General features: G+C 70.8%; 49 protein-coding genes and 2 tRNA genes (2 of these 51 only partly in view). 35 read left to right on the top strand and 16 right to left on the bottom strand.

Features of this window, described 5'->3' with window-relative positions; translation table 11 throughout:
- The 6 genes from ACFYZE_RS10885 to ACFYZE_RS10860 form a co-directional block, all read left to right on the top strand.
- Positions 1–5, top strand: partial view of a hypothetical protein gene (locus tag ACFYZE_RS10885; RefSeq protein WP_388991000.1) — the 3' end only. It extends 1309 nt beyond the left edge of the window; only the last 5 of its 1314 coding nucleotides appear in the window; its start codon lies beyond the left edge, outside the window; its stop codon occupies positions 3–5.
- Positions 6–188: 183 nt separating this feature from the next.
- The gene (locus ACFYZE_RS10880; protein ID WP_388990998.1) at positions 189–1148 is read left to right on the top strand and encodes an NAD-dependent epimerase/dehydratase family protein; all 960 of its coding nucleotides are present in this window, start codon (positions 189–191) and stop codon (positions 1146–1148) included.
- On the top strand, positions 1136–1885 hold the full coding sequence (locus ACFYZE_RS10875) for a spherulation-specific family 4 protein (protein ID WP_388990996.1): 750 nt from the start codon (positions 1136–1138) through the stop codon (positions 1883–1885). Before ACFYZE_RS10880 ends, ACFYZE_RS10875 begins: the two co-directional genes overlap by 13 nt.
- A gap of 63 nt (positions 1886–1948) precedes the next feature.
- The gene (moeZ, locus tag ACFYZE_RS10870) at positions 1949–3127 is read left to right on the top strand and encodes an adenylyltransferase/sulfurtransferase MoeZ (protein WP_388990994.1); all 1179 of its coding nucleotides are present in this window, start codon (positions 1949–1951) and stop codon (positions 3125–3127) included.
- A gap of 308 nt (positions 3128–3435) precedes the next feature.
- A complete protein-coding gene (locus ACFYZE_RS10865; protein ID WP_388990992.1) occupies positions 3436–4965 on the top strand; it encodes a hypothetical protein in 1530 nt (509 codons plus the stop codon).
- A gap of 86 nt (positions 4966–5051) precedes the next feature.
- Positions 5052–5525: an NUDIX hydrolase gene (locus ACFYZE_RS10860; protein WP_388991455.1), complete on the top strand. Its 474-nt coding sequence runs from the start codon at positions 5052–5054 to the stop codon at positions 5523–5525.
- A 57-nt stretch (positions 5526–5582) separates the two neighbouring features.
- Here ACFYZE_RS10860 and ACFYZE_RS10855 read toward each other — a convergent pair whose 3' ends face one another.
- The 3 genes from ACFYZE_RS10855 to ACFYZE_RS10845 all read right to left on the bottom strand — a co-directional run bounded on the left by ACFYZE_RS10855 (position 5583) and on the right by ACFYZE_RS10845 (position 11840).
- The gene (locus ACFYZE_RS10855) at positions 5583–7067 is read right to left on the bottom strand and encodes an alpha/beta hydrolase (RefSeq protein WP_388990990.1); all 1485 of its coding nucleotides are present in this window, start codon (positions 7065–7067) and stop codon (positions 5583–5585) included.
- A gap of 189 nt (positions 7068–7256) precedes the next feature.
- Entirely contained in the window at positions 7257–8801 is a 1545-nt protein-coding gene (locus ACFYZE_RS10850; protein WP_388990988.1) for an alpha/beta hydrolase, read from the bottom strand.
- A gap of 159 nt (positions 8802–8960) precedes the next feature.
- On the bottom strand, positions 8961–11840 hold the full coding sequence (locus ACFYZE_RS10845) for a lysylphosphatidylglycerol synthase domain-containing protein (protein ID WP_388990986.1): 2880 nt from the start codon (positions 11838–11840) through the stop codon (positions 8961–8963).
- Positions 11841–12026: 186 nt separating this feature from the next.
- On the opposite strand from ACFYZE_RS10845, the gene ACFYZE_RS10840 reads away from it, so the two are divergent.
- The 6 genes from ACFYZE_RS10840 to ACFYZE_RS10815 all read left to right on the top strand — a co-directional run bounded on the left by ACFYZE_RS10840 (position 12027) and on the right by ACFYZE_RS10815 (position 22901).
- The gene (locus ACFYZE_RS10840; RefSeq protein ID WP_388990984.1) at positions 12027–12392 is read left to right on the top strand and encodes an MGMT family protein; all 366 of its coding nucleotides are present in this window, start codon (positions 12027–12029) and stop codon (positions 12390–12392) included.
- Between the two features lie 323 nt (positions 12393–12715).
- Positions 12716–16042, top strand: a complete 3327-nt coding sequence (locus ACFYZE_RS10835; RefSeq protein WP_388990982.1) for an ATP-dependent helicase — start codon at positions 12716–12718, stop codon at positions 16040–16042.
- A 105-nt stretch (positions 16043–16147) separates the two neighbouring features.
- A complete protein-coding gene (locus ACFYZE_RS10830; RefSeq protein ID WP_388990980.1) occupies positions 16148–19684 on the top strand; it encodes a UvrD-helicase domain-containing protein in 3537 nt (1178 codons plus the stop codon).
- A 10-nt stretch (positions 19685–19694) separates the two neighbouring features.
- Complete coding sequence (locus ACFYZE_RS10825; RefSeq protein WP_388990978.1) at positions 19695–21098, top strand: dipeptidase; 1404 nt, start codon at positions 19695–19697, stop codon at positions 21096–21098.
- A 164-nt stretch (positions 21099–21262) separates the two neighbouring features.
- Positions 21263–22204, top strand: coding sequence for an NAD(+) diphosphatase (nudC, locus tag ACFYZE_RS10820; RefSeq protein WP_388990976.1), 942 nt, complete (start codon positions 21263–21265; stop codon positions 22202–22204).
- A 4-nt stretch (positions 22205–22208) separates the two neighbouring features.
- Positions 22209–22901 (top strand): class I SAM-dependent methyltransferase, encoded by a 693-nt coding sequence (locus tag ACFYZE_RS10815; RefSeq protein ID WP_388990974.1) that lies wholly within the window; start codon positions 22209–22211, stop codon positions 22899–22901.
- On the opposite strand, the gene ACFYZE_RS10810 is transcribed toward ACFYZE_RS10815, so the two are convergent.
- The gene (locus tag ACFYZE_RS10810; protein ID WP_388990972.1) at positions 22879–23121 is read right to left on the bottom strand and encodes a mycoredoxin; all 243 of its coding nucleotides are present in this window, start codon (positions 23119–23121) and stop codon (positions 22879–22881) included. The two genes, ACFYZE_RS10815 and ACFYZE_RS10810, sit on opposite strands and share 23 nt — an antisense overlap.
- A 100-nt stretch (positions 23122–23221) precedes the next feature.
- On the opposite strand from ACFYZE_RS10810, the gene ACFYZE_RS10805 reads away from it, so the two are divergent.
- From ACFYZE_RS10805 to ACFYZE_RS10790, 4 genes are all read left to right on the top strand, one after another.
- Entirely contained in the window at positions 23222–25555 is a 2334-nt protein-coding gene (locus ACFYZE_RS10805; RefSeq protein ID WP_388990970.1) for an ATP-dependent DNA helicase UvrD2, read from the top strand.
- 165 nt (positions 25556–25720) lie between these two features.
- The gene (locus ACFYZE_RS10800) at positions 25721–26041 is read left to right on the top strand and encodes a hypothetical protein (RefSeq protein WP_388990968.1); all 321 of its coding nucleotides are present in this window, start codon (positions 25721–25723) and stop codon (positions 26039–26041) included.
- Between the two features lie 175 nt (positions 26042–26216).
- Complete coding sequence (locus ACFYZE_RS10795; protein WP_019072119.1) at positions 26217–26585, top strand: WhiB family transcriptional regulator; 369 nt, start codon at positions 26217–26219, stop codon at positions 26583–26585.
- Complete coding sequence (locus tag ACFYZE_RS10790) at positions 26582–26905, top strand: hypothetical protein (RefSeq protein ID WP_388990966.1); 324 nt, start codon at positions 26582–26584, stop codon at positions 26903–26905. The genes ACFYZE_RS10795 and ACFYZE_RS10790 overlap by 4 nt, the downstream gene beginning before the upstream one ends.
- Positions 26906–27054: 149 nt before the next feature.
- Here the strand turns inward: ACFYZE_RS10790 and ACFYZE_RS10785 are convergent, their stop codons facing one another.
- Entirely contained in the window at positions 27055–28428 is a 1374-nt protein-coding gene (locus tag ACFYZE_RS10785; protein ID WP_388990964.1) for an ABC1 kinase family protein, read from the bottom strand.
- Complete coding sequence (locus ACFYZE_RS10780; RefSeq protein WP_388990962.1) at positions 28421–29644, bottom strand: TOMM precursor leader peptide-binding protein; 1224 nt, start codon at positions 29642–29644, stop codon at positions 28421–28423. Before ACFYZE_RS10780 ends, ACFYZE_RS10785 begins: the two co-directional genes overlap by 8 nt.
- Positions 29645–29865: 221 nt before the next feature.
- On the opposite strand from ACFYZE_RS10780, the gene ACFYZE_RS10775 reads away from it, so the two are divergent.
- From ACFYZE_RS10775 to ACFYZE_RS10760, 4 genes are all read left to right on the top strand, one after another.
- Positions 29866–30462, top strand: a complete 597-nt coding sequence (locus ACFYZE_RS10775; protein WP_388990960.1) for a M48 family metallopeptidase — start codon at positions 29866–29868, stop codon at positions 30460–30462.
- 203 nt (positions 30463–30665) lie between these two features.
- Entirely contained in the window at positions 30666–32330 is a 1665-nt protein-coding gene (locus tag ACFYZE_RS10770; protein WP_388990958.1) for a TerD family protein, read from the top strand.
- An 11-nt stretch (positions 32331–32341) separates the two neighbouring features.
- Positions 32342–33022 (top strand): AIM24 family protein, encoded by a 681-nt coding sequence (locus tag ACFYZE_RS10765; RefSeq protein ID WP_263231962.1) that lies wholly within the window; start codon positions 32342–32344, stop codon positions 33020–33022.
- Positions 33023–33039: 17 nt separating this feature from the next.
- The gene (locus tag ACFYZE_RS10760; protein ID WP_388990956.1) at positions 33040–33795 is read left to right on the top strand and encodes an AIM24 family protein; all 756 of its coding nucleotides are present in this window, start codon (positions 33040–33042) and stop codon (positions 33793–33795) included.
- A gap of 52 nt (positions 33796–33847) precedes the next feature.
- Here ACFYZE_RS10760 and ACFYZE_RS10755 read toward each other — a convergent pair whose 3' ends face one another.
- Both ACFYZE_RS10755 and ACFYZE_RS10750 read right to left on the bottom strand, forming a co-directional pair.
- A complete protein-coding gene (locus tag ACFYZE_RS10755) occupies positions 33848–34363 on the bottom strand; it encodes an NUDIX hydrolase (protein ID WP_388990954.1) in 516 nt (171 codons plus the stop codon).
- Positions 34360–35793 carry a zinc-dependent metalloprotease gene (locus tag ACFYZE_RS10750; protein ID WP_388990952.1) on the bottom strand — a complete coding sequence of 478 codons (1434 nt, stop codon included), beginning with the start codon at positions 35791–35793 and terminating at the stop codon, positions 34360–34362. Before ACFYZE_RS10750 ends, ACFYZE_RS10755 begins: the two co-directional genes overlap by 4 nt.
- 191 nt (positions 35794–35984) lie before the next feature.
- Between ACFYZE_RS10750 and ACFYZE_RS10745 the strand changes: the two genes are divergently transcribed.
- The 4 genes from ACFYZE_RS10745 (at position 35985) to ACFYZE_RS10730 (ending at position 39334) form a co-directional block, all read left to right on the top strand.
- Positions 35985–37148, top strand: coding sequence for an SDR family oxidoreductase (locus ACFYZE_RS10745; protein ID WP_388990950.1), 1164 nt, complete (start codon positions 35985–35987; stop codon positions 37146–37148).
- A gap of 165 nt (positions 37149–37313) precedes the next feature.
- Positions 37314–37772 (top strand): molybdenum cofactor biosynthesis protein MoaE, encoded by a 459-nt coding sequence (locus ACFYZE_RS10740; protein WP_388990948.1) that lies wholly within the window; start codon positions 37314–37316, stop codon positions 37770–37772.
- A gap of 206 nt (positions 37773–37978) precedes the next feature.
- Positions 37979–38143 (top strand): hypothetical protein, encoded by a 165-nt coding sequence (locus tag ACFYZE_RS10735; RefSeq protein ID WP_388990946.1) that lies wholly within the window; start codon positions 37979–37981, stop codon positions 38141–38143.
- Positions 38144–38236: 93 nt separating this feature from the next.
- On the top strand, positions 38237–39334 hold the full coding sequence (locus ACFYZE_RS10730) for a PDZ domain-containing protein (RefSeq protein ID WP_388990944.1): 1098 nt from the start codon (positions 38237–38239) through the stop codon (positions 39332–39334).
- Between the two features lie 70 nt (positions 39335–39404).
- Here ACFYZE_RS10730 and ACFYZE_RS10725 read toward each other — a convergent pair whose 3' ends face one another.
- Positions 39405–39947: a PPA1309 family protein gene (locus tag ACFYZE_RS10725; RefSeq protein WP_388990942.1), complete on the bottom strand. Its 543-nt coding sequence runs from the start codon at positions 39945–39947 to the stop codon at positions 39405–39407.
- A gap of 174 nt (positions 39948–40121) precedes the next feature.
- Here ACFYZE_RS10725 and ACFYZE_RS10720 point away from each other — a divergent pair, with 174 nt between their 5' ends.
- The 4 genes from ACFYZE_RS10720 (at position 40122) to ACFYZE_RS10705 (ending at position 45514) form a co-directional block, all read left to right on the top strand.
- Positions 40122–43055 (top strand): UPF0182 family protein, encoded by a 2934-nt coding sequence (locus ACFYZE_RS10720; RefSeq protein ID WP_388991454.1) that lies wholly within the window; start codon positions 40122–40124, stop codon positions 43053–43055.
- 43 nt (positions 43056–43098) lie between these two features.
- Positions 43099–43172: transfer RNA gene (locus tag ACFYZE_RS10715), tRNA-Met, on the top strand.
- Positions 43173–43410: 238 nt separating this feature from the next.
- Complete coding sequence (locus ACFYZE_RS10710; protein WP_388990940.1) at positions 43411–45351, top strand: tetratricopeptide repeat protein; 1941 nt, start codon at positions 43411–43413, stop codon at positions 45349–45351.
- Positions 45352–45440: 89 nt separating this feature from the next.
- A tRNA-Met gene (locus ACFYZE_RS10705) sits at positions 45441–45514 on the top strand.
- Between the two features lie 177 nt (positions 45515–45691).
- Here the strand turns inward: ACFYZE_RS10705 and ACFYZE_RS10700 are convergent.
- On the bottom strand, positions 45692–46108 hold the full coding sequence (locus ACFYZE_RS10700) for a Fur family transcriptional regulator (protein WP_388990938.1): 417 nt from the start codon (positions 46106–46108) through the stop codon (positions 45692–45694).
- A 158-nt stretch (positions 46109–46266) separates the two neighbouring features.
- Here ACFYZE_RS10700 and ACFYZE_RS10695 point away from each other — a divergent pair, with 158 nt between their 5' ends.
- A complete protein-coding gene (locus ACFYZE_RS10695; protein WP_388990936.1) occupies positions 46267–47727 on the top strand; it encodes a catalase in 1461 nt (486 codons plus the stop codon).
- Between the two features lie 111 nt (positions 47728–47838).
- Here ACFYZE_RS10695 and ACFYZE_RS10690 read toward each other — a convergent pair whose 3' ends face one another.
- On the bottom strand, positions 47839–48234 hold the full coding sequence (locus ACFYZE_RS10690) for a cyclic nucleotide-binding/CBS domain-containing protein (RefSeq protein WP_388990934.1): 396 nt from the start codon (positions 48232–48234) through the stop codon (positions 47839–47841).
- Between the two features lie 358 nt (positions 48235–48592).
- The gene (hisN, locus tag ACFYZE_RS10685; RefSeq protein WP_388990932.1) at positions 48593–49393 is read right to left on the bottom strand and encodes a histidinol-phosphatase; all 801 of its coding nucleotides are present in this window, start codon (positions 49391–49393) and stop codon (positions 48593–48595) included.
- A gap of 207 nt (positions 49394–49600) precedes the next feature.
- On the opposite strand from hisN, the gene ACFYZE_RS10680 reads away from it, so the two are divergent.
- The gene (locus ACFYZE_RS10680) at positions 49601–50248 is read left to right on the top strand and encodes a TetR/AcrR family transcriptional regulator (RefSeq protein ID WP_388990930.1); all 648 of its coding nucleotides are present in this window, start codon (positions 49601–49603) and stop codon (positions 50246–50248) included.
- Here ACFYZE_RS10680 and ACFYZE_RS10675 read toward each other — a convergent pair.
- The 4 genes from ACFYZE_RS10675 to ACFYZE_RS10660 form a co-directional block, all read right to left on the bottom strand.
- Positions 50242–50565 (bottom strand): multidrug efflux SMR transporter, encoded by a 324-nt coding sequence (locus ACFYZE_RS10675; protein WP_103839322.1) that lies wholly within the window; start codon positions 50563–50565, stop codon positions 50242–50244. The two genes, ACFYZE_RS10680 and ACFYZE_RS10675, sit on opposite strands and share 7 nt — an antisense overlap.
- Positions 50566–50665: 100 nt before the next feature.
- Positions 50666–51676 carry a ribosome small subunit-dependent GTPase A gene (gene rsgA / locus ACFYZE_RS10670; RefSeq protein ID WP_388991452.1) on the bottom strand — a complete coding sequence of 337 codons (1011 nt, stop codon included), beginning with the start codon at positions 51674–51676 and terminating at the stop codon, positions 50666–50668.
- A 17-nt stretch (positions 51677–51693) separates the two neighbouring features.
- Positions 51694–53034 (bottom strand): 3-phosphoshikimate 1-carboxyvinyltransferase, encoded by a 1341-nt coding sequence (gene aroA / locus ACFYZE_RS10665; RefSeq protein ID WP_388990928.1) that lies wholly within the window; start codon positions 53032–53034, stop codon positions 51694–51696.
- Positions 53035–53186: 152 nt separating this feature from the next.
- Positions 53187–53918: a M50 family metallopeptidase gene (locus tag ACFYZE_RS10660; RefSeq protein WP_388991450.1), complete on the bottom strand. Its 732-nt coding sequence runs from the start codon at positions 53916–53918 to the stop codon at positions 53187–53189.
- Between the two features lie 49 nt (positions 53919–53967).
- Here ACFYZE_RS10660 and ACFYZE_RS10655 point away from each other — a divergent pair, with 49 nt between their 5' ends.
- The 5 genes from ACFYZE_RS10655 to ACFYZE_RS10635 all read left to right on the top strand — a co-directional run.
- The gene (locus tag ACFYZE_RS10655) at positions 53968–54792 is read left to right on the top strand and encodes an SOS response-associated peptidase (RefSeq protein ID WP_388990927.1); all 825 of its coding nucleotides are present in this window, start codon (positions 53968–53970) and stop codon (positions 54790–54792) included.
- A gap of 10 nt (positions 54793–54802) precedes the next feature.
- The gene (locus tag ACFYZE_RS10650) at positions 54803–55429 is read left to right on the top strand and encodes an alpha/beta family hydrolase (RefSeq protein WP_388991448.1); all 627 of its coding nucleotides are present in this window, start codon (positions 54803–54805) and stop codon (positions 55427–55429) included.
- 253 nt (positions 55430–55682) lie between these two features.
- Entirely contained in the window at positions 55683–56363 is a 681-nt protein-coding gene (sigR, locus tag ACFYZE_RS10645) for an RNA polymerase sigma factor SigR (protein WP_219822307.1), read from the top strand.
- Positions 56360–56662: a mycothiol system anti-sigma-R factor gene (gene rsrA / locus ACFYZE_RS10640; RefSeq protein ID WP_388990925.1), complete on the top strand. Its 303-nt coding sequence runs from the start codon at positions 56360–56362 to the stop codon at positions 56660–56662. Before sigR ends, rsrA begins: the two co-directional genes overlap by 4 nt.
- A gap of 195 nt (positions 56663–56857) precedes the next feature.
- On the top strand, positions 56858–57671 hold the 5' portion of the coding sequence (locus ACFYZE_RS10635; protein WP_388990923.1) for an HD-GYP domain-containing protein. Its footprint extends 605 nt past the window's final position; 814 of the gene's 1419 nt are visible here — the first part of the coding sequence; its start codon is at positions 56858–56860; its stop codon lies off the right edge, out of view.

The raw sequence follows: 57671 nt of genomic DNA, 5'->3' as shown, positions 1-57671 counted from the left end.
CCTGAGCCGTCGGCCCATGGCCACTGGGACGCCATGGAGCCGCGACCGCCGCCCGGGACCCGGTCCCCGGCACCCCTCCCGCGGGCCCGACACCGCGGGGCCTCTCTCATCCCACGGCACCACCCCCGTAAGGAGAAACGCCAGATGATCACCTCCCGAACCGGAGAGTCCGCCCCGGGAGCCGCCCGATGAGGGTCCTGCTGATCGGAGCCAACGGATACATCGGCCGCTTCGTCGCCGACCGCCTGCTCGCCGACCCGGCCGTGCAACTCACCGCGCTGGGACGCGGCGACGACGCCGACGTACGGTTCGACCTCGCCGCCGGCAGCCCCGGCGCGCTCACCCGCTTCCTGGACGCCGTGCACCCCGGAGTCGTCATCAACTGCGCCGGTGCCATCCGCGGCGGCGCCCGAGAACTCACCCGGCACAACACCGTCGCCGTCGCCACCGTCTGCGAGGCCCTGCGCCGCAGCGGCTGCGGAGCCCGCCTGGTGCAGATCGGCTGCAGCGCGGAGTACGGACCCAGCCAGCCCGGCTCCTCCACGGCCGAGGACGCGGTCCCGCGCCCCGGCGGCCCGTACGGCGTCAGCAAGCTCGCCGCCACCGAACTCGTCCTCGGCTCGGGGCTCGACGCCGTCGTGCTCCGCGTGTTCTCGCCCGCCGGGCCCGGCACCCCCGCGGGATCCCCGCTCGGCCGACTCGCCGAAGCCCTGCGTCGCGCCATGCAGTCCGGCGACGGCGAACTCAAGCTCGGCGGCCTCGGCGTCCAGCGCGACTTCGTCGACGTACGCGACGTCGCCCGCGCCGTCCACGCCGCCTCCCTCTCCGCCGCCCAGGGCGTGATCAACATCGGCTCGGGCCGTGCCGTGCGCCTGCGTGACGCCGCCGCCGTCCTCGCCCGCGTGGCCGGCTACGGCGGCGCCCTGCACGAACTCGACGGCCCTCCCAGCCCGGTGCGGCCGGTGCTCGGCCACCACCGGGGCGACCCCGAGCACGCCGTCCCGGTCGCCCATCCCTACCCGGACGGCTGCGGCAGCTGGCAGCAGGCCGATGTCCGCACCGCCCGCGACCGGCTGGGCTGGCGGCCCCGGATCAACCTCGAGGAGTCCCTCGCGGACATCTGGATGGAGGCGGCATGCCGCATCTGACCAACACCCCGGCGAGCAGCGCGAGCACCGATCTGGGCCTGGGCCTCGGCACCCCCGGCTATGCGCACCCCCTCCTCGCGCCCGAGGAGTGGGGCGCACTCGCCCGTCCGGGCACCCCCGTGCACTGGGCCGCCCTCAACGTGAGCAACGGACCCGGCACCCGGCCCGACCCGCACTGCCTGCAGGCCGCGGGGCGGCTGCACACCGCCGGCGTCCGTGTTCTCGGTCACCTCGACGTCGTCTGGGGCGCCCGCCCCCTCGGAGAGTTGATCTCCGATGCGGACCGGTATCTCGACTGGTACCAGGTCGACGGCTTCCTCCTGGACCGCTGCCCCACCGAACGCGCCCTCCTCCCCGAGACCCGCCGCACGGTCACCGCGCTGCGCGAGCTCCTCGGCCTCGGGCACATCGTCCTGGGCCACGGCAGCCACCCGTATCCCGGATACGCCGAACACGCCGATCAGCTGGTCACCTTCTCCGGCTCCTGGAGCGACTACCGCTGGTCGCAGGTCGCCGAGTGGACCGCCGAGCACCCGCCCGAGCGCTTCTGCCATTTCGTGCACGGCGTGCCCCGCGGACACCTCGAGGAGGCGCTGCGCATCGCCCGCTGGCAGGGCGCCGCCACGATCTGGTTCACCGACCGCACGGACCGCGGCGGCCGCACCGTCCCCTGGGAGGCCATGCCCGGCTACTGGGACGACATCGTCTCGCGTCTCGGAACGGGTGTCTCGGAATGAAGAAGGGCGTGGCAGTGTTACCAGGAGAACAACCGTAGTGATTGACCGACCAACGGAGTCCCCGTGTCGCTGCCACCCCTGGTCGAGCCGGCTTCCGAGCTCACCGTAGACGAGGTCCGCAGGTACTCCCGCCACCTGATCATCCCCGATGTCGGGATGGACGGGCAGAAGCGGCTGAAGAACGCCAAGGTGCTCTGTGTGGGCGCCGGCGGCCTGGGCTCGCCGGCGCTGATGTACCTGGCCGCGGCGGGCGTGGGAACGCTCGGCATCGTGGAGTTCGACGAGGTCGACGAGTCGAACCTGCAGCGGCAGATCATCCACAGCCAGTCCGACATCGGCCGCTCCAAGGCCGAGTCCGCGCGCGACACGGTCAAGGGCATCAACCCCTACGTGAACGTGGTCCTTCACGAGGAGCGGCTCGAGGCCGAGAACGTGATGGACATCTTCAGCCAGTACGACCTCATCGTCGACGGCACGGACAACTTCGCGACCCGCTACCTGGTCAACGACGCGTGCGTGCTGCTGAACAAGCCGTACGTGTGGGGCTCGATCTACCGCTTCGACGGCCAGGCCTCCGTCTTCTGGTCGGAGCACGGCCCCTGCTACCGCTGCCTGTACCCGGAGCCCCCGCCGCCGGGCATGGTCCCCTCCTGCGCCGAGGGCGGCGTCCTCGGTGTGCTGTGCGCGTCCATCGGCTCCATCCAGGTGAACGAGGCGATCAAGCTTCTCGCGGGCATCGGCGAGCCGCTGGTCGGCCGACTGATGATCTACGACGCCCTGGAGATGCAGTACCGCCAGGTCAAGGTCCGCAAGGACCCGAACTGCGCGGTCTGCGGTGAGAACCCGACCGTCACCGAGCTCATCGACTACGAGGCCTTCTGCGGCGTCGTCTCCGAGGAGGCCCAGGCGGCGGCCGCCGACTCGACGATCACTCCCAAGCAGCTCAAGGAGTGGATCGACGACGGCGAGAACATCGAGATCATCGACGTCCGCGAGCCGAACGAGTACGAGATCGTCTCCATCCCGGGCGCCAGGCTGATCCCGAAGAACGAGTTCCTGATGGGCACCGCCCTGGAGACCCTCCCGCAGGACAAGAAGATCGTCCTGCACTGCAAGACGGGTGTCCGCAGTGCGGAAGTCCTCGCCGTCCTGAAGTCGGCGGGCTTCTCCGACGCCGTCCACGTGGGCGGCGGCGTGATCGGCTGGGTCAACCAGATCGAGCCGGACAAGCCGGTGTATTAATCAGCGGTCTCGCTGACCAGTGACACAGACGAAGCCCACGGCTCTGACCAGCTCAGATGCCGTGGGCTTCTGTCGTTCTTGGATGGCCGCGGGCGCTCGCGCACGCCCCCTGGATCGCCCAGTCATCTGCTGTCAGGCCCACTGGTGCAGGCGAGTGAGCTGGCCACCGGTGATCACCCGATCGTAGGCTGCGTGGGCAGTGCCGGGATGGCCGCGCAGCCGGAGGCTGAGGCAGGAGCACCACAGCTGACAGGGTGAGGACCTGTCTGGAACAGCTTGCGTCCAGTAGTGGCGACTTGGGAGCGGATATGGCTTTCTCGAGCGGTCAAGACCTCCAGTACCTGGAGTCACTTGACTCTGTGCGGATGCCCTGGCCAGGCCCGACTGGCCTCTCGGACTCCGAGCGGCAACGACGGGATGACCTTGAGCTGCAGATCTTTGTCGAAGTGCTCATGACTCTTGCGCTGGGGCGCGATGTCGTAGTTCCTCAGTCGTATGCTTTCGATTCCACCGGATTTCTCACCCTGGCGCGCACCGTACTCCAGGCTCGCAACAGGGCAGCAATTGATGAACACCCCTTCCGGCTTCACCTGTTCAGTGCGGATTCTTTCGAGGACGCCGCAGCAAGCATGCTCGGTCGCGCCTTCGACAAGAATCGCCCGTTTTTCAGTTCCTTACTCCCGGAACTCCACAAGCCGGAACAGTTTGGTCTTGATCCTCGCGACGTTCGCTGGCAGTCCGAGAACCTCGATCGTCTGCTCAACAGCGACTGGATAGGCGTCGACCGGGCACAGGCGCTGAACGATATTCGTGCGGAGTTTCGGGGTCTGCCCCGAGTGAGGGCGAAATCCCCGGCGGCGCCATTGGGACTGGGAGAGCTGCTCGCCTCCACCATTGAGGAGGGATCCCTGATGGGCCGTACGGCTCAATCTCTTCCGGAGCCTTTCCGCGAGGTACATGCAGACCTCGTCACTGCGATTCGCCGCCTTGATCCGACGCGGTCCAGAGCGTTCAACGAACGCAGTCGACTCCGAATCGCAGAACCGTGGCCCAACGACTCGGATCGCAGGACACCAGAGGAAATCGTCGGAAGCAAGGACACTCTCGATCTCGTAATCGAGTTCGTTGACACCTTGTACAACGCAATCGTGGCTGATTCAATCGGGATTGCGCCCGCGACCTTCAGCACTGATGTAGCCCTCGGGGATCGGATCCTCATCTCGCGCGCCATCGCCCAGGAGCTCGCAATCGGACAATATCGTTCCGGGGCGCACCAAGCAGCCTGGTTGCCGAACGAAGGCGTGTCGACAGGCGAGTCGGAGGAACATCCATTGTTCGAAGTGCGGCTCAATTCCCAAGCGGTCGCCACGGAAAGTCATATCCGTGACCAACTGTCGAATCTGCGGGACAGTGCGGTGGACGCCATCGCCGCTCTTCTGGACGCGCGAGCGCAGCGGGGAGGCCAAGGCCGGGCCCGGTCGCCCTTCTGGAAGGGGCTGGACAAATTGGCGGCGGCAGAGGACGCGACAGCCGCCCGCAATGCACTCGACGATCACCTTTCCTGCGTCGCATCTATTCTCGGCGGTCGGGGTGATGCCGGCCTGGTGGGCAAATTTGGAGTTCAGGTTTTCCTCACCGGTAGTGGTGCCGCCGGACCGGCAATTGCGGCTGCTCTCTGGCAGGTGCCGGGTATCCTCGAGTTCCCTGCAACAGCCATCGGGGCGGTTGCCCCTGCAGTGGCTAAAAAGGGAGTTCAATCCATCCGTCGCTGGCAGGGCACGCGGCGCAGGGCCCATGCGCTCGGAAGGATCGTCGACGTGAGGGGATATCAGCCTTGAGGGACCCGGAACGCCAAGAGCCAATCCTCCGGAAGCGCGAGGTCCTCGCCTATGCGAATCGCTTCGCCGAGGTCTTCGATGACGAGGTGGAGTTCCCGGACGGGACCCTTGGGCGATACCTGAGAATCGCAAATCGCGGTGAAGGTCCAGGTGTGGTGATATTGCCCATCCATGGAATGACCGTGGGGCTGGTCCATACATATCGTTACCCGGTGGGATCATGGCAATGGGGTCTGCCTCGGGGTTTCTCTCACGATCAAGATCCCCTCGTGAGTGCCCGGGTGGAACTCTGCGAAGAGCTTGGCGTGCAGGACGCCGAACTCGAACGCTTGAGCGTCATGACACCGGATTCGGGGATGTTGGCGACTCGGGTTGCCATCGTGCTCGCACGGGTCAACGACCCCATAGGGCACGTGGTTGATGTGCAAGAGGTGTCCGCCGTGCGCTGGCTCCACGTCCGGGAACTATGGCAGTGGGTAGCTCAGGGGCGTATCGAGGACGGCATGTCCCTGGCTGCTCTGGCTCTTGCCCATGCACTCGGTCATCTGCCCGATCGGTGATCATGCAAGCCGGCGAGAGCACCAAGGCGCTGTCGAGGTACCGCAGCCTCGCCGCCGTCATGAACAGACCGTTCCGTCCTTCGGCACGGTCCCGTTCAGCAGATACGCGTTCACCGCGGAGTCCACACAGGTGCTCCCGCTTCCGTACGCCCCGTGGCCCTCGCCCTTCCAGGTGAGCTCCACTCCGACGCCCTTGCCCAGCCCGTCGGCCATCTTCCGGGCGCCCTCGTAGGGCGTCGCGGGATCCCCGGTGTTGCCCACCAGCAGCACCGGTGCGGCTCCCGGCGCGCTGACCACCGGGTGGTCGAACTGTCCGGCCACCGGCCAGTCGTGGCACCAGCCGGCCGTGTCCCAGCCCAGGAAGTCGCCGAAGACGGGTGAGATCTTCTCGAACTCCGGCAGCAGCTTCTTCACCGACTCGGGTGTCGGCCGCTGCCTGTCGTCCAGGCACGATATGACCCGTTGTGCGTGTGTCGTGGTGCCGTAGTGGCCCGATGGGTCCCGCTCGTTGTAGCCGTCGGCCAGCGTCAGCAGCCCGGAACCGTCGCCCGCCTCGGCCGATTGCAGGGCGCTGGTGAGCACGGGCCAGCTCTGCTTGCTGTAGAGCGGCAGCACGATGCCTGTGACGGCCAGTGTCTGGGTGAGCTCCCGGCCCGACGATGTCCGCAGCGGCTTCGCGTCGATCCGCCGGAGCAACTCGGTGATCTTCTTGGAGCCCTGCTTCGGGTCCTGCCCCGTCGACCTCAGATAGTCGTCCAGCGCGCGCTGGAACCCCAGGGCCTGGTTCTTCGCGTGGCCGACGCTGTCCGCACTGGGGTCGACGACGGCGTCCAGCACCATGCGCCCCACGTTCTTGGGGAACAGGTGGGCGTACACGCCACCCAGTTCGGTGCCGTACGAGATGCCGAAATAGTGAGTCGTCCGGTCGCCGAGGACCTGGCGCATCAGGTCCATGTCCCGCGCGGTGTCAGTCGTCGAGACGTGCCCGAGCAGCTTTCCGGCTGCCTTCGCGCAGCCCTTGCCGAAGGCGGCGGCGTCATCGAGGTACGCCTTCTCCTCGGCGGTGTCGTCCGGTGTCACGTCGATGCTCTCGGCGGCCTGGATCGCCTGGTCACTGCGGCAGCGGATCCCCCCGCTGGCCCCGACGCCGCGAGGATCCCAGCTCACCAGGTCGTACCGCTCGTGCAGGGTGGAGACCGTGCTCGCGAACGACGGCATCATCGAGACCCCCGAGCCGCCCGGACCTCCGAAGTTGAAGAGCAGTGAGCCGATCCGGTTGCCTCCGGCGGCCCGGGACCTGATCAGGGCCAGGCCGATCGTCTCACCGTCCGGCTTCGCCCAGTCCAGCGGTGCCTTCAGCGTGGCGCACTGCCAGTCGCCGCTCGGCGCCGACGCGCCCTTGCAGCGGCCCCAGTCGAGCTTCTGCGAGGTGAGCGAGGAGGACAGCCCCGAGGTCCCGCCTCCGCCGGACGAAGCGCCACCGCAGCCGGCCACCAGCAGGGTCGCGGCGATCGCGGCAATCCACCGTGGGAAACGTGACATCTGTGCCCCCTCACCCGCTCCCCGCTCGATGCCGCGGAAAGCAATGAGGCCATCGTAGGCGGGTCGAGGGAAGCCCGTGCCAGCCTGTGGATAACCATCTGACCTGGGGATTTCCATAATGCCGTTGGGATTTGCGCCGGTGGGTCCGGGTGGGCCGGGTGCGGGAGCCGTCGGGAGCAGGTCCGTCGGTCAGGTGCATACGGTGCCGGCCGCCGGGACCTTTCCGTTCAGCAGGTAGCCGTTCACGACGTTCTGCACGCATTTGTTCTTGCTGTCGTAGGCGCCGTGCCCCTGACCTTTGTACGTCAGCTCCACGCCCACGCCCTTGCCCAGCGCCTCCGCCATCCTCTTGGCGCCCTCGTAGGGGGTGGCAGGGTCACCGGTGTTGCCGATCAGGAGGATCGGCGGGGCGCCGGGCGCGCTCACGTTCGGATGACTGGCGGCTCCCGCCACCGGCCAGCCCGTGCAGCTGAGCATGCCCCAGGCCAGGAAGTCGCCGAACACCGGGGAGGCGGCCCGGAACTGCGGCACTTTGGCCTTCACGTCGGCAGGCGTGTACCGCTGCTTCTCGTCAGCGCAGTTGATGGCGATGTTCGCGGGGATGAGGTTGCTGTACTGGCCGTTCTCGTCGCGCCCGTTCATCGCGTCCGACAGCACCATCAGCACCTCCCCGTCGCCGGCGTAGGCCCGCTGCAGCCCTTCGGTCAGGTAGCCCCAGAAGTCCTTGGAGTACAGCGCCTCCGCGATGCCGTTGGTCGCGGCGGTCTGGGTCAGCCGGCGGGGGAAGATTCCGGGGATCGGCTTGGTGTCGAGTCTCTTCAGCAGGGCGAGGATCCGGTTCTCGACATCCTGCGGCGTGCGGCCGACCGGGCATCCGGTGCTCTTGGAGGTGCAGTCCCGGGCGTAGTTGTCGAGCGCGAGCTGGAAGCCCTTGGCCTGTGCGAGCGCGCTCTGTTCCGGGTTCTGCGTCGGGTCGACGACCCCGTCCAGCACGGCCCACCCGACTTTCTTGGGGAACAAGTGTGCGTAGACACCGCCGAGTTCGGTGCCGTACGAGATGCCGAAGTAGTGCAGTTTCTTGTCGCCGAGCACCTGGCGCAGCAGGTCCATGTCGCGTGCCGCGTCGGTGGTGCGCACATAGGGCAGCACCCTGCCGGAGTGCTTCTGGCAGGCGCTGTTGAACTGCTTGGTGCTGTTCAGGAAGGCCGTCAGCTCGGTCGAGTTGTCGGGCGTCTCGTCCTGCTGGAAGAAAGCGTCGAGTTGCTGGTCGTTCTCGCACTTCACGCCCGCGCTCCGGCCGACTCCGCGCGGGTCGAAACTCACCAGGTCATAGCGCGTGCGCAGGGTCTCGTAGTCCTGTGCGAAGGCGGGCAGCGCGCTGACACCGGAGCCGCCCGGGCCGCCGAAATTGAAGATGAGGGAACCGATCCGCCGGCTCGGGGGGCCGCTGGCCTTGACCCTGATCAGCGCGATGTCGATGGTGCCGCTCGTCGGGTCGTCCCAGTTCAGGGGCGCCTTCATGGTTGCGCACTGCCACCGTCCACCGTTCGGCAGCGGCGAGGGGGCGGTGCCGCCGCCCTCCGACACGGACGGCGCCGGGCAGTTGCTCCAGATCAGCTTCTGACTCGACAGCTCCCCGTCCACGAAGCCGCTGGCGCAGCCTGTCAGAAGGGAGGACACAAGCACGGCGGCGGCGCCCACGGCTGCGGCGCGCTTCAAGAGACGGTTCGGCATGTCCCCATCGTGCGACCGCACGGCCCGGGGCGCTCGGGACGCGGTCCGTGCGGGTGACCGCCGGCTGCCGTCACCGCGTGTCGCCCGTGCCCAAGGCCCGGTGAGGGCGCACCGGGTGTGCCGGGGAACTCCCACGCGCGCGTGCCGTACGCGGCAGTCCTAGAGCGCGTCCTTGCGCGTCAGATGGTTGAAGAACAACCACCCGGGCAGCACCGGCAGCCACAGCGTCAGCAGCCGGTACAGCAGCACCGCCGGAGCCGCGACCTCCTTGGGGAGGCCGACCGCGATCAGACCGACCGTCAGGGTCGCCTCGACCGCACCCACACCGCCCGGGGTCGGGGCGGCCGAGCCGAGTGCGTTGCCGGCGAGGAAGACGACCGCGACGCTGGCCAGGCTCAGCGTGGTCCTCTCCTCGTGCCCGAACGCCCGGATCGAGGCGTCGAGGCACATCACGAAGGACGCGGTCAGCAGCAGCATGCCGCCGATTCCGGTGACCAGCTTCTGCGGCCGCTGCAGGACGTCGAGCATGCGCGGGACGACCCCCGCGAACAACGACCGCACGCGCGTGACGACGAATTTCCGCAGGAACGGCACGGACGTGACGACCAGGACGAGCACCGCGACCGTCAGCAGGCCCGCGATGACCGTGCGGGACGGGGACAGGGACGGCGTCTTCTCGGTGCCCGTGAGGTAGCCGAAGGACAGCAGCATCAGGATGTGACAGCCCAGCCCGAACAGCTGCGAGGCGCCCACGCTCGCCACCGCGAGCCCCGGCCGCACCCCCGCGCGCTGGAGGAACCGCGTGTTCAGCGCCACGCCCCCGACCGCGGCCGGCGCCACGATCTTCACGAACGACCCGGCGACCTGCGCGGCCACGGTCCTCAGGAACGGCACCCGCTCGGGCACGAAGCCCAGCAGCGCCATCGCCGCCGCGACGTAGCTCAGTGCGGAGAAGAACACGGCCGCAGCCACCCATCCCCACTCGGCGTTGGCGAAGAGCGTGCCGAACTGGATGTGGGTGAGCTGCGTGAGCAGGAAGTACGCGCCGATGGCGCCCGCCATGAAGCTGATCAGTGTGCGCGGCCGGACCCGCTCCAGACGGGCCGGCTCCACCGGCGCCTGCGGCCGGATGCGCAGCACCTGGTGGCGGATCTGGGTGAGCAGGTCCTCCTCGCGGGCCTCATCCAGCGCCTCGTCGATCGCCCGCTTCTCGGCCCGCTGCTCGGCGCGTACCGCCTTCTTGTCGGGCTTGTCGAGGACGACCCCGGAGCCGTCCTGGTTCTCCTCCCCACGGGCCGCTTTGGCCTGCCGGGACGCCTCGAGGACCGCTTCCCGCTCGCGCTGGGCCCGTTCCCGGGCCAGCCGCCGGAGCGTCGCGCGCGTGGAGCGGGTCAGCGCGATGGGCTGCAGCATGGGCAGACAGTCGGCGACCGCGTCCGGGCCGAGCACGTCGACCGCGGATGCCACTGCCCGCTCGGCGCCGACCCGGAGCCCGAGGGTGGTCAGCAACTGCGCGATGTCCATGCGCAGCACCAGGTCACCGGCCGCGATCTCGCCACCGCGCAGATCCGTCAGGATGACGGTGCCGGAACGATCCACCACGAGGGCGTCACCAGCGAGCCGCCGGTGCGCGATGCGCCGCGACTGCAGCGCCCGCACCTGCTGCCAGGTGTCGTGCAGCAGTTCGTCGGTGATCTCCTGGTCGGCCAGCTGGTCCAGGGTGCGGCCGCCGGTGTGCTCGTAGACGAGCATCACGGCGTCGGGACCGAGCTCGGAGGTCGCGATCAGCTTGGGCGCGTTGGCGCCGGCCGCGATGGCCGCATAGGCGAGGAGCGCCTCCTGTTCCAGGGCCTGCCGCAGCGACTGCAGGCTGCGCCGCGTGGTGATCCCGCGCAGCGTCAGCCGCCGCCACACGCGGTAGAAGAAACCCTGCGCCTGCTGCTCGCGGTCGACGACGGTGACGTCGAGGGGCGGGCCGTCCTCCAGAGTGACGAAGTAGCGGCGGCCGCGGTCGCCGTTGTCCGCCGTGTCGTGCATCTCCTCGCGCGCCGCGCTCACCGGGCGGAAGCCGACGGTGCGCAGCCCCGCCATCAGGGTCCGCCCGGTGGGCCGTACGTTCGGTGAGCCCACCGCGTACAGCGTTCCGGCCGCCACACTCCAGCCGATCAGCACCGTCAGGATGATCGAGAACGGTGTCGTGTAGCCGGTGACCAGCATCGAGAACGCGTCGAGCAGCAACACCACCCACAGCACGGCACGCCAACGCGGCCTGCGCGACATGCCCACGGCCGTCATATAGGCGATGACGGGCGCGAGGTAGCCGTGCACCGGGTCGGTCAGGGCATGGATGTCGCCGGGGGAGGGCTGGGTGAGCGCTTCCTGGATGGAGGGCGGGGCGGCGCGGGCGACCCACAGGTCCGTGGCGAGTGTCACTCCGTGGGCCAGGACGGCCGCGAGGACGCCGTCGGCGATGCGTACGCCGTCCCGCTTGATCAGCCGTTCGATCGCGAAGGCGACCGGTACCAGCAGGATCGCGATGCTCGACGCCAGACCCGCGATCTTGATCAGCAGATCGGGTGCCTGCCCCGTGCCCCTGTTGATGTCCTGCTCGAGCCCCGACGTGGTGCCGTGCGCGAACGCGGCGACCGCGAGCAGCACCACGATCCCGAGCACGCCCACCAGAAGCCGCATCAGGTCCGAGGGTCGGTGCACGCGCGCGGGGAGCAGCGGCTCGTCGCCCTCCACCTCGTCGTTGTGGGCGTCGGCGCCCTCCTCGTCCCGCTGCGGTCCCCGATGGGCAGCCGCTGACCGCGGCGTGTCGTCGTCGGGCGCCCGGGCGGGTCCGGTCTCGCCGTCGGGCGCCTTGTTGCCGCTGCTCTCGTGCGCCGTCTCGCGCGTGAGGCCGTCGGCGCGCCTCTCCTTGCTCGGTTCTTCGTTCGCCTCTTCGCCGGCGTGATGGCCCGCGGCGGCGGTGTCAGGGCGCGACGAACCCCCAGGGGTGCCCTCCGCGCCGTCGGGGTGCACGCCCTGCTGCTTCATCGTCTCTTCTTGGTCTCGTATCACCAGTCACCGCCCGCACGATGGTGGCATGCCCACCCGACACACGGGGGCATCAGGGTGCAAATGCGGGGGCGCACAGTCTGCCCGAAGCGCTGCGCCGGTGCGAGGGCCACGCTCGGCCGCTCTCTCATCACATTGTCGGTGGGGTGGGGCAGGATGGGGCGGATGAGCGAGGAGAACCTTGCGGCGGATGCCCTGCCCGAGTACGCGGAACGGGTTCTTGACGTGGCCGAACGCATTCCGCCGGGGCGCGTGATGACGTACGGGGACGTCGCCGAGTGGCTGGGGGACGGAGGCCCGCGCCAGGTGGGCCGTGTGATGGCTCTCTACGGCGGAGCGGTCCCCTGGTGGCGCGTCGTCCGCGCGGACGGCGTACTGCTCCCGGGCCACGAGCTGGAGGCGCTCGGCCACTACCGGGCGGAGGGCACCCCGCTGCGGGAGGCCGGCCGCGCCTCGGAAGGGCATCTGCCGCGGGTCGACATGAGGCAGGCGCGCTGGGACGGCGTCGAACGTGCGGAGGGTCACGTCTGACGGCTTCCGGCATCGCACGGGCCCAACGGGCGCGTGTCGCTCGTTCGGGTGAAGTAGGGCACAAGCGTGGCATGCCGTACGTTCGTGGATTGGGCCAACGCAGTGACGGGGGTGACAGGAGGGGCATGCGGGAGATGGATGAAGCCCTGCTTCCGCGGACCGGGCGGGCGTAGCGTCGAGGGCGCGCGTCCCGCTCATCCCGCCACCACCGCCCGCCACGGGCGGCAGCCCTGCCGGCCGCCGCCCGACCACCATCCCTCGACTAGGGCGTTCCGCGCCTGCAGTGACCAGCACGAGTACGACCACCAGGACCGGCGAACCACGTGAGCTCCTCTTCCTCCACCAGGCGCCTGCCGCACCCCCGGGTGCGGGAGGGGAGCCGTGGCGCTTACCGACTGGTGCGTACCCCGCCCGTCCGGGTGGATCCCCCTCGACTGGACGCGAGCCAGCGCGCGGTGGTTGAGCACGAGTCCGGCCCCCTGCTCGTTCTCGCAGGCCCGGGCACCGGGAAGACGACCACGCTCGTGGAGTCCGTCGCCGCCCGGATCGCCCGCGGCGGTGACCCGGACCGCATCCTGGTGCTCACGTTCAGCCGCAAGGCCGCCGTCGACCTGCGCGACCGGATGGCGCTGCGCACCGGCGCGGCGCACGCCCCGCAGGCCACCACGTTCCACTCGTTCTGCTACGCCCTGGTCCGCGCCCACCAGGACAGTGACCTCTTCGCCGAGCCCCTGCGGCTGCTGTCCGGCCCCGAGCAGGACGTGGCCGTGCGCGAGCTGCTCGCCGGCCAGCCGGATCTGGAGCGCCTCGGCCTCGCACACGTGCGCTGGCCCGACGAACTGCGCGCCTGCCTGACCACGCGTGGCTTCGCCGACGAGGTCCGCGCCGTGCTGGCCCGCAGTCGGGAACTCGGCCTGGGCCCGGACGCCCTGCACCGCTTCGCCGAGCGGACGGGCCGCCCCGACTGGCAGGCCGCGTCCGCCTTCCTCGCCGAGTACCTGGACGTCCTCGACCTCCAGGGAGTGATCGACTACGCGGAGCTGGTGCACCGCGCGGTCCTGCTGGCCCGCCGCCCCGGCGTCGCCGAGCGCCTGGCCGGCCAGTACGACGCGGTCTACGTCGACGAGTACCAGGACACAGACCCCGCTCAGGTACGGCTCCTGCAGGCGCTCGCGGGCGACGGCCGCACCCTGGTGGCCTTCGGCGACCCCGACCAGTCGATCTACGCGTTCCGGGGCGCCGACGTGAACGGCATCCTGGACTTCCCCGACGTCTTCCCGCGCACCGATGGCGCACCGGCCCCCGTCGAGGTCCTCAGCACGTCCCGCCGCTCCGGAGCCGCTCTCCTCGCCGCGACCCGGCTGCTGACCCAGCGCATGCCGCTGACCCGGCTCCCGGCGGAGAAGGTACGCGCCCACCGGGAACTCGCCGCCGTAAGGGACGGTGGCCGCGTCGAGGTCTACACGTACCCCACCCCCGGCACGGAACTGGACAACATCGCCGACATCCTGCGCCGGGCACACCTGGAGGACGGCGTTCCGTGGGGCGAGATGGCCGTCCTGGTGCGCGCCGGAGCCCGCATGATCCCGACGGTGCGCCGTGCCCTGACGGCCGCGGGAGTCCCCCTGGACATCGACGGCGACGACCTGCCGTTGCGCCATGAACCGGCGGTGACCCCGTTGCTGACGGCGCTGCGGGCGGTGGCGCGGGCGGAGGCGTCGCGAACAGGGCCGGAGGAAGCCCGGCAGGAGGGGGCGGAACCGGAACCCTGGCTGGACACCGAGACCGCGCTCACCCTCCTCACCTCTCCGCTCGCCGGCATGGACACCGCGGACCTGCGCCGCCTCGGCCGTGCCCTGCGTGAGGAGGAACGCGCGGCCGGCAACCCCGTACCCCCGCCCTCCGACGAACTGCTCGCCCGGGCGCTGGCCGAACCCGAGCGCCTGGTGACGCACGACCCGGCGTACGCGCGCGGAGCCCAGCGCCTCGGTGCGCTGCTCACCAAGGCCCGCGAGCGGCTCGCGGACGGCGGCACCGCAGAGGACGCCCTGTGGGTGCTGTGGGAGGGCACGCCGTGGCCCAGGCGCCTGGAGAACGCCTCCCGGCGCGGCGGCGCGGCCGGGCGCAACGCCGACCGTGACCTGGACGCCGTGTGCGCCCTGTTCGCGACCGCCGCGCGCGCCGAGGAACGCACCGGCGGCCGGGGCGCCCTGAACTTCCTGGAGGAGATCGAGGCCCAGGACATAGCCGCCGACACGCTCACCCGCCGCGCCGTGCGTCCTGACGCCGTCCGCCTGATGACCGCGCACCGCTCCAAGGGACTGCAGTGGCGTCTGGTCGTCGTCGCCGGTGTCCAGGAGGGCCTGTGGCCCGACCTGCGCCGCCGAGGCTCCCTGCTGGAGGCCGACCGCATCGGCCGTGATGGGCTCGCCGAACCCCTCACCCCCGGCGCGCTGCTCGCCGAGGAGCGCCGCCTGTTCTACGTCGCCTGCACGCGCGCGCGTGAACGGCTCGTCGTCACCGCCGTGAAGGCCCTCGCCGACGACGGCGACCAGCCTTCCCGCTTCCTCGCCGAACTCGGCGTCGAACCCAAAGACGTCACAGGCCGCCCACGCCGTCCCCTGTCCGTCGCCGCCCTGGTCGCCGAACTACGCGCCACGACCGTCGACCCGCGTGCCTCCGACACCCTCCGTGCGGCCGCCGCCCGTCGGCTGGCCCGGCTCGCCGCCCTCGCCGACGAGGACGGACGGCCTCTGGTGCCGTCCGCCCACCCGTACCGCTGGTGGGGCATGTGGGACCCGACGGAGAGCAAGGTGCCGCTGCGCGACCGCGACCAGCCCGTAGTGCTCTCCGGAAGCGCCCTGGACCAGCTCGCGAACACATGTGCCCTGCAGTGGTTCCTGGGCCGTGAGGTGAAGGCCGACACGCCGGCGACCGCCGCCCAGGGGTTCGGGAACGTGGTGCACGTCCTCGCCGACGAGGTCGCCTCCGGTCGCACCCCCGCCGACCTGGACGTGCTCATGGAACGCCTGGACTCGGTGTGGAACGCGCTCGCCTTCGACGCGCCGTGGAAGTCCGCCCAGGAGAAGGACAACGCGCGCGCGGCGCTCGAACGCTTCCTGAAGTGGCACGTCGACTCCAATGGCGCCCGGGCCGGGCGCCACCCGGTGGCGAGCGAGCACGACTTCGACGTCACCCTCGAAGCGGGCGACTACCAGGTGCGCATCCGCGGCTCCATGGACCGGGTGGAATCCGACGGCGAGGGCCGCGCCTACGTGGTCGACTTCAAGACCGGCAAGCAGGCACCCAGCGCCGCCGAGGTGGACCGTCATCCGCAGCTCGCGGTGTACCAGCTGGCCGTGCGTGAGGGCGCCGTCGACGAGGCGTTCGGCGGCCGGCGTCCCGAGCCGGGCGGCGCGGAACTGGTCCACCTGCGGCAGGGCGCCGCCGGGAAGGAAGGCGGTGAAACGCTGCCCAAGGTGCAGGCGCAGCAACCCCTGGAAGGGGAGTGGGCCGGGGAGCTGCTCGCCACCGCCGCCGGCAAGGTCCTCGACGAGCGTTTCTCGCCGACCACCGGCCAGCACTGCACGCACTGCGCGTTCCGGGCGTCGTGCAGCGCGCGGCCGGAGGGCCGGCAGGTCGTGGACTGACAGCACCGGTGTGACAAGTCGCACCACCCGTGCCGACCAGCGCATCGGCGGGCGCGGCAGGCAGTCGGGCACCCACTGTCAGTGGCCACCGATAGCCTCTCCGTCGTGCCCGCCCGTATCACCGACCCCGAGCAGCTCAAGGAGCTCCTCGGCATCCCCTTCACCCCGGAGCAGACGGCCTGCATCACCGCGCCGCCCGCCCCGCAGGTGATCGTGGCCGGAGCCGGGTCGGGAAAGACCACGGTGATGGCGGCACGCGTGGTGTGGCTCGTCGGCACCGGTCAGGTGGCCCCGGAGCAGGTCCTCGGCCTGACCTTCACCAACAAGGCGGCCGGTGAGCTCGCCGAGCGTGTCCGCAAGGCCCTGATCAAGGCGGGCGTCACAGACCCGGACGTGATCGACCCGGACAACCCGCCGGGCGAGCCGGTGATCTCCACGTACCACGCCTTCGCGGGCCGGCTCCTCACCGACCACGGCCTGCGCATCGGGCTGGAACCCACCGCACGCCTGCTCGCCGACGCCACCCGCTACCAGCTCGCCGCACGCGTGCTGCGTGAGGCGCCGGGTCCCTATCCGGCGCTGACCCGGTCCTTCCCGGACCTCGTCGGCGACCTCCTCACGCTCGACGCCGAACTGGCCGAGCACCTCGTGTCTCCGGAGGACCTGCGCGCCCACGACGCCGAGCTGCTGCACACCCTGGAAGGCGTCCGGCTCACCAACGCCGACCTGCGCAAGGTTCCCGAGACGGCCGCCGCCCGCCGGGAACTCGCCGAGCTGGTGATCCGCTACCGGGCGGCCAAGCGTGAGCGGGACCTGCTCGACTTCGGCGACCAGATCGCCCTCTCCGCCCAGCTCGCGGGCCTCCCCGAGGTGGGCCGCATCCTGCGGGACGAGTTCCGCGTGGTCCTGCTCGACGAGTACCAGGACACATCCGTGGCCCAGCGCGTGCTGCTCGCCGGGCTGTTCGGCGGCGGCAGCGGCCACCCCGTGACCGCCGTCGGCGACCCCTGCCAGGCCATCTACGGCTGGCGTGGGGCCTCCGTCGCCAACCTCGACGACTTCCCCGAGCACTTCCCCCAGGCCGACGGCCGCCCCGCGACCCGCCAGGCCCTCAGCGAGAACCGCCGCAGCGGCGGCCGCCTCCTCGACCTCGCAAACGGCCTCGCGGCGCCCCTGCGCGCGATGCACGCGGGTGTGGAGGCCCTGCGCCCCGCCCCGGGCGCCGAGCGTGACGGCCTGGTGCGCTGTGCCCTGCTGCGCACCCACTCCGAGGAGATCGACTGGATCGCCGACTCCCTCGCCCACCTGGTGCGCACCGGCACCGCTCCCGGCGAGATCGCCGTCCTGTGCCGCACCGCCACCGACTTCGCGGAGATTCAGGGCGCCCTCGTCGCACGCGACATCCCGGTCGAGGTCGTGGGCCTGTCCGGACTGCTGCACCTGCCCGAGGTCGCCGACCTCGTCGCCGTCTGCGAGGTCCTGCAGGACCCCGGCGCCAACGCCTCCCTGGTCCGCCTCCTCACCGGGCCGCGCTGGCGCATCGGCCCCCGCGACCTCGCGCTCCTGGGCCGGCGCGCCCGGCTTCTCGTGTCGCACGCGCGGGTGGACGGCGACGAGGACCCGGACCGCAGGCTCGCCGCCGCCGTCGAGGGCGTCGACCCGTCCGAGGTGATCTCGCTCGCGGATGCCCTCGACACCTTCCTCGAGCTGCCCATGGAGGCCGAGCGGGAGGACGACGGGCTGCCGTTCTCGCACGACGCGCGCGTACGGTTCGCGCGGCTGGCCGCCGAGCTGCGCGACCTGCGCCGCTCCCTCGCCGACCCGTTGATGGACGTCCTGCACCGCGTGCTGGCCGTCACCGGCCTGGAGGTCGAGCTGTCCGCATCCCCGCACGCGCTGGCCGCCCGCCGCCGCGAGACCCTCTCGAACTTCCTGGACGTCGCCGCGTCCTTCGCCGCCAACGAACCGGACGCCAGTCTTCTCGCGTTCCTGGGTTTCCTGCGCACCGCCGCCCAGTACGAGAAGGGCCTGGACAACGCCCTCCCCGGTGGCGAGAACACCGTCAAGGTGCTCACCGCGCACAAGTCCAAGGGCCTGGAGTGGGACGTCGTCGCCGTCCCCGGGCTGGTCAAGGGCACCTTCCCGAGCGCCCAGGGCCGCGAGAAGTGGACCGCCCAGGGCAAGGTGCTGCCGCACGCGCTGCGCGGCGACGCCGACACCCTGCCCGACGTCGAGACCTGGGACTCCCGCGGCCTGAAGGCCTTCCACGAGGCCATGAAGGAGCACCAGCACACCGAGGAGCTGCGCCTCGGCTACGTCACCTTCACCCGTCCCCGCTCCCTGCTGCTCGGCTCCGGCCACTGGTGGGGTCCCGCCCAGAAGCGCCCCCGAGGTCCCTCGGACTTCCTCCAGGCCCTCTACGAGCACTGCGAGGCCGGACACGGCGAGATCGAGGTATGGGCCGACCCGCCCGCCGAGGACGAGGAGAACCCGGCGCTCCACGAGGCCGCCACCGACCACGCCTGGCCGCTCCCGCTCGACGAGGCGGCTTTGGCCCGCCGCCGCGCCGCCGCCGCGACCGTACTCGCCCACCTGGAGCAGGTCGCCTCACACGAAGGCGCCCACCCGGCCGCCGACCACGACCCCTCCGTGTACGACGACCCCGAATGGCCGCCACCGCCGGACGACGAAGACCTCGACGGGGAGGAAGCCGCCCACGGCGCGTTGCCGCCCGCCGAGGAGGAGGCCGCCTGGGACGACCACCCCGAAGAGGACGCCTCCGACTGGGACTCCTGGACGACCCACCGTCCCACGTCCGCTTCCGCCGCTCCCCACGCGCGCGTACCCGCGGGCGACAGCACCCCCACCGTCCCGCACGCCCGGCGGCACCCGTCCGAGGACGGCCCCGCGCTCACCCCGGAGGAGGCCCGCACCGTCGCCTCCTGGGACCGCGATCTGGACGCCCTCACCGGAGAGCTGCTGCGCGCCCGCGCGGCCGTCACGGACGTGCCGCTGCCGCCGTCGCTGACCGCATCCCAGGTTCTGCGCCTGGCCGCCGACCCGGACGGGCTCGCACAGGAACTCGCACGCCCCATGCCGCGCCCCCCGCAACCGGCGGCGCGCCGAGGCACCCGGTTCCACGCCTGGGTGGAGGCGCGCTTCGAGGAGTTGCGGCTGCCCATGCTGGATCCCGACGAGCTGCCCGGCAGCGACGCGGAGATCGCCGACGAGCGCGACCTGGAGGCACTCAAGGACGCCTTCGAACGCACTCCGTACGCCCACCGCACCCCGTACCGAGTCGAGGCACCTTTCCAGCTGAGCATCGCCGGCCGCGTGGTGCGGGGCCGCATCGACGCCGTCTACCGCGTGGACGGCGAGGACGGCACGCAGTACGAGATCGTCGACTGGAAGACCAGCCGCGCCCGCACCGCCGACCCGCTCCAGCTCGCCCTGTACCGGCTCGCCTGGGCCGAGCAGCAGGGCGTGCCCCTGGACGCCGTCAGGGCCGCGTTCCTGTACGTTCGCAGCGGCGAGGTCGTACGCCCCGAGGGACTCCCGGACCGGTCCGCTCTCGAGCGGCTGTTGCTGGCCGGTCCCTCCGGTGGGGAACCGGCGGACCAGGATGTCGGCGCGGGCCGATAGGCTCGTGACCATGAGCGAGACCCCGGACAGTGCCGTCCGCACGTACATCGACACCCACCGCGCCGCCTTCCTCGACGACCTCGCGGAGTGGCTGCGCATCCCGTCGGTGTCCGCCCAGCCCGAGCGTGCGGCGGACGTGCGGCGCAGTGCCGACTGGCTCGCCGCCAAGCTGAAGGAGACCGGCTTCCCCACCGCCGAGGTGTGGCCGACTGCCGGAGCTCCGGCAGTCTTCGCCGAGTGGCCCTGCGACGACCCGCAGGCACCCACAGTCCTCGTCTACGGCCACCACGACGTCCAGCCCGCCGCCCGCGAGGACGGCTGGGACAGCGACCCCTTCGAACCGGTGATCCGCGACGGCCGTCTGTACGCGCGCGGGGCCGCCGACGACAAGGGCCAGGTGTTCTTCCACACACTCGGCGTCCGTGCCCATCTCGCCGCCACCGGACGCACCGCCCCGGCCGTCCACCTGAAGCTGCTGATCGAGGGCGAGGAGGAATCCGGCTCCCCGAACTTCCGCACCCTCGTCGAACAGCGCGCCGACCGGCTCGCCGCCGACGCGGTGATCGTCTCGGACACCGGCATGTGGTCCGCGGACACCCCCACCGTCTGCACCGGCATGCGCGGCCTCGCCGAATGCGAGATCACCCTGTACGGACCCGAGCAGGACATCCACTCCGGGTCCTTCGGCGGTGCCGTCCCCAACCCGGCCACCGCGGCCGCCCGCCTGGCCGCCGCCCTGCACGACGAGCACGCGCGCGTGGCGATACCGGGCTTCTACGACGGCGTCGTCGACCTCACCGACCGCGAACGCGAGCTCTTCGCCGAACTGCCCTTCGACGAGGAGCAGTGGCTGCGGACCGCCCGGTCGAGCGCCACGTACGGCGAGGCGGGACACACCACGCTGGAACGCATCTGGGCCCGCCCCACCGCCGAGGTCAACGGCATCGGCGGCGGCTATCAGGGCCCGGGCAGCAAGACGATCATCCCGTCCTCCGCCATGCTCAAGCTCTCCTTCCGGCTGGTCGCGGGCCAGGACCCCGACCACATCGAGAAGGTGGTGCGCGCCTGGGTGGCGGACGCGCTGCCCGCCGGGATCCGGCACGAGATCACGTTCGGCGCGGCCACCCGCCCCTGCCTGACGCCCCTGGACCACCCCGCCCTGCAGTCCGTCGTACGCGCCATGGGCCGCGCCTTCCAGCAGCCCGTCCGCTTCACCCGCGAGGGCGGATCCGGACCCGCCGCCGACCTCCAGGAGGTCCTCGGCGCACCCGTCCTGTTCCTCGGCATCTCCATCCCTTCCGACGGCTGGCACGCCCCGAACGAGAAGGTCGAACTCGATCTGCTCCTCAAAGGCGTCGAAACAGCCGCATACCTGTGGGACGACCTGGGGGAGAACCGGCGCGATGTCGACTGACGAAGGCGCGGGGCACAGGGTCACCCGGGCGGACCGCCCGGCGCGGCACACTGGAAGGGCCGCCCCGCCCGCCTCAGGCCCGCCCGACCCGGTCCCCGCCCGACCTACGCCTCGCTGAACCGCCCGCCGAAACCACCGTTGCACCGGGGGAGTTGGAAGCACTCGTGACCACCTGGACCGACCACACCGCCGACCGGCCCATCTCGCTCACCGCGCCGAGCGGCATCGACCGGGCCGCCCACCACCGGCTCGACGAGGCATGGCTCGCCGCGGCATGGAGCCACCCCTCGACTCGTTGCTTCGTGGTCTCCGGCGGCCAGGTCCTCATCGACGAGGCGCCCGACGGCCGGACCGAACTCGTCATGACACCCTCCTTCGAGGCACCGCTCACCGAGGCCCACCGCTACTTCCTGGGCACCGACGCGGACGGCGTCAGCTACTTCGCCCTCCAGAAGGACGCACTTCCCGGCCGTATGGACCAGTCGGCGCGCCCGGCCGGCCTGCGCGAGGCCGGACTGCTGCTGTCGCCGCGCGACGCGGGCCTGATGGTGCACGCGGTCGCCCTGGAGAACTGGCAGCGCCTGCACCGCTTCTGCTCACGCTGCGGTGAGCGCACGGTCATCGCGGCCGCCGGTCACATTCGCCGCTGCCCCGCCTGTGGCGCCGAGCACTACCCGCGCACCGACCCGGCTGTGATCATGGCGGTCACGGACGACGACGACCGCATCCTGCTCGGCCGCCAGGTGCACTGGCCCGAGGGCCGCTTCTCGACCCTCGCCGGCTTCGTCGAACCGGGGGAGTCCATCGAGCAGTCGGTGCGGCGCGAGGTGTTCGAAGAGGTCGGCGTCACGATCGGAGAGGTCCAGTACGTCGCCAGTCAGCCCTGGCCCTTCCCGTCCAGCCTGATGCTCGGCTTCCTCGCGCACGCCACCACGACCGACATCGACGTCGACGGGGACGAGATCCACGAGGCCCGCTGGTTCTCCCGGGAGGAGCTGCGCTCCGCGTTCGAGACCGGAGAGGTCCTGCCGCCGTACGGCATCTCCATCGCGGCCCGTCTGATCGAGCTCTGGTACGGCAAGCCCCTGCCGACCCGTAGCGTCTGACCTGGTGCCGGCGCGCACGGACGACCCGTACTGGAACCACAACGTCCACTACCACCCCACGGTCCTCGCCGCAGTCCCCGACGACTGCGGCGCGGTTCTGGACGTCGGCTGCGGCGACGGCCTGCTCGCCCGGAAGCTCGCGTCGAGGGCGGGATCCGTCACGGGCGTGGACCGCTCGCCGGACATGATCCGGCTGGCGCGCCGGGATGTGCCCCCGAACGTGACCTTCCTCGAAGCGGACTACCTCGATGACGCCTCGCTGGCGGAAGGCGGGTACGACCTCGTCAGCGCGGTCGCCGTCGTCCACCACGCGGCCTTCCAGGAAGCGGTGGAGCGTCTGGCCCGGCTCACGGCGCCCGGCGGCCGACTGGTGATCGTCGGGCTGGCGTACAACCGGACGTTCCTCGACTGGCTGATCAGCGGCTGCGGCGTGCCGGCGAGCCGGCTGCACGCGCTGCTGCGAGGAGGCAAGCGCGGTCCGACCGGCATGCCGATGGAGGACTCGACCATGCACTGGGGCCAGGTCCGGAAGGCTGCCCGGCGACTGCTGCCCGGCTGCCGGTTCCGGCGCCGGCTTCTGTGGCGTTACACGCTGATCTGGGACAAACCGCAAGAAGGCGGCCCCAGAGGCATCTCGGGAACCGCCTTCCGCGCAGGGCCGGGCCCTGCGGCCGTTACACGCCGATCTTCTGCTTGACCTGTGCCAGCGACGGGTTCGTCAGCGTCGTCCCGTCCGCGAACAGGACGGTCGGAACCGTCTGGTTTCCGCCATTCGCCTTCTCCACGAACGCGGCCGACTCCGGGTCCTGCTCGATGTTGATCTCGTCGTACGCGATGCCCTCACGGTCCAGCTGGCTCTTCAGCCGACGGCAGTAGCCGCACCACGAGGTGCTGTACATCGTCACAGTGCCCGACATGTCGGTTGCGCTCCTTTACGGCTAGGGTGCGTGGTCGCTGAGGAAGCAACGTTCGTGAAGGTTCCGCCATTCCCCGCCCCGTCGGCGCAACGGCTGCCGTATGGGCGTGACGGCTCTAGTAGTCGTATCAGTACGACCACAACCGTCCCCCTGTGGACAACTTCCGCACCCGCCTCCGCCGACCTGGCAGCATGGCGGGGTGACAGCAGCAAGGCATTCCACACTCTTCTCCCGGGCCCCCGGCAGTTCCCCGCACTCGGATCCGCCGAGCGGGGCGGACGCCGTGCTCGAGGGGCTCGACCCCGAGCAGCGCGAGGTGGCGACCGCCCTGCACGGCCCGGTGTGTGTGCTGGCCGGTGCCGGCACCGGCAAGACGCGGGCCATCACCCACCGCATCGCCTACGGCGTCCGGGCCGGCATCCTCCAGCCCTCCAGCGTGCTCGCTGTCACCTTCACCAACCGTGCCGCGGGCGAGATGCGCGGGCGCCTCCGGCAACTCGGCGCCGCCGGCGTCCAGGCCCGCACCTTCCACTCCGCCGCCCTGCGCCAGCTCCAGTACTTCTGGCCGAAAGCGATCGGCGGCAGCCTCCCGAAGATCGTCGACCGCAAGATCCAGCTCGTCGCGGACGCGGCCGCCGCCTGCCGCATCCGCCTCGACCGCAACGAGCTACGGGACGTCACGGCGGAAATCGAATGGTCCAAGGTCACTCAGACCGTCCCCGCCGACTACGCCGCCGCGGCCGCCAAGACCGGCCGCGAAGCGCCCCGCGACCCCGCCGAGATCGCCCAGCTCTACGCCGCCTACGAAGACCTCAAGCGCGAGCGCGGCGTCATCGACTTCGAGGACGTCCTCCTCCTCACCGTCGGCATCCTCCAGGACCGGCACGACATCGCGGAGGAGGTCCGTGCCCAGTACCAGCACTTCGTCGTCGACGAGTACCAGGACGTCAGCCCCCTGCAGCAGCGTCTGCTGGAGTTGTGGCTCGGCGACCGCGACAACCTGTGCGTGGTCGGCGACGCCAGCCAGACGATCTACTCCTTCACCGGCGCCACGCCCGACCACCTGCTCGACTTCCGTATCCGGCACCCGGGAGCCACGGTCGTCAAGCTGGTTCGGGACTACCGCTCCACCCCGCAGGTCGTCCACCTCGCCAACAGTCTGCTCGCCCAGGCCCGGGGCCGTGCCGCCGAGCACCGCCTCGAACTGGTCTCGCAGCGCGACCCCGGTCCCGAGCCCGTCTACACCGAGTACGCCGACGAGCCCGCCGAGGCGGAGGGCGCCGCCCGCCGCATCCGCGACCTGCTCGCCGAGGGTGTGCCCGCTTCCGAGATCGCCGTCCTGTTCCGCACCAACTCCCAGTCCGAGATCTACGAACAGGCCCTCGCGGACGTCGGGGTGCCCTATCAGCTCCGTGGCGCCGAACGGTTCTTCGACCGCCCCGAGGTGAGGAAGGCGGGCGTCGCCCTGCGTGGCGCGGCCCGTTTCGGCGCGAACGACTCCCTCCTCGACGACGCCGTCGACCTGCCCTCCCAGGTGCGTGCCGTCCTTGCGGGCGAAGGGTGGACATCCGTGCCGCCCGCGGGCTCCGGAGCCGTCAGAGAGCGGTGGGAGTCGCTGGCCGCGCTCGTGAATCTGGCCCAGGACTTCGCCGCGGCCAAACCCGACGCCACACTCGGCGACCTGGTGGCGGAACTAGACGAGCGGGCGAACGCCCAGCACGCCCCGACCGTGCAGGGCGTCACCCTCGCCTCCCTGCACTCCGCCAAGGGTCTGGAATGGGACGCCGTCTTCCTGGTCGGGGTCGCCGAGGGCATGATGCCCATCACCTACGCGAGGACCGACGAGCAGATCGAGGAGGAGCGCCGCCTCCTCTACGTCGGCGTCACCCGGGCGAGGGAACGCCTCCACGTTTCCTGGTCCCTGTCCCGCTCACCGGGTGGCCGCCCGGTCCGACGGCCGAGCCGCTTCCTCGACGGACTGCGTCCGGGTTCCTCCGGCACCACCGGCCGTACCTCCATCGGGGGCACCGGAGGCATCGAACGAGGCGTCAGGGCCTTCAGCACGGCCGCCACGGCCCTCACCCCACGCCGTACCAGCAGAACTCCGGCCCGCTGCCGGGTCTGCGGGCGCACGCTGTCGGACGCGGGGGAGATGAAACTGATGCGTTGCGACGACTGCCCCTCCGACATGGACGAGGGCCTGTACGAACGGCTGCGTGAGTGGCGGGCGGTGCAGGCGCAGCGCAGTGGGCAGCCCGCGTTCTGCGTCTTCACCGACCGGACGCTGATCGCGATCGCCGAGGCGGCGCCCGCCGATGAACGTGAACTGGCCCGCATCCCAGGGGTCGGAGCGCGCAAACTGGGCCGCTACGGAGCCGATGTTCTGGCCATCTGCGCGGGTCGCGACGTCGAGGAACAGGACAACGGTGACTGATACCAACTCGTCGAAAAAATAGTTTGCGCATGCCCCAGCGATCCCCATAGGTTCTTAGCCACGGGGACAGCGGCCTTCTCGGAGGCCCTGATTCCGTGTTGTACTTGCATATCCGTCGGACTGGCTCACCTCAGTCCCCCGAGACGCCGAGAGGAGGCGATTGAAGTGATCAGCATCAACACCAGCTCCACCAGCACCGCCAAACTGACCGATCACTCGGTCGTCTCCACGTGCATGCTCGGCGCCTCCGACCTGGGCACCGGTCTGTCCGGCATTCGTGCCGTGCGTCCGGCGTCCTCCCTGTCTCTCGCGGGTCTTCCCATCCGCGAGCGCAATGAGCGACCGACCAAGGCACTGGAAGCAGTAGTGGCACAGGCAGAGGCCTATGCCTTTGCAGCGGCCGGTGCCGGATTCCGGAAGCAGACGACGCAGCACCACCTGATGTGGGCCTTCCGTGGGCCAGAACCCTGGAGTGATCCAGCCTGATCGACGATCAGGCCGGCGCCTTCAGGGCCGCGGAACCCCATCCGGGATCCGCGGCCCTTCTGTTTTCCCCGAACGGGGACGGCAGAGCGAAGGGGCCTCGGGACAAGAAAAGAACCCGGTACCAGCCGACACCCGGTCCGATCGGACCGGAACGACCAGACGAGGAAGACGAACCGTGCAACTCGAAGCGCACGCCCCGTCCGTACCGCCTTCCGAAACGATCCCCCCGCCCGGCCTCACGGAGGACTCCACCTTGACCCCGCTCACCGCGCTGACCGCGCTCGACGACGCCATCGAGAACCTCGGCGTACCTGTCCCGTGCCGCTCGTACGACCCGGAGGTCTTCTTCGCCGAGTCGCCGGCCGACGTCGAGTACGCCAAGTCCCTCTGCCGCACCTGCCCGCTGATCGAGGCATGCCTCGCCGGCGCCAAGGAGCGGCGTGAGCCCTGGGGCGTCTGGGGTGGCGAGCTCTTCGTCCAGGGTGTCGTCGTCGCCCGGAAGCGGCCGCGTGGCCGCCCGCGCAAGAACCCGGTCACAGCATGAACACCGCAGGAACGATCGACCGTCCCCTCACGCACGACCCCAAGAAGCAGGCCCCGATGAAGCCGTCCACGAGTGAGCCCATGGGCTCCGCGATCCCAGACGTCACCACCACCGGCGCGAACGCCTCGCGTCAGAACAGGACCCGAGAGATGCAACTCATCCCAGAAGCCCTGGCTCGTGCGCATATGCGCGAGCGGCTGCACGAGGCCGAGCGGGAACGCCAGGCGGTGCGTCTGGCGGTGGCCCGCCGGATGCAGCGCCGGGCCGAGCGCGCCTCGCTGCGCGCCCGTCGCGCGCTCGCCATGGCCGTGATGCAGTAGCCGACCGCCGTCGGCACCAGGACAACCACGCAGGGGCCGCCCGAAGGGGTCGGCTCCTGCGGCGCATGGGAGATCCGGGCCGAACCGGTCACCCGTGGGCGGCCTGGACCGGCGCAGGTCCAGGCCGGTCCGGCGCGGGTCCAGGCCGGTCAGGCCTCCGCCGCCGGCTCCTCCTCCGCTGCCTCTTCCGGCAGGAAGCCCGGCAGCCACTCCTCCAGTTCGTCACGCAGGCGGACCGTCGCGCCCAGTTGGCACAGCACGCCGATGGTGCTCAGGGTCACCCGGTGGATGAGGAGATAGGCCGGAGGAAGGTTGAGCTGCTTGCCCAGCTGGTGGGCAGGGGATCGCGGGTCGGCGATACGGGCCGCCTGGCTGCGTATCCAGCCGCGAGTGAAGGTGAATTCGTCCGCCTGTGCCGGTTCGATGATCGGGAGGAGGTAGTCGAGGACCGCGTCGGGGTCGAGTGCGATGGACTCCTTGACGAAGCCCTCCTCGCACAGCAGTTCATAGACCGACTGGGCGTCTCCCTCCAAGGTCATGCGCAGGGAGTGCCCGATCGGGGTGGGCAGGCCGCCCGGCAGGCGGTCGACCGTGCCGAAGTCCAGGACGCCGAGGCGCCAGACGTCCTTCCCGTCGCCGCGGCGGGGGCCGGGCAGGAGACGGAAGTTGCCCGGATGCGGGTCCGCGTGGAGCAGGCCCGTACGCGCCGGGCCGGAGAAGAGGAAGCGGGCCAGCAGCTGCCCGGCGCGATCCCGCTGCTCCGGGGTGCCGTCGGCGATCACCTCCGACAGCGGTATGCCGTCGATCCACTCGGTCACCAGAACCTGCTCGCACTGGTGCACCACCGCCGGCACCGTGACGTCGGGGTCGCCCGCGAACTCCTCCGCGTGGGCCCGCTGAGCCTGCGCCTCCAGCCCGTAGTCCAGCTCCTCCGAAACCCGGTCGCGCAGCTCCGAGATCAGCGGCTTGATGTCCATGCCGGGGATCAGGGGGCCCAGCAGACGGGCGAAACGGCTGAGTTGGTTCAGGTCGGAGAGCAGGGCGTCGCCCGCGCCCGGGTACTGGACCTTGACCGCGACCTCACGGCCGTCGTGCCACACGCCGCGGTGCACCTGCCCGATCGAAGCCGCCGCCGACGGCTTGTCCTCGAATTCCAGGAACAGCTCCTGCCAGTCCGCGCCGAGCCTCTCCTCGAGGACTCCGTGCACCGTGCGGGTCGGCATCGGCGGGGCCGCCTCCTGGAGCTTGGTCAGGGCCGCGCGGTAGGGGCCGGCGACCTCTTCGGGGAGTGCCGACTCGAAGACGGACAGGGCCTGCCCGAACTTCATCGCGCCGCCCTTGAGCTCACCGAGCACCTTGAACAGTTGTTCGGCTGTGCGCTGTTGGAGTTCGCGGCCGACCATCTCCGCGGACTCGCCGACGATCCGTTTGCCGAGTCCCCAAGTCGCCCGCCCGGCGAAGCCGAGCGGGAGCGCGGCGAGCTTGGCGGTCCGGGTGACCGCCTTCCGGGGAAGATCAGACATGCGCCCTCCAAGTCCCAGACAGCCGTGCCGCGTGTGCCTTGCGGGAGAGGTTCCTCGACGGCCGTTGCTCCGCCATTGTCTCGCGCGGCTCCTCGTCCTCCGAGGTGTGTCCTTCCTTACCTTTCTCCGCCGCGCCGCACCCGCATGCGGGATGCGACCACACCGGCCTTGCGTGCCAGTCGAACCGGGGCACGGACGCCTCCCAGCGTGCGCCCGAGCTGGCGGGCTCGGAGCCGTCCAGGAAGGCGAGCGCGTGCCCGGCGGCGACTCCCGCGACAGCGGCCGCCAAGGCCAGATCGCACGCCTGGACCTGGGGCCGGCGCCCCGAACGCCACTGGGCGACCAGACGCGGCCAGGTCTCGTCCCGGTCGGCGCGCCCCCGGTCGAGGCAGCCGGCACAGCTCGTCTCACCGGGCAGGACGAACGGGCCGACGATGCCCGTGCCTTCCGCGACACCCGCGTACAGATGGGGTGTTCCCGAGGCGGTCAGCGGTTCCGCGCTGAGCGGGTCGGGAGCGTGCACGTCGACGCCGTCGCGGGGGGCGAGGACCACCAGCGAGAAGCCGGGGTCCGGGTCGTCGTGGAGAGGGCGGCGCGCGGCGCCGTCCCGTCGCCGGGGCCGGTCGGGGGCGGCCGCGCGGACCGCGCGGCGGGCCGCCTCCTCTCGGCGCTCGCCGATCGCGTCCGCCGGCAGGCCACCCGGGGCCACGTCCCACGGCTCGACGCAGCCCGTGTCGCGGACGTCGACCTCGCCGACGCCGGCGCCCGCGAGGAGCGAGGCGAGGAGGACGCCCACACGGCCCGCGCCGCGGACCTGGACCCGGAGGGAGCGGCGGGCGGCCAGACGCCGGGCGGCCTCACCGGGTGAGCGGGCGACCAGGGACAGGGATGCCAGATCGGCACGGAGACGGTCGAGGACGGTCGCCTTGGCGCGGAGGGTGTCGGCCTGCGGGCCACCGCCGGTGGCGTCGTCGAGCAGGCCCGCGCCCGACAGGTTGCCCACCAGCGCGTCGACGTGTCCGTCCGGCAGGCCCATGCGCCGGGCCTCCTCACGGAGCAGCGGCAGCCCGCGGGTGCCGTCGAGCAGGGTGAGGAAGCTGCCCGTCGCGGTGTCCACCGGGCCCAGCACCATCGCGTGCGCGGGTGCCATCCCGAACTGGACGGTGTTCAGATCGCGCCAGCCGCGCCGCAGCGCGGGCTTCACCATCGGATGCATGACCGGCCCCCGTAGTCCGTAATGCGTCGGTACGTCATCATGTGCGGCGGATGTATTGGTCCGTCGACGCATGCCAGCATGCCTGGACCCGGCGGAGCGTGCCGGAAGTTGTCCACAGGCGGAGGCGTTCGTCATATGAATCAAGTGCGCGGGGGTGGGGATCAGCGCGGAACCGCGCCGGAGGCGGGACTTCTCCCGTGTGCAGCGGGTAACGTCGGGGCGTGCCCGCCGACCCACCACACCGTGCCGGAAAGCCACAGAGCAGCACGACGAGCCAGCCGCCGAGCGGCTCGGGGACGAGCGCGATCGAGGTTCGCAGAAGCGCGCGACGCCGCAGAACGGTGTCCGCGTATCGCGAGGGTGATCGGACCGTCGTGCTCATCCCCGCCCGGATGTCCAAGGCGGAGGAGCAGCGCTGGGTGACCGTCATGCTCGACAAGCTGGCCGCGCAGGAGAGCCGCCGGGTGATCGGCGACGCCGATCTGGCCGAGCGTGCCGAGCGGCTCTCTCTGCAGTACCTGGACGGCCGGGCGCGGCCCGCCTCGGTCCGCTGGGTCACAAACCAGAACACACGCTGGGGCTCGTGCACCCCGTCCGAGGGCAGCATCCGTCTGTCCCACCGGCTGCAGGGCATGCCCGAGTACGTCATCGAGTACGTGCTGCTGCACGAGCTCGCACACCTTCTCGTACCGGGGCACGGGCCGCGTTTCTGGCGGCTGCTGGAGGCGTATCCGCGCACCGAGCGTGCCCGCGGCTATCTGGAAGGGGTGGTCGCGGCCGACCGGCTGCCGTACCAGCCGGCGCAGGACGAGGAGTAGAGGGGACCCGGCCACACCTCTCCCAGCGGTCGTACGGGTCATCTTCGCACTGCGTGCACACGCGGCGGACGTGCGGAGAAGCAGCCGGGTCCTGGCGACGATGCGGTTGTGTACCGGGTCTGTACCGGCTCCCTCCGCTCCGTGCGTTTGCCGTTAGCCTGGCGCGACGCACTCACATTCGGGATGGGGGACGGTCGTTACGCATGGCCAGGGAATTCCAACGCGGCCACAAGGCCAGGATCAGTGACCTCACGGCGGGCACGGACCTGTACGTAGGCGTGCAGATCTCCGCGCCCGGACTGAGCTTCGACATCAGCTGCTTCGGGCTGGACGCCGACGAACGGCTCTCGGACGACCGGTACTTCGTCTTCTTCAACCAGCCGAAGACGCCGGAGGAGGCCATTCAGCTCCTGGGCCCGCAGGCGGGGGACACGGAGTCCTTCCGGGTCACGCTCGACAAGATCCCGCCGCACATCCACAAGCTGTCCTTCACGGCGACGATCGACGGCGCCGGACAGATGTCGCAGATCGGCCCCGGACACCTGCGTATCGTCGCGGGCGGCGAGGAAGTGGCCCGCTATCCCTTCAGCGGCTCCGAGTTCACCACCGAACGCGCCGTCATGCTGGGCGACTTCTACCTCAAGGACGTCTGGCGGTTCGCCGCGGTCGGGCAGGGTTTCGACGGCGGCCTCGAGGCACTGCTGAAGAACTTCGGCGGGGAGGTCCTCGAGGAGGAGCAGACGCCCGCCCCGCAGCAGCCGCAGACCGGCGCCGCCCCGGGGTTCGCCCCGCCGGCGTTCGCCGCCCCGGCCGCACCGGCGCCCGCACCCCCCGCGCCTCCGGCCCCCGCTCCCGCGTCGATGCCGCAGCAGCCGCAGCCCGCCCCCCAGGGCTACGCGCCGCCCCAGGGAGCCGCTCCGCACGCTCCGGCGCCCGTGCCCTCCGTGCACGCCGCGCCCACCATCGTCGCGCCCCTGAACACGCCTCCCGCCGGAGCCGTGCCGCCGCCGGGCCCGGCGCCGCACGCCCGGCCGCCCGCTCCGCCCGGCCCCCCGCCCGGATACGGACAGCAGCCGGCCGCGTCGATGCCACCCGGGTACGCACAGCAGCCGCCGTACGGCCAGGCTCCCGGCCAGTACCCGGCCCCGCCCGGCACCCCCTCCCCGTACGGCGCTCCCCAGGCCGCTCCGCAGGGCGCCCCCCAGGCCGCCGGTGTGGCCGCCGCGTTGCAGGCCTTCAAGGAGACGCCCACCGGGCAGCGGTGGACGCAGCAGAACAAGAAGCTCGTCCGCGTGGACCTCGGCATCGGCGGCCAGCCCGTACTGGCCCGCCAGGGCAGCATGGTGCTCTACCAGGGCAAGGTCGACTTCGGCTACAAGGGCGCCGGCTTCGCCGGGCGGATCGTGGGCAACGCCACCGGCCAAGAGATGCAGCTCATGCGCTGCACGGGCCAGGGACAGGTGTTCCTCGCGGAGAACGCCACCGATCTGCACCCGATCGAGCTCCAGGGGGACGCGATCTGTGTCTCCGCGGAGAACGTCCTCGCCTTCGACGAATCCCTCCAGCACGAGGTGCGGCGCATCGAGGGGCACGGGATCCCTGGGGGCGCCCTGTTCACCATGCAGTTCCAGGGGACCGGCACGATCGTCGTCAAGACGCACGGCGCACCCGTGGTGCTGCCCGTCACCCCGACGACGTTCGTGGACTCCAACGCCGTCGTCGCCTGGTCGGCCGCCGCCCAGGTGATCGTCTCCAGCCAGGTGCGCATGCGCCGCAACGCCTATCCGGGTCACACCGGAGAGGGCGTGAACCTGCAGTTCCGCGCCGCACCCGGCAATTTCGTCGTCGTCCAGCCGTACGAGGTCTGAGGGAGCCCGTCATGAACCAGCCACTCGCGGGCTACGCCCCTGCACCCGTCACCGCCCGCATGGAGAACCACGGCAGCCACATGCTGAAGGTCGCCATGCAGACCGGAAACGACCTCCTCGCGCGCGTGGGCTCGATGGTCGCCTACGAAGGGTTCATCCAGTACGAGCCCAACCCGCCCGCCGTGCGCCAGATCGCGCGGGACTGGATGACCGGTGAGGGTGCGCCCCTGATGAAGTGCTCCGGCGACGGTCTGCTCTACCTCGCCGACTACGGGGCGAACGTCGTCGTCATCAACCTGGGCGGCGATGCGATCTCCGTCAACGCCACCAACCTGCTCGCCTTCGACGCCCACCTGCAGTGGGGTGTGGAACGTGTCAAGGGGCTCGCCAAGTTCGCCGGACAGGGCCTGTGGAACACGAAGATCTCCGGGCAGGGCTGGGTGGCCCTGACCTCCCGGGGCACCCCGATCGTGGTCGACTGCGGAGGAGGCGAGGACGAGACGTACGTCGACCCGGACGCCCTCGTCGCCTGGTCCCCGAACCTCAAGGTGAAGGGCAAGCGCAGCTTCAAGGCGCAGTCGCTCATCGGGCGCGGCAGCGGCGAGGCCTACCAGATGGCGTTCTCCGGGCAGGGCATCGTGGTCGTCCAGCCCAGCGAGGACAGCACCGACCGCCTCCGGATCCGGGGCTGAGGGGGAAACCGCACACCATGCAGAGCTCGCTTTTCGCCTACAACGAGCAGCAGACCCAGGAGCGCTACAGTCTGCAGAACCCGCAGATGCTGCGCGTCCTGCTGGAGGGCCACGACGACGTACTGGCGCGCAAGGGCACCATGGTCGCCTACCAGGGGCTCATCGAGTTCGACGCCGAGTACCAGAGCGGCGGTCAGCGGCGCGCGCGTGCACACACCGGCGAGGGCCTGGACCTGATGCGCTGTCACGGTCAGGGCACCGTCTACCTCGCCAACCTCGCCCAGCACGTGCACATCATGGACGTCGAGCAGGACGGGCTGACCGTCGACAGCAGTTACGTCCTCGCGATGGACTCCTCGCTGCACCACGAGGTCATCGCCGTCGACAGCCTGTACGGGATCTCCGGCTCCGGCAAGTACCAGCTCAACATCACCGGCCGCGGCAAGGTCGCGCTGATGACGTCGGGCGCGCCGCTGCTGATGCAGGTCACGCCGGACAAGTACGTCAACTGCGACGCCGACGCGATCGTCGCCTGGTCCACCGGCCTGCGGGTGCAGATGCAGGCCCAGACGCACTCCTCCGGGGTGTGGCGGCGCCGCGGCAACACCGGTGAGGGCTGGGAGCTCAGCTTCATGGGCAACGGCTTCGCGCTGGTGCAGCCCAGCGAGCTGCTGCCGCCGCAGAACGCCCAGATCGGGCAGGGCCTGGCCGCGCAGTTCGGCATGGGGCAGCACGGGGCACGGGGGCAGAACCAGGGCAACGTCTGGAGCTGAGCATGAGTGAGGGGTGACCGCAGCGGCGGTCACCCCCTGCCCGTTCACACCTTCACAGCCTGGCGCGCGTCGCCTCCAGCAGCCGTACGACGGACTCGTCCGCCACGTCCGCCACCTCGGCGTACGGGAACCAGCGCAGGTCCAGGGACTCGTCGCTGATCGCCTCCACGGCTCCGGCCGGGGCGAGCGCCGCGTACTGGACGTCGAGGTGCCAGGCGCACGGCGTGTGGTGCCGGTCCAGGCGCACCGGCCCGCCGGGCAGCAGGACCAGTCCCCCGATGCCCGACTCCTCGGTCGCCTCGCGGCGTGCGGCGTCCGCCAGCGTCACGTCGTCCGGCTCGCAGTGGCCACCCATCTGCAGCCACATCCGGATCTTCTTGTGAAGGGTCAGGAGCACCCGGCTGTGCTCGGGGTCGATCACCATTGCGCTCGCGGTGATGTGCCCGTCCCCACAGGACTTCCACATGCCGTCCGGGTGCGCCTGGAGGTGGTCCAGATACGCCTGGCGCAGCTCTTCCTGGCCCTCGTAGGACTTGAGCACGAGGACAGCGTCGTCGTAGAGGCTCACTCCGCGTCGTCGCCCTCGGCTTCGCCGTCGTCCTTCTTCTTCAGATCCGGCTTCGGAGCGGACCCGTCCGCCGCCTCGCCGAGCATCTTGTCCAGCTCGGAGAAGTCGAGCTGCTCGCGGTGCACGAAGCCGTCCGGGTCGTCCAGGTCGGACGCCGTCGGCAGCATGTCCGGGTGGGCCCACAGGCCGTCCCGGCCGTCCACACCGCGCGCGTCCGTGAGCGACGCCCACAGACGGGAGGCGTCCCGCAGCCGGCGCGGACGCAGCTCCAGGCCGATCAGCGTGGCGAACGTCTGCTCGGCCGGGCCGCCGGAGGCGCGACGGCGACGCAGGGTCTCGCGCAGCGCGTCCGCGGACGCCAGGCGCGGCTTCGCGGCCGCGTGCACCACCGCGTCCACCCAGCCCTCGACGAGCGCCAGTGCCGTCTCCAGACGGGCCAGGGCCGCCTTCTGCTCCGGTGTGTCCTCCGGCTGGAACATGCCCTGCTGGAGCGCCTGCTGCAGCTCCTCCGGGTTCTGCGGGTCGAACTGGCCGACCACGTCCTCCAGCTTCGCCGTGTCGACCTTGATGCCGCGGGCGTAGCCCTCGACGGCGCCGAACAGGTGCGAGCGCAGCCACGGCACGTGCGCGAACAGGCGCTGGTGGGCGGCCTCGCGCAGCGCGAGGTACAGCCGCACCTCCTCCTTGGGCACGCCCAGGTCCTTGCCGAACTCCTCGATGTTCAGCGGCAGCAGCGCGGCCTTCCCGGCCGGGCCGAGCGGCAGACCGATGTCGGTGGAGCCGACGACCTCGCCGGCGAGCACGCCGACGGCCTGCCCGATCTGCGTACCGAACATGGCGCCGCCCATGGAGCGCATCATGCCGATCAGCGGGCCCGCCATGGCCTGCATCTCCTCCGGCAGGACATCGCCCATGGCCGCGCCGACGCGCTCGGCGACCGGGTCGACGAGCTCCTTCCACGCCGGCAGGGTCGCCTCGACCCACTCCGCGCGGCTCCAGGCCACCGCGGAGCCCGAGCCGGACGGCAGTGACGTCGCGTCGTCGAGCCACAGGTCGGCCAGGCGGACGGCCTCCTCCACGGTGGAACGCTCGCCGGGGCTCACGCTCTGGTCCTTGGTGCCGTCGGGGGTGCCCTGGGAGACCGTCTGGCGGGCGATCTGCTTGGCCATGTCCCAGTTCACCGGGCCGCCCTCGTAGGAGAGCATCTGGCCCAGCTGCTGAAAGGCGGCGCCCAGGTCGGTGGGGTTCAGGGAACCGAACATCGCTGCGAGCGGGTTGTCGGCGCCGGCACCGCCGGCTCCGTGCAGCCCGAAACCGAACGGGTTGGCCGGTCCCTGACCACCGCCGCTCTGCTGGTCCTTCTCCTTGCCCTCGTCGCCGTTCTCCGGCTCCTCCGGCGGAAGGCCGAATCCGAATGGGGTGTCACTCACGGGATTCCTCGGCTGGTAAGGCCACCGGTTCCTTCCGGCGGCTGGCTGCCCGACAACACCACCCAGCGTAGACACCTTGACCCGATCGGGCCTGAGTGCTTCGCCGACTCGTGGCCTGCGGCAGGATGGATGCCACCTGGTACGCACGCGTGCTTTGCGTCCGTATGGAAGACAACCGCTGGAGACGCCCGGTGAGTTCCCCAGATCCGCAGGTTCGCGCAGCGCGAAACCATTCAGCCCACCCGTCGCCCGACCACCGCCCCTCGAGGACGGCGCTTGGAGCCGACGAGTCGACTGCCATCCGCGGGCCGGTCGTCGCGGTCACCGGCGCCGCGTCCGGGGTCGGCGCGCTGCTCACCGAGCGGCTCGCCGCGTGCGAGGAGATCAGGCAGGTCGTCGCCATCGACGAGCGGCGCGGGGAGTGCGCGGCGGCGCGGTGGCACATCCTGGACGTGCGGGACCCGGCGATCGCGGAGAAGCTGCGGGGCGCGGACGTGGTGGTGCATCTGGCACTCGACCTGGACCTGGAGACGGACCCGGCGGCGCGCACGGCGTACAACGTGCGCGGAACGCAGACCGTGCTGACCGCGGCGGCGGCCGCCGGGGTGCACCGGGTGGTGCTGTGCACGTCGGCGATGGTCTACGGGGCGCTGCCGGACAACGAGCTGCCGCTGTCGGAGGACGCCGAGCTGCGGGCGACGGCGGAGGCGACCGGAGTCGGGGACCTGCTGGAGATCGAGCGGCTCGCGCGGCGGGCCCCGAGGGCGCATCCGGGGCTCAACGTCACCGTGGTGCGGCCCGCTGTCCTGGTCGGGGGCACGGACACGGCGCTGACCAGGTATTTCGAGTCGCCTCGTCTGCTGGTGGTGGCGGGGTCGCGGCCGGCGTGGCAGTTCTGCCACGTCGAGGATCTGTGCAGTGCCCTGGAGTACGCCGTTCTGGAGAAGGTGGAGGGGGAACTGGCCGTCGGGTGCGAGGGGTGGCTGGAGCAGGAGGAGGTCGAGGAGCTGAGCGGGATCCGGCGGATGGAGCTGCCGTCCGCGGTCGCGCTGGGCGCGGCGGCCCGGCTGCACCGCATCGGGCTGACGCCGTCGCCGGCCGGGGACCTCGCGTACACGATGTACCCGTGGGTCGTGAGCGGGAGCCGGCTGCACGACGCCGGGTGGCGGCCGAAGTGGACGAACGAGGAGGTGCTGGCCGAGCTGCTGGAGGAGGTGGCCGGGCGGCACACCGTGGTGGGGCGGCGGCTGGGACGCAAGGACGCGACGGCGGCGGGGGCCGCGGGGGCGACGGTCGCTCTGCTCGGCGCGGCGGCGGTGGTGCGCAGGGCACGGAAGGCGCGGCGGCGGGTCTGAGGGGCACGGCCTCCTCCTCATCCGTCCTCCTCATGCGGCTCACAGGCCGGACCGGCAGGAGGCGTGGGTCGCCCCCCCCGTACCGCGACGCTTCCAGGACCCACGCGCGCGTGCCTCCTGAATCGTCTGTTCCTCCTTCTTCGAGGTGTACGGCACGATGGGGGCATGGCACCCAACAGTGATCACCCCGGTGAGCAGGTCGCGGACGAGCCCATCAAGCTGCTGGCCATTCGGGACACCCCGCTCTCCGTCGACGAGATCTTCCGCGCCGTGGGGGACGACGCCGCGGGAGGGATCGCGCTGTTCGTCGGGACCGTCCGCAACCATGACGGCGGGGCCGACGTCGACGCGCTCGGGTACTCGTGCCATCCGACCGCCGAGGCCGAGATGCGACGCATCGCCGAGAAGGTCGTCGCCGAGTACCCCGTGCGGGCGCTCGCGGCGGTGCACCGCGTGGGTGACCTGCGCGTCGGTGATCTCGCCGTCGTCGTCGCCGTGGCGTGTCCCCACCGGGGCGAGGCCTTCGAGGCCTGCCGCAAGCTCATCGACGACCTCAAGCACGAAGTGCCCATCTGGAAGCACCAGAGGTTCTCCGACGGCACCGATGAATGGGTCGGCGCGTAACGCCGTCGTTCACGGGTGGTGGTCGGGCGACGGGAGGGCGGGCGGGTGCCTGCTGAGCGGGGGAGCGTATACCTCTCCTGGGGTTAACCAACCTCTCACCCGGGCTCCGGTTGCGTAACCGTACCCCTCGCGTGAGCGTTGACATTGCGGATGATTAATCTGCTGATCAGTCAGTTGCGGTCGCTCATCGGGGTTGGGAGGTCGGCATGGCGGCGCTCGCCTGGTTGCTGATTCCGTTTATGGCTGCGCTCGGTGCAGGACTGTGGGGCAGTTGGGCCAGTCGGAACCGCAAGGCCGCGGGCGACGGCTCCGAGCTCGCCGGGTACGCGCGTTTCCGCGAGGCGATGGAGAGGTCCCACTCGGGCGGCTGAGCGCGCCGAGGATCCAGAGGATGCAGGGGCCGCCCGTGCTCGTACGGACGGCCCTGACGGTCCGCTGACAGCACCGTCCCGTACTGTCGTTCCATGCCACGCCGCACCGCGACGATGCTCGCCTCCACCTTGATGCTGATCGCGCTCCTGTGTGCGGGAGTGTTCATCAAAGTGCCGTACTCGGAGATGTCCCCGGGGCCGACGGTGAACACCCTGGACGAGCACGACGGCCAGCCGGTGCTGCAGATCTCCGGGCGCAGGACCTACCCGACGACCGGACACCTGAACATGACGACCGTCCGGGTCACCAGCGCCGACTACAACATGAACCTGGTGGAGGCCGTCTACGGCTGGCTGGCGCGCGACACCAAGGTGGTCCCGCACGACACGCTCTACCCGGACGGCAAGACCGAACAGCAGTCCACGCAGGAGAACGCCGAGGAGTTCAGCCAGTCCCAGGAGAGCGCCAAGGTCGCCGCCCTGAAGGAGCTGGGCATCCCGGTGAAGTCCTGGGTGATCGTCTCCACCGTGCTCAAGGGGGCGCCGGCCGAGGGCAAGCTGCACGCCGGTGATGTCATCAAGGCCGTCGACGGCAGTGTCGTGAAGGCGCCCGAGGACGTCGCCAAGCTGGTCACCAAGCACAAGCCCGGCGAGAAGGTCGTATTCACGATCGTGCCCGCCAAGGCGCAGGCCGCCGCCGAGAAGGCGCACAAGACGGCCACCGAAACCCAGGATGTGACGATCACCACGACGAAGTCCCACGACACCGCCAAGGAGCGCGCCATCGTCGGGATCTCCGCCGGGACCGATCACACCTTCCCGTTCACCATCGACATCAAGCTCGCCGACGTGGGCGGACCGAGCGCCGGGCTGATGTTCGCGCTCGGCATCTACGACAAGCTCACCCCGGGCAGCCTCACCGGCGGCAAGTTCGTCGCCGGCACCGGCACCATCGACGACGACGGCCAGGTCGGACCGATCGGCGGTGTCGAGCTGAAGACCGTCGGCGCGCGCAGCAAGGGCGCCCAGTACTTCCTGACCCCCAAGGACAACTGCGCCTCCGCCGCCAAGGAGACCCCGAAGGGGCTCACCCTGGTCAAGGTCAACACCATCGCCGACGCCCTGAACGCCCTCAAGGACATCCGCACCGGCAAGACCGCCGATCTGCCGAAGTGCACCACCAAGGGCTGACAGCAGCGCCTTCACATGAGTGGGGGCGCCCGGAAGCCTCCGGGCGCCCCGCCCCCGTTGCGGGGAGCGCTCAGTCCTCGAACGTGGCCGCCAGTGCCTCCGCAAGGCCCGGCACCAGGTCCGGGCCCGTCAATACCTCCGTCGGCGAGTCCTTCTCGCGAAGCCGCAGCGCCGACTCCCGCGCGCCGTCCCGCAGCACCGCGACCGTCATCCGCACCTCCTGGCGCTCCGGGTGCTCGGCGACCCACGCGGCCAGCTTCTGCTCGCTCAGTCCCTGGGGGACCTGGGACTCCGCGGACGGCGGCAGCATCAGCCGCTGCACCGTGAGCGCACAGCCGGCCACCGCATCGGGCCAGGCGATGGTGCCGAGGAACTCGTCCAGCGGCCGGTCGGCAGGGATCTCGTCCTGCTCGATCGGGGTGAGACCCGCGGCCTCGGGCTCCTCCTCCAGACCGAGCTGGGTCGCGAGCGCGGGCTCCTCGGTCCGCAGGCGCGCGGTGTCGACGAGGGCGAAGAGGCGAGCGGGCTGGTCCCAGCCGAGGCCGGAGGCGTACTCGTCGATCTCGAGCACGGCCCGGGTGAGCGGGTTCGCTGCCATGGGAGTGTTGGACATGGTCACAATCCTGCCTCGTTCGCACCCCGAAGCGGGAACCGAGTAAAGCGCCAGTAAGTTGCATAGGTGAGGCTCCGCGATCGTGGAGCCTCATCCATGGTCCGCGTTCACGGGGGCCTGACGGATCAACTCGGATCAACAGCGAACTTCGAGGTGCGCACCTTGGCTTTCCAGATGCCCGACCGCGGCGGAGGCCCGACGGGGCCACGGATCAGAGTGGGCCGCCCGTCCGGGCGGGCCCGGACCCTGCTCATGACGCTCGGGGTCCTCGCCGTCCTCGGTATGGCGTTCGTCATGTTCGCCGGTTTCTGGACGGACTGGCTGTGGTACCGGTCGGTGAAGTACTCGTCCGTCTTCACCACCACCCTGTGGACCAAGATCGGACTCTTCTTCGTCTTCGGTCTGCTGATGGCGGCAGCGGTCGGCGTCAACATCTGGCTCGCGCACCGGCTGCGTCCGCCGCTGAGCGCCATGTCCATGGAGCAGCAGAGCCTCGACCGCTACCGGATGGGGATCGCGCCGTACAAGACGTGGCTGCTGCTCGGGATCACCGCCCTGGTGGGCCTGGTCGCGGGTGCCTCGGCGTCCAGCCAGTGGCGGACCTGGCTGATGTGGGTGAACGGCGTGCCGTTCCACCAGAAGGACCCCCAGTTCCACCTGGACGTCTCCTTCTACGCCTTCGACCTGCCCTGGTACCGATTCCTGCTCGGTTTCGGCTTCGCCGCGACGGTCCTGTCGCTGATCGCCGCCGCGCTCACCCACTACCTGTACGGCGGGCTGCGGATCACCTCCCCGGGAGCGCGCGCCACGGCCGCCGCCACCGGGCACCTGTCCGTGCTGCTGGGTGTCTTCGTCGCCCTGAAGGCGGTCGCCTACTGGCTCGACCGGTACGGACTCGCGGTCAAGTCCAGCGACTTCAAGGCGACCGGCAACTGGACGGGCCTGAGGTACGTCGACGCGAACGCCTACCTGCCGGCCAAGACGATCCTGTTCTGCATCGCGGTCATCTGCGCGCTGCTGTTCTTCGCCACCCTGTGGCGGCGCACCTGGCAGCTGCCCGTGATCGGCTTCGGCCTGATGGTGCTCTCGGCGATCCTCATCGGCGGGCTGTACCCGGCGATCGTCCAGAAGTTCCAGGTGCAGCCGAACGAGCAGGCCAAGGAGGCGCCGTACGTCGACAAGAACCTCAAGGCGACCCGCGAGGCCTACGGCATCGACGACGCCCAGGTCAGCGAGTACGCCGGGACGAGCAGCACCAAGGACAAGAGCACGCTGCGCGACGACGCGGACGCCACGGCGAGCATCCGCCTGCTGGACCCGAACATCGTCTCGCCGACGTTCCAGCAGCTCCAGCAGATGAAGAACTACTACGCGTTCCCGACCAACCTGGACGTCGACCGCTACACGAAGGACGGCAAGGACCAGGACACGGTCATCGGTCTGCGTGAGCTGAACCTGAACGGCATTCCGAAGAACAACTGGATCAACGACCACTTCCGCTACACCCACGGCTACGGTGTGGTCGCCGCCAAGGGCACCACCGCCGACGCCAACGGCCAGCCCGTCTTCGCCGAGTCGGACCTGCCGTCGACCGGTGACCTCGGGACGTACGAACAGCGGGTCTACTACGGCGAGAAGACCACCACGTACTCGATCGTCGGCGGTCCCCAGAAGGAGATCGACTACTCCGACGACAACGGCGAGAAGACCACCAGCTACCGGGGCAAGAGCGGGGTCAGCCTCTCCAACCCGATCAACCGGGCCGCGTACGCGGTGGCGTTCAGCGAGCCGCAGATCCTCTACTCCGGCGCCATAGGCGACGGCTCGAGGATCCTGTACAACCGCACGCCCAAGGAGCGTGTCGAGGCCGTCGCGCCGTGGCTGACCATCGACGGTGACGCCTACCCCGCGGTCGTCGACGGCCGCATCCAGTGGATCGTGGACGCCTACACGACGTCGAACGGCTATCCGTACTCCTCCCGTACGACGTTGGGCGACACGACAGCCGACTCGCTGACCGCGGGCAACACCCAGCGCGCGGTGATGGCCCAGCAGAACCAGGTCAACTACATCCGCAACTCGGTGAAGGCGACCGTCGACGCGTACACGGGCGAGGTCAAGCTCTACCAGTGGGACACCGAGGACCCCGTTCTGAAGACCTGGATGAAGGCGTTCCCGGGCACAGTGGAGCCGCGGAGCGACATCTCGCCGTCGCTGATGTCCCATCTGCGCTACCCGCAGGACCTGTTCAAGGTCCAGCGCGAGCTGCTGACCCGCTACCACGTCAAGGACGCGCAGACGTTCCTCAGCGGCAGCGAGGTCTGGCAGGTGCCCGACGACCCGACGAACAAGACGGGCAACGCGGTGCCGCCGTACTACCTGAGCATGAAGATGCCCGACCAGCAGGCGCAGGCGTTCTCCCTGACGACGACGCTCACGCCGAACGGCCGTGACAACCTGAGCGCCTTCATGGCGGTCGACTCCGAGGCGGGCACACCCGACTACGGCAAGATCAGGATTCTGAAGCTGCCGACGAGCAGAACGGTCGACGGGCCGAAGCAGGTCCAGAGCCAGTTCAACTCCGAGCAGAGCATCGCCGAGTCGATCAGGCTGCTGAAGGGCGGCGACTCCGACATCGAGTACGGCAACCTGCTGACCGTGCCGCTCGACGGGGGACTGCTGTACGTGGAACCCGTCTACGTCCGCGGCGGCGGGCTCAAGTACCCCCTGCTGCGGAAGGTGTTGGTGACCTACGGCGGCAACACCGCGTTCGAGGACACGCTCGATGAGGCGCTCAACAAGGTCTTCGGCGTACAGGGTTCCACCCCGCCGCCGGACACCGGGACCGGCAACCCGCCGACGCCCGCCAACCCGACCGTCCAACAGGCGCTCCAGGACGCCCAGAAGGCCTTCGACGCCGGCCAGGAAGCCCTCAAGAAGGGCGACTGGGAAGCGTACGGGCGGGCGCAGAAAGACCTGCAGGACGCGCTGAAGCAGGCCGAAGAGGCCCAGACCAAGGCCGGGAAGACCAGTGGCGGTGGCGGCGGCGCGAGCGGCAGCCCGAGCGGTTCGCCCGGCAGTTCACCGAGCGCTTCCGGCGGGAGCTGAACCAGGACCCCTCCCGCGCCGTGATACGGTGAACCAACAACGGCGCGGGGTGGAGCAGCTCGGTAGCTCGCTGGGCTCATAACCCAGAGGTCGCAGGTTCAAATCCTGTCCCCGCTACTGAAGTCGAGGGCCCGGATCCTGATCGTGGATCCGGGCCCTCGACGTGTGTGCGACACGAGGGGGAGTACGGCGTGACCAGGCGACTTGCCTGAAATGCGGCTGCTTGTGGGGGCAGTTGGCCACTTCTGTGTTTGACTTGTCTCTCTGTGGGCATGTCGACAAAACGCTGAAGTGACCTCACTGGCTGCGGTATACCAGGTGTACCCAGGTTGCAGGTGGTGCGACGATGGACGTTATGGGGGACAAGGCAGCTCTGTTCGGGACGGGCCGATTTGTACGGCCCGCCGACCGGCTCGTGGATCGGCCGGCCGAGCAGTCCGCCGACATGTCCGCTCACGGGTTCGCCCACCAGTCCGTCGATCACTCGGCCGATTCCTCTGCCGATTCCTCCGTCGACCCATCCGATGACCGGGCTGTCGAGCAGGCCGTCGAGCGGGACGAGGCCGGTGAGGCGGCCGAGGAGGCACGGCAGCGGCTCGCCGCCGAGGCCGGTGACGTCCAGGCGATGAGCGTCCTCGGCGCCATGCTGCTGCGCCGTGGCGATCTCGACGGAGCCGAGCCCCAGCTGCGGGCCGCCACCGCCGCGGGTGACCGCGCCGCCGCCAACAACCTGGGTGTCCTCCTGCATCAGCGCGGATACGCCGAGGAGGCGGCCGGCTGGTGGCGCATCGCCGCCGTCGCCGGGTCCGCCGCGGCCGCGCACGCCCTCGGAAGGCACCACCGCGAGCGCGGCGACGAGCCGGCCGCCGAGTACTGGCTGCGCCAGGCGGCCGAGCAGGGGCATGTCCTGGGCGCGTACGCGCTCGCCGATCTGCTGGAGCACCGCGGTGACGACAGCGCCGAGCAGTGGATGCGGGCCGCCGCGGAGCGCGGGCACCGTGAGGCCGCGTACCGGTTGGCGAGAACGCTCGACCGCAGGGCGCTGGGCGAGCAGGAGGCCGGCGCTGACAACGGTGTCGAGCCGTCCGCGCTCGAGGAGGCGGAGCAGTGGTACCGGCAGGCCGCCGCGCGCGGTCACCGGCGCGCGGCGCTGCACCTCGGGGCGATCCTGGAGCGGCGGGGCGATCTGAAGGAGGCCGGTCGCTGGTACCTGACGAGCGCGAAGGACGGCGAGGCGCGGGCCGCCTGCGCGCTCGGCTTCCTGCTGCGGGATGCGGGGGATACCGAGAGCGCCGCGGTGTGGTGGCTCAGAGCCGCCCAGGAGGGCGACGGCAACGCGGCGAACGCGCTGGGCGCGCTGCACGCCGAGCGTGGAGAGACGCAGACGGCCGAGCGGTGGTACCGGGCGGCGATGGACGCGGGCGACGTCAACGGCGCGTACAACCTGGGGCTGCTCTGTGCCGAGCAGGGGCGGACCGCGCAGGCCGAGCAGTGGTACCGGCGCGCGGCGTACGCCGGGCATCGGGAGGCGGCGAACGCGCTGGCCATCCTGCTGCTGCAGGGCGGGGACGCGACGGGGGCGGAACCCTGGTTCTCCAAGGCGGCGGAGGCGGGGAGCGTGGACGCCGCGTTCAACCTGGGGATTCTCTACGCCGGGCGGGGCGACGACGACACGGCCCTCGGATGGTACGAGCGGGCGGCTGCCGCCGGGCACACCGAGGCGGCGCTCCAGGTCGGGATCGCCCGACTGCGCCAGGGGGACGAGCAGACGGCCGAACGGCATCTGCGCTGCGCCGCGGGGGGCGGCAGCGCGGAGGCGGCGTACCGGCTGGCCACGCTCCTGGACGCGCGGCGGCCGCCGGCGCCCGAGCACGAGCTGGGGGAGCCGTCGCACGAGAAGAGCGAGTGCGAGGAGTGGTACGAGCGGGCGGCCTCGCAGGGGCACCGCCGGGCGCAGGTACGGGTCGGGATGCTGGCCGCCGCGCGGGGGGACGTCGTGGAGGCGGCGCGGTGGTACCGGGAGGCGGCGGAGGGCGGGTCGCGGAACGGCGCCTTCAATCTCGGGCTGCTGCTGGCGCGGGAGGGCAGCGAGCCGGAGGCGGCGCTGTGGTGGACCCGGGCGGCCGACGCCGGGCACGGGCGGGCGGCGTTGCGGCTGGCGCTGGTCTACGCGCGTCAGGGGGAGCTGGCGGAGGGGCAGCGGTGGGCCGACCGGGCGGTGTCGCTGGGGCCGGCGGAGGTCGCGGAGCGGGCGGCGCGGTTGCGGGACGCTCTGCGGGAGGAGCTGTCGGCGTGACGGAGAGCGGCTCTGGGCGCCGGAGGAGCGGGCGCCGCTGAAGCGATTTGCCTCTGTCCGTGTCGCTGACGTAATGTTGCGTTCACCGACGCGGGGTGGAGCAGCTCGGTAGCTCGCTGGGCTCATAACCCAGAGGTCGCAGGTTCAAATCCTGTCCCCGCTACTGAAGGACCGAGGCCGGAACCCGAATGGGTTCCGGCCTCGGTCTGTTGATGCCGGTCTGTTGATGCGTCGATGCGTCCCCTGTGGCGCTTGATGCGTCCCCTGTGGCGCTTGATGCGTCCCTTGTGGCGCTTGATGCGCCCCTTGCGAGGCGGACGCAAAGCCCGGCGAAGCGCCGCTACGCCGCCGAGCAGTTCGGGCACAGGCCGCGGTACGTCACCTCTACGTCCGACACCGTGAAGCCGAAGCGCTCCGAGGCGGGGAGGTCCGCCAGCGGGTTGCCCATCGGGTGGACGTCGCGGATCGTTCCGCAGTTGGCGCACACCAGGTGGTGGTGCGGCCGGTGCGCGTTCGGGTCGTACCGCTTGGCGCGCTTGTCCGTGGTGACCTCGAGCACCTCTCCCAGGGACACCAGCTCACCCAGCGTGTTGTAGACGGTTGCCCGGGAGATCTCCGGCAGCTTCGCGACGGCGCGCGCGTGCACCTCGTCGGCCGTCAGGTGGACGTGCTCGCCGTCGAGGACCTCGGCCACGACGCGCCGCTGCGCGGTCATCCGCCATCCACGTCCGCGCAGCCGTTCCAACAGGTCACTCATACCCACCAGCCTAACAGCTGCGGACCAGATTCCGAACAGGTGTGACTTTGGATGCTTGCTTGACTTGGACTTAGTCCAATGTAGGATCGAGTTCGGCGCTGGTCCGGATGACCGGTCTGCGGAAGGCAAGGCAGTGGCAGTGACTGAGGAGGCTTAAAGTGACGCAGGGACCGCTCACGACGGAGGCCGGTGCTCCGGTGGCCGACAACCAGAACAGCGAGACGGCAGGCGTCGGCGGCCCGGTTCTCGTTCAGGACCAGCTGCTGCTGGAGAAGCTCGCCCGCTTCAACCGGGAGCGCATCCCGGAGCGAGTGGTGCACGCCCGTGGCGCGGGTGCCTACGGCACCTTCACGGTCACCGCCGACGTCACCCCGTACACGCGTGCCGCCTTCCTCTCCGAGATCGGCAAGCAGACCGAGGTCTTCCTGCGCTTCTCGACCGTGGCGGGCAACCTCGGCGCCGCGGACGCGGTCCGCGACCCGCGCGGTTTCGCGCTGAAGTTCTACACCGAAGAGGGCAACTACGACCTCGTCGGAAACAACACCCCGGTGTTCTTCATCAAGGACGCCATCAAGTTCCCCGACTTCATCCACACCCAGAAGCGCGACCCCTACACGGGCAGCCAGGAGGCGGACAACGTCTGGGACTTCTGGAGCCTCAGCCCGGAGAGCACCCACCAGGTGACCTGGCTCTTCGGCGACCGCGGTATCCCGGCGTCCTACCGCCACATGGACGGCTTCGGTTCGCACACCTTCCAGTGGAACAACGAGGCCGGCGAGGTCTTCTGGGTCAAGTACCACTTCAAGACCGACCAGGGGATCAGGAACCTCACCGCCGAGGAGGCCGAGATCCTCGCGGGGAAGGACCCCGACTCGCACCAGCGTGACCTGCGCGAGGCGATCGAGCGGGGGGAGTACCCGACCTGGACCGTCTCCGTCCAGATCATGCCGGCGACCGAGGCGGCGACCTACCGTTTCAACCCCTTCGACCTCACCAAGGTGTGGCCGCACGGCGACTACCCGCTGGTCGAGATCGGCAAGCTCGAGCTCAACCGCAACCCGGAGAACGTCTTCGCCGAGGTCGAGCAGTCGATCTTCAGCCCCGCCCACTTCGTGCCCGGTATCGGTCCCTCCCCGGACAAGATGCTCCAGGGCCGCCTGTTCGCCTATGGCGACGCGCACCGCTACCGCGTCGGCATCAACGCCGACCAGCTCCCGGTGAACCGCCCGCACGCGGCCGAGGCGCGCACCCACGGCCGGGACGGCTTCCTGTACGACGGCCGTCACAAGGGCGCCAGGAACTACGAGCCGAACAGCTTCGGCGGGCCGTTCCAGACCGACCGGCCGCTGTGGCAGCCGGTCCCGGTGCAGGGCGCCACGGGCAACCACGAGGCCCCGGTGCACGCGGAGGACGACGACTTCGTGCAGGCGGGCAACCTGTACCGCCTGATGTCCGAGGACGAGCGGGACCGCCTGATCGGCAACCTCGCGGGCTCCCTCTCGCAGGTCTCGCGCGACGACATCGTCGAGCGCGCGATCGAGAACTTCCGTCGGGCCGACGGCGACTTCGGCAAGCGCCTGGAAGCCGCGGTGCAGGCCCTGCGTCCCGTTCGCGGCTGAACCGGCGCCGCCCACGCCGTCCCGGTCGCCCGTATGCCGGGCCGCTCGGTCGATGGTCGCGGTCGGGTGCGGTGCCTGTGCGGATCCTGTCCGGACAGGCACCGTCGTGCATCAGTTCACCGCTGCCGGCCGGCGGGCCGGGGCCCAGCAGCGGATGATGTCGCGGACCGAGACGACGCCGACCGGTTGGTCGTCGTCCAGGACGATCAGATGCCGGAAACCGCCGTGGGCCATGGCCCGCGCGGCCTCCTCGAGGGTCCAGGACGGCGCGGCGAACACGACGTCCATGGTGGTGTGGGCCTGGGCCCGTTCGATGTCCGGGCTCTGGCCCAGGCCGACGGAGTTGAGGATGTCGCGCTCGGTGAGGATGCCGGGGCCGCCGGCGTCCGGGTCGAGGACCACCGCCGCGCCGACCCGGCGGGCGGACATCAGGGCTGCTGCCTGGCGGAGAGTGTGTGCGGGGCCGATGGTGAGGACCACGGTGCTCATGGCGTCGCGAACGAGCATGGGGCGGAGCCACCTCCTACGAGTGCGCTGGAGCTACGAGTGCGCTGGACCGAACCCACTCGACCGCACTGGCTCAGGGCTCCGGAACCGTGGGATGCCGCCCGCCGGAAGCGCCCGCCCCAGGCTTCACAAATTCACAAGTGGGTGATGCCCAGGTTCCCAGGCAAAGGGCCGGTCAACAAGAGGGCGCGCGACGTGAGTTCAGGGGCGCTCGCGGTGCACAGAAGCACCCTTGTGCACCCCTGGTGTCTCGTACCGTCCGGTAGGGGCTGGTCACCGGTAGGGGCTGGTCACCGGTAGGGGCTGGTCACCGGTAGGGCTGGCACCGCTCATTCGGATACCGGCAGGACCGCTCGGGCTAGTACCGGTCGTTCAGATGGTCGAGCAGGGTGTCGTGGAGCAGCCCGTTGGACGCGGCCGCGTTGCCGCTGTGCGGGCCCGGGCGGCCGTCGAGGCCCGTGAAGGAGCCGCCGGCCTCGGTCACGATGATCGCGTTCGCCGCCATGTCCCACAGCGACAGCTCCGGCTCGGCGCAGATGTCCACCGACCCCTCCGCGACCATCATGTACGGCCAGAAGTCGCCGTAGCCACGGGTGCGCCACACCGCGCGTGTCAGGTCGAGGAAACCGTTCAGCCGGCCCTGCTCCTCCCAGCCGGACAGTGACGAGTACGCGAAGGACGCGTCCGACAGCCTTGAGACGCGCGACACGTGCAGCCGCGACGCCGAGGACAGACTGCGCCCCGTGAACGCGCCGTGCCCCTTCGCCGCCCACCAACGCCGGCCGAGCGCGGGCGCCGAGACGACACCGACGACGGGCTGGAAGCCCCCTTCGCCCGCCTCCATCAACGAGATCAGCGTGGCCCACACCGGCACGCCGCGCACGTAGTTCTTGGTGCCGTCGATCGGATCGATCACCCAGCGGCGCGGGCCCGTGCCCTCGACGCCGTACTCCTCGCCGAGGATCGCGTCCCGCGGCCGGGCGCGCTGGAGCTGGCCGCGGATCAGCTCCTCGGCCGCCTTGTCGGCCTCACTCACGGGTGTCATGTCCGGTTTGGTCTCGACCTTGAGGTCAAGGGCCTTGAACCGGCCCGTGGTCGCGGCGTCGGCCGCGTCCGCGAGCACATGGGCGAGCCGCAGGTCATCGAGATAGTCGGGCATGACCGAACCGTATCTGCCCCTTCGCCGCACCGGCCACACGGGACGGGGGATCTTCCTGGGGCGCCTCCGCGGGCGGCCCCGCGCCGCCGTGCGATCGCGGCGTGTGACGGCCGGTGCGCGCCTTTCCATGCCGCCGAGAACCCTTGACACGGTTGGTGCACGCGTCAACCCTGTGCGTCAGAGCCGCTGGTCCCGAGGGAGGCGACGATGCCTGCAGCGCGGGAATCCCTGCTGGACGCCGCCTATACGGCGCTCCAGCGCCGTCCGTGGTCCGCCGTGCGCATGGTGGACGTGGCCGCGGCGGCCGGTGTCTCCCGCCAGACGCTGTACAACGAGTTCGGCAGCAAGGACGGGCTCGCCCGCGCACTGGTGCGCCGGGAGGCGGACGGGTACCTCGCCGGTGTCGAGAGGGCTCTCGCCGTACCCGGGGGCATCGGCGAGCGACTGGCTTCGGCCGCGGAGTGGACCGTCTCGGCGGCCCGCGAGAACCTCCTCGTCCGCGCGATGCTCACCGGATGCTGGAGCGAGTCGTTGCCGTCGCCGTCGCTCGCGGCCGTGTCGTCCGGCTCCGCCGTACCGGCACAGCGGCGGGCCGATGGGCCACTGCCCTCACCGTCGGATCTTGTGGGTCTGGTCCTTGATCGCGCCGTGGCGGCGGTGGCCGTGCCCGGCATGGGCAAGGGCGATGCAGCCGAGCTGGCCCGTGCCTGTGAGGTGGTCGTCCGGTTGTCGCTGTCGTGTGTGGCGGCTCCGCCGGGGCAGAGCGGGGTCGCGGAACTGGTGCGGGCTGCTCTGCCGCGGCAGGTGCGCCCCGAACCCCACCTCTTGTGGGGCGTGCCCCCTCGGGCTCAGTGAGCCGAGCCCGAGAGCTGCAAGCCGATCACCCCCACGATCACGAACGTGATCGAGACGATCTTCAGCGTGGACACGAGGTCACCCAGGAACACCATCCCGTAGATCGCCGTCCCCGCCGCCCCGATCCCCGTCCACACCGCGTACGCCGGACCCACGTCCAGCTTCCTCAGGGACAGCGTCAGGAGGCCGAAGCTGCCCAGCGCGAAACAGCAGAACGCGATGGTCGGCCAGAGCCTGGTGAAGCCGTGGGAGAGCTTGAGGCAGACGGCGAAACCGGTCTCGAGAAGTCCGGCCACGATGACCAGCAGCCACGCCATGTGTCGTCCTCCACGTCCCCACGCCGACTGCTCAGGCCCTGTCGGATCTCGGTGCGTGTAAGCCTTTACCTGCGTGTGAGGGACCCAAACACCGGCGAGGTCAGTCCCCTTCCCTGCGTTCCCGCGTGGCGAGCAGCCTGCGCAGGGAGTACAGCCGGGCCGGATCCGCGTGCCCCTCGGCGACCCACGCGTCGAGCGCGCAGTCCGGTTCGCCGTGGCTGCACGCCCGAGGGCAGCCCTCGGTGCCGGGCTCGAGGTCCGGGAAGGCGTGGATGACGCGGGACGGATCGATGTGGGCCAGGCCGAAGGACCGTACGCCCGGGGTGTCCACGACCCACCCGTCCGCCTCCCGCAGCGGCAGCGCCAGCGCCGAGGTCGTGGTGTGCCGGCCACGGCCCGTGACCGCGTTGACATGCCCGGTCATGCGGCGCCGGTCCTCCGGAACCAGCGCGTTGACCAGGGTCGTCTTGCCCACACCCGAATGCCCGACGAAGGCGGTGACCTTGCCGTCGAGGTGGGCGCGCACCCGGTCCGCGGCGTCGCCGGTCTCCAGTTCCTCACGGCTGGTGACGACGTAGGGGATGTCCAGGTCGCCGTACAGCTCCAGGAGCTTCTCGGGCGGGGCGAGGTCCGACTTGGTCAGCACCAGCAGCGGGTCGAGGCCACCGTCGTAGGCCGCGACCAGGCAGCGGTCGATCAGGCGCGGGCGCGGCTCGGGGTCGGCGAGGGCGGTGACGATGGCCAGCTGGTCGGCGTTGGCGACGACCACGCGCTCGTAGGGATCGTCGTCGTCGGCGGTGCGGCGCAGCACCGAGGAGCGCTCCTCGATACGGACGATCCGCGCGAGAGTGTCCTTCATGCCGGACAGGTCGCCGACCAGGGCGACGCGGTCACCGACCACCGCCGCCTTGCGGCCGAGTTCACGGGCCTTCATCGCCATGACCGTACGGCCCTCGACGAGGCAGGTCAGCCGCCCGCGGTCGACGGTGAGCACCAGGCCCTCCGCCGCGTCCTCGTGCTTCGGCCGGATGTTCGTGCGTGGCCGGTTGCCCCTGCGGTTGGGACGCGTGCGGATGTCGTCCTCGTCGGTGTGCTTGCCGTAGCGGCGCATGGTCGTCAGTCCGCCCGTCAGTTCCCCAGCATCCCGGTCCACAGGTCGGGGAAGTCCGGCAGCGTCTTGGCCGTGGTCGCCACGTTCTCGATCCGCACGCCCTCGACCGCGAGGCCGATGACGGCGCCCGCGGTGGCCATGCGGTGGTCGTCGTAGGTGTGGAAGACCCCGCCGTGCAGGGGGCGCGGGCGGATGTGGAGACCGTCGGCGGTCTCGGTGACGTCACCGCCCAGTTCGTTGATCTCCTTGGTCAGGGCGGCCAGGCGGTCCGTCTCGTGCAGCCGCAGATGGGCCACGCCGCGCAGGGTGGACGGGGAGTCCGCGAGGGCCGCGACCGCCGCGATGCCCGGGGTCAGCTCGCCGACCTCGCTCAGGTCCACGTCGATGCCGTGGACGGCACCGGAGCCGGTGAAGACCAGGCCCCGTTCGGTCAGTTCGCAGGAGCCGCCCATCTCGGTGAAGATCTCACGCAGGCGGTCGCCGGGCTGCGTCGTTCGGGCCGGCCAGTCCGGGATGACGACCTTGCCGCCGGTGACCAGGGCGGCGGCGAGGAACGGCTGGGCGTTGGACAGGTCGGGCTCGACGGTCAGGTCACGGCCGAGCAGGGCGCCCGGGGTGACCCGCCAGACGTTCGGCTCGCCACCCGACTCCGGGGTGTCGACCTGGGCGCCGACCGCGCGCAGCATGTCGACCGTCATGCGGATGTGCGGCAGGGAGGGCAGCGTCGCACCCGTGTGGCGGACCTCGACGCCCTGGTTGAAGCGGGGGGCGGACAGCAGCAGGGCGCTGACGAACTGGGAGGACGAGGACGCGTCGACCGACACCGGTCCGCCGTCCAGCGCGCCGCCGCCGTGGACGGTCAGCGGCAGCGCGCCGCGGCCGTCGTCGTCGATACGGGCGCCGAGGGCGCGCAGGGCGTCGATCACGCCGTTCAGGGGGCGTTCGTACGAGCGCGGGTCGCCGTCGAAGCGGACCGGGCCGTCGGCGAGCGCGGCCACCGGGGGCAGGAAGCGCATCACGGTGCCGGCGTTGCCGACGTCGACCGTGGCCGGGCCGTGCAGTACGGCGGGGATGACGCGCCAGGTCTCGCCGGAGCCGTCCGGGCCGCCCGCGACGGAGGAGCTGGATGTCACCGTCTCCTCGATGCCGACGCCCATCGCGCGCAGGGCCGCGGCCATCAGCAGGGTGTCGCGGGAGCGGAGCGGGCGGCGCAGCCAGCCCGGCTCGGAGGCGAGGGCGGCGAGCACGAGGGCGCGGTTGGTGACCGACTTGGACCCGGGCACGTGAACCGTCGCGTCGACGGCTCCGCTCGCGTGCGGGGCGGGCCAGAGGTCGGTGTGCGGGGGGTTCGGGGCCATGGCCCCACTCTATAAGGGCGCTGTTGAGGGGAGCATCGTTCGGGAGCGGCGCCGTCATGGCCGGTCGCCGTCCCAAAGTCCCCCGGCTCCGTCGAACAGGGGATCTCCTCGCGGCGGTGCCGCACATCGACACGGTGGCGCCCCGTTCGGCGTCACATCTCCAGCAGCCAGCGTCCGCCGCCCATCAGGGAGCACAGCGACACCGCATGGAACAGGAACAGCCACAGCCCGGCGGGCACGTTCGTCAGCCGGGCGAGCTGGTCGGCGTCGGAGTCCCGGGCACCCGCGCGCGACCGCTTGACCTGCAGCTCGAAGGCGGGGCGTACGCCGCCGAGGAGCAGGAACCACACCGCCGCGTAGGCGAACGCCGCCTGCACCTGCGGGCCGGTCAGCCAGGACACCGCCAGGAACGTGCCGCCGGTCAGCAGCACGGTCAGCGCCCCGTAGGCGTTGCGGATCATCACCAGCATCGACACGAGCAGCGCTGTCGCCAGCCACAGCAGCGCGGTGATGTGCCCGGCGGCCAGCAGCGCCGCGCCGCCGAGGCCGAGGAGCGGGGGAGCGGTGTACCCCGCGGCGGCGGTGAGGATCATGCCGAGCCCGTACGGCTTGCCACGGCTGACCGTCAGGCCGCTGGTGTCCGAGTGGAGCCGGATTCCGGTGAGCGTGCGGCCGGTGAGCAGCGCGACCAGGCCGTGGCCGCCCTCGTGCGCGATGGTGATCGCGTTACGGGATATCCGCCACAGACTGTGCGGGACGACCACGGCGAGCGCCGCGACCATGGTGGCGATCACCACCCACAGAGCGGGGTCCGGTTGGCTGCCGAAGACCTCGTCCCAGAGATCGGGCAGCGAACTCAGCGAGGTCGAGGCGAGGCTGTCCATTGCGGTGAGTGGCTCCAGGGTCGTCGGCGGATCTGGCAGTGTGGCACGCATGTGCGGACGGTACGCAGCGAGTCGCAGGCCCGAGGATCTCGCAGGAATCTTTGAAATCGACAAGATCGAGGAGTCGGAGCCGGAGGAGTCTCCGGCGCCCGACTACAACGTGGCTCCGACCAAGGAGGTGTACGCGGTCCTGGACCGTCCTGTGAAGGACGCCGACGACCCGCGCCCGGTTCGCCAGCTGCGCAGGCTCAAGTGGGGCCTCGTCCCCTCCTGGGCCAAGTCGCCCGAGGGCGGCGCCCGCATGATCAACGCGCGTGCCGAGACCGTGCACGAGAAACCGTCGTACCGCCGGGCCTTCGCCGCCCGGCGCTGCATCCTGCCCGCCGACGGCTACTACGAGTGGGTCACCGGCAAGGACGAGCGCGACCTGGAGGTCGAGGGCAGGCGCAAGCGCCCGCGCAAGCAGCCGTACTTCGTGCTGCCCGCCGACGGCACGGTCTTCGCGATGGCCGGGCTGTACGAGTTCTGGCGGGACAGGACCCTGCCCGACGACCACCCGCGGGCCTGGTGGGTGACCTGCTCGGTGATCACCACGGAGGCCGAGACGACACCGCTGGCAGTGGCGCCGGCCGGGGGCCCGCGCACCCTGGCCGACATCCACCCCCGGATGCCGCTGATGCTCACCCCGGACCGCTGGGACGCGTGGCTCGACCCCTCCCGCACGGACCCCGACGACCTGCGCTCCCTGCTGGACCCGCCACCCCCGGGGCTGATGCGCGCCTACCCGGTCTCCACGGCGGTCAGCAACGTCCGCAACAACGGCCCGGAGCTGCTGAAGGAGCTGGCGGGGCCCGAAGAGGGCACACTGTTTTGACGTGACCGATGTGACACAGAGCGTCGAGACGGACGCCGGTACGGCCCGCGTCACCTGGCACCGGGCGAAGCAGGCGGGGCTGGTCCTGGCCGTGAGCCACGGCGCCGGCGGCGGCATCGAGGCACGCGACCTCCAGGCACTGGCCCGGGTCCTGCCCGCGCACGGCGTTAGCGTCGCGCTCGTGGAGCAGCCCTGGCGCGTCGCCGGCAAGAAGGTGGCGCCCGCGCCGAAGACGCTGGATCTGGGCTGGCGCGGGGTGTGGCCCGCGCTCGCCGCCCCGGGGCTGCCGGTGGTCTCGGGCGGACGCAGCGCCGGGGCCCGGGTCGCGTGCCGCACCGCCGCCGAGCTGGGCGCGCACGCGGTCCTCGCCCTGAGCTTCCCGCTGCATCCGCCGGGCAGGCCGGAGAAGTCCCGGGCGGACGAACTGCTGGGCGCGGGCGTGCCCACGCTGGTGGTGCAGGGCGGCAACGACCCGTTCGGCAGGCCCGAGGAGTTCCCCGGGGGCTCCTACGAGATCGTCGGGGTGCCGTACGGCGACCACGGCTTCGCGGTGCCCAAGCGCGCGGACATCACCCAGGAACAGGCCCTGGAGACCATCACCGACGCCGTCGTGAAGTGGGCCACGTCACTGGGGTGACGGTGGGAATGTCGCGAGGCGGACCACTGTTGTCGGGATCAGACAGCACCGGGCGTGCTGTACGCACCGACGAGAGGAAGTCCGCCGCATGGGTTCGACCATCTGCCCGAGCCGCAGCAGCAGCGCTGACCTGGACTGGACGGTGCTGCACGCGGCCAAGACCGCTCCGATTCGAGCGGCGGCGGGCAACGATGTTCGTCTATCCTCCGATTCGAGTGGGATCGGTTTCGGTCCTGCCACGTCGCTGGAGGAGGTGGGTCCGGTCACCGGTACCGACGCAGGGACCGACTACGGCCAGGCGGAGCAGCCCGAGGGCCGGGGCACAGGCATGGAGTCGTCCGCCGAGCGCAGTGCGCGCTTCGAGCGGGACGCGCTCGAATTCCTCGACCAGATGTACTCGGCCGCGCTGCGCATGACGCGCAACCCGGCCGACGCCGAGGACCTGGTGCAGGAGACGTACGCGAAGGCGTACGCGTCCTTCCACCAGTTCCGCGAGGGCACCAACCTCAAGGCCTGGCTGTACCGGATCCTGACCAACACGTTCATCAACTCCTACCGCAAGAAGCAGCGCGAACCCCAGCGCAGCGCGGCCGAGGAGATCGAGGACTGGCAGCTGGCACGCGCCGAGTCGCACATGTCGACCGGTCTGCGCTCGGCGGAGTCGCAGGCGCTCGACCACCTTCCCGACTCGGACGTCAAGGAAGCGCTCCAGGCGATCCCCGAGGAATTCCGCATCGCCGTCTACCTCGCGGACGTAGAGGGCTTTGCCTACAAGGAGATCGCCGACATCATGGGGACACCCATCGGCACGGTGATGTCCCGGCTGCACCGGGGCCGCCGTCAACTGCGCGGCATGCTCGAGGACTACGCCCGCGAGCGAGGGCTGGTCCCGGCCGGCGCCGGAGAGTCGAACGAGAAAGGCTCGGGCTCATGAGCTGCGGAGAGCCGCACGAGACTGACTGCAGTGAGGTCCTGGACCATCTCTACGAGTTCCTCGACAGTGAGATGCCGGACGTCGACCGCACCAAGTTCCAGCAGCACTTCAAGGAGTGCTCCCCCTGCCTGGAGAAGTACGGGCTGGAGGAGGCCGTGAAGAAGCTGGTCAAGCGGTGCTGCGGCCATGACGACGTGCCGACGGACCTGCGGGCGAAGGTCATGGGCCGCATCGAGCTGATCCGCTCCGGCCAGACGGTCCCCGAGCACGATGTGACCGCGACTCCGCAGGAGTCCTGAACTCGAGTTCGGGCGCTCGGTCAATCCTCGGCAGTTCGTCACTCGAACGTGCTAATCCACGGGCCGAAAGCCCATGGATTCGGCCAATGCCACCCCGGTGCGCCACCTGCCCCTCTAGGCTCCCGAGCCTGAATGGGGGCATGACCGGGCCCGCCCGGTTCCTGGGCCGGGCGCCGGTCGGCGGGAGGTGGCGTCGTGGGACCGGTTCGGCCTTGGGGCTACGTGTACGTCGGCTGTGCCGCCCTGGCAGCCCTGTTCTGCGTGGCCCCCGTGCCGGAGCTGCCCGTCCCCTGGTGGGCGGTCACCCTGCTCGCCCTGCTCTACGCCGGCTGCGAGCAGGTCCCCCGGTGCTCCCTCGTGGGCCGACACGCCCCCGACGGCATGGGCACGTTCTTCCCTGTGCTGCTCGCCGCCGCCTTCCTGCTGCCGCCCCCTGCCGCCGCACTCGTGCCGCTGCCTGGCGCCCTGCTCGCCCGGGTCGACGGGCGGCCGGCCTGGCTGCGCCGGACCTGGCGGGCCGCGCAGCTCGCCCTGGCCGTGTGGGCGGCCTCCCGGGTGCACTGGTCGCTCGGCGGCCACGACGCGGTCGTCGGCCCCCGCTTCCCGTACGCGCTCCTGCCCGCGGGCGCCGCCGTGGTGGCGTTCTGCCTGGCGCTCACCGTCCTCGACGGCGGGATCCTGGCGCTCGCCGAAGGCGTACCGGCGCGCACCGCCTGGCGCGGCCTGTTCCTGCGCTCCCTCGCGCCCGTCGCCGTGCACGGCCTGGCCGGACTGATGATGGCCGTGCTGTGGCGCAGCACGTACGGGCCGCTCGCGGCCATGCTCGTGCTGCTGCCCATGTATGTCTCCTGCTGGGTCTTCGCCCAGTACCACCGCGAGCGGGCGGCCCATCAGGCCACGATCCGGGCGCTCGTCCAGGCGGTCGACATCAAGGACGGCTACACCCGCGGGCACAGCGAACGGGTCGGACAGGCCTCGATGATGATCGCCCGCGAACTCGGCATGGACG

This window comes from Streptomyces sp. NPDC001796 (assembly GCF_042892355.1).
Lineage (GTDB): Bacteria > Actinomycetota > Actinomycetes > Streptomycetales > Streptomycetaceae > Streptomyces.
Note: the sequence above shows the minus strand (reverse complement) of the source record. Positions and strands in the feature narration are given on the sequence as shown.

Excerpts from the sequence above, each read along its gene's own strand:
- ACFYZE_RS10880 (WP_388990998.1), top strand. The coding sequence starts at position 189 with ATGAGGGTCCTGCTGATCGGAGCCAACGGATACATCGGCCGCTTCGTC.
- ACFYZE_RS10875 (WP_388990996.1), top strand. The coding sequence starts at position 1,136 with ATGCCGCATCTGACCAACACCCCGGCGAGCAGCGCGAGCACCGATCTG.
- ACFYZE_RS10865 (WP_388990992.1), top strand. The coding sequence starts at position 3,436 with ATGGCTTTCTCGAGCGGTCAAGACCTCCAGTACCTGGAGTCACTTGAC.
- ACFYZE_RS10855 (WP_388990990.1), bottom strand. The coding sequence starts at position 7,067 with ATGTCACGTTTCCCACGGTGGATTGCCGCGATCGCCGCGACCCTGCTG.
- ACFYZE_RS10850 (WP_388990988.1), bottom strand. The coding sequence starts at position 8,801 with ATGCCGAACCGTCTCTTGAAGCGCGCCGCAGCCGTGGGCGCCGCCGCC.
- ACFYZE_RS10845 (WP_388990986.1), bottom strand. The coding sequence starts at position 11,840 with ATGAAGCAGCAGGGCGTGCACCCCGACGGCGCGGAGGGCACCCCTGGG.
- ACFYZE_RS10840 (WP_388990984.1), top strand. The coding sequence starts at position 12,027 with ATGAGCGAGGAGAACCTTGCGGCGGATGCCCTGCCCGAGTACGCGGAA.
- ACFYZE_RS10825 (WP_388990978.1), top strand. The coding sequence starts at position 19,695 with ATGAGCGAGACCCCGGACAGTGCCGTCCGCACGTACATCGACACCCAC.
- ACFYZE_RS10810 (WP_388990972.1), bottom strand. The coding sequence starts at position 23,121 with ATGTCGGGCACTGTGACGATGTACAGCACCTCGTGGTGCGGCTACTGC.
- ACFYZE_RS10805 (WP_388990970.1), top strand. The coding sequence starts at position 23,222 with ATGGGCGTGACGGCTCTAGTAGTCGTATCAGTACGACCACAACCGTCC.
- ACFYZE_RS10790 (WP_388990966.1), top strand. The coding sequence starts at position 26,582 with ATGAACACCGCAGGAACGATCGACCGTCCCCTCACGCACGACCCCAAG.
- ACFYZE_RS10785 (WP_388990964.1), bottom strand. The coding sequence starts at position 28,428 with ATGTCTGATCTTCCCCGGAAGGCGGTCACCCGGACCGCCAAGCTCGCC.
- ACFYZE_RS10780 (WP_388990962.1), bottom strand. The coding sequence starts at position 29,644 with ATGCATCCGATGGTGAAGCCCGCGCTGCGGCGCGGCTGGCGCGATCTG.
- ACFYZE_RS10770 (WP_388990958.1), top strand. The coding sequence starts at position 30,666 with ATGGCCAGGGAATTCCAACGCGGCCACAAGGCCAGGATCAGTGACCTC.
- ACFYZE_RS10765 (WP_263231962.1), top strand. The coding sequence starts at position 32,342 with ATGAACCAGCCACTCGCGGGCTACGCCCCTGCACCCGTCACCGCCCGC.
- ACFYZE_RS10760 (WP_388990956.1), top strand. The coding sequence starts at position 33,040 with ATGCAGAGCTCGCTTTTCGCCTACAACGAGCAGCAGACCCAGGAGCGC.
- ACFYZE_RS10740 (WP_388990948.1), top strand. The coding sequence starts at position 37,314 with ATGGCACCCAACAGTGATCACCCCGGTGAGCAGGTCGCGGACGAGCCC.
- ACFYZE_RS10735 (WP_388990946.1), top strand. The coding sequence starts at position 37,979 with ATGGCGGCGCTCGCCTGGTTGCTGATTCCGTTTATGGCTGCGCTCGGT.
- ACFYZE_RS10730 (WP_388990944.1), top strand. The coding sequence starts at position 38,237 with ATGCCACGCCGCACCGCGACGATGCTCGCCTCCACCTTGATGCTGATC.
- ACFYZE_RS10725 (WP_388990942.1), bottom strand. The coding sequence starts at position 39,947 with ATGTCCAACACTCCCATGGCAGCGAACCCGCTCACCCGGGCCGTGCTC.
- ACFYZE_RS10720 (WP_388991454.1), top strand. The coding sequence starts at position 40,122 with ATGCCCGACCGCGGCGGAGGCCCGACGGGGCCACGGATCAGAGTGGGC.
- ACFYZE_RS10710 (WP_388990940.1), top strand. The coding sequence starts at position 43,411 with ATGGGGGACAAGGCAGCTCTGTTCGGGACGGGCCGATTTGTACGGCCC.
- ACFYZE_RS10700 (WP_388990938.1), bottom strand. The coding sequence starts at position 46,108 with ATGAGTGACCTGTTGGAACGGCTGCGCGGACGTGGATGGCGGATGACC.
- ACFYZE_RS10690 (WP_388990934.1), bottom strand. The coding sequence starts at position 48,234 with ATGCTCGTTCGCGACGCCATGAGCACCGTGGTCCTCACCATCGGCCCC.
- hisN (WP_388990932.1), bottom strand. The coding sequence starts at position 49,393 with ATGCCCGACTATCTCGATGACCTGCGGCTCGCCCATGTGCTCGCGGAC.
- ACFYZE_RS10680 (WP_388990930.1), top strand. The coding sequence starts at position 49,601 with ATGCCTGCAGCGCGGGAATCCCTGCTGGACGCCGCCTATACGGCGCTC.
- ACFYZE_RS10675 (WP_103839322.1), bottom strand. The coding sequence starts at position 50,565 with ATGGCGTGGCTGCTGGTCATCGTGGCCGGACTTCTCGAGACCGGTTTC.
- rsgA (WP_388991452.1), bottom strand. The coding sequence starts at position 51,676 with ATGCGCCGCTACGGCAAGCACACCGACGAGGACGACATCCGCACGCGT.
- aroA (WP_388990928.1), bottom strand. The coding sequence starts at position 53,034 with ATGGCCCCGAACCCCCCGCACACCGACCTCTGGCCCGCCCCGCACGCG.
- ACFYZE_RS10660 (WP_388991450.1), bottom strand. The coding sequence starts at position 53,918 with ATGGACAGCCTCGCCTCGACCTCGCTGAGTTCGCTGCCCGATCTCTGG.
- ACFYZE_RS10655 (WP_388990927.1), top strand. The coding sequence starts at position 53,968 with ATGTGCGGACGGTACGCAGCGAGTCGCAGGCCCGAGGATCTCGCAGGA.
- rsrA (WP_388990925.1), top strand. The coding sequence starts at position 56,360 with ATGAGCTGCGGAGAGCCGCACGAGACTGACTGCAGTGAGGTCCTGGAC.